This is a genomic window from Arcobacter lacus, assembly GCF_003063295.1.
Lineage (GTDB): Bacteria > Campylobacterota > Campylobacteria > Campylobacterales > Arcobacteraceae > Aliarcobacter > Aliarcobacter lacus.
Map to the genome: position 1 here is coordinate 32718 of NZ_MUXF01000008.1, position 57671 is coordinate 90388.

The 57671-nt window shown below is 27.0% G+C and carries 50 protein-coding genes and 2 pseudogenes (1 of these 52 only partly in view); 30 read left to right on the forward strand and 22 right to left on the reverse strand.

The window, feature by feature from the left end; genetic code table 11:
- The first annotated feature begins 138 nt into the window (after positions 1 to 138).
- The 3 genes from aspS (at position 139) to B0175_RS05245 (ending at position 6452) form a co-directional block, all read left to right on the forward strand.
- Positions 139 to 1908: an aspartate--tRNA ligase gene (gene aspS / locus B0175_RS05235; protein ID WP_108527604.1), complete on the forward strand. Its 1770-nt coding sequence runs from the start codon at positions 139 to 141 to the stop codon at positions 1906 to 1908.
- Positions 1909 to 2048: 140 nt separating this feature from the next.
- Positions 2049 to 4634 carry a chemotaxis protein CheW gene (locus tag B0175_RS05240; RefSeq protein ID WP_108527605.1) on the forward strand — a complete coding sequence of 862 codons (2586 nt, stop codon included), beginning with the start codon at positions 2049 to 2051 and terminating at the stop codon, positions 4632 to 4634.
- 60 nt (positions 4635 to 4694) lie between these two features.
- The gene (locus B0175_RS05245; RefSeq protein WP_108527606.1) at positions 4695 to 6452 is read left to right on the forward strand and encodes a YgiQ family radical SAM protein; all 1758 of its coding nucleotides are present in this window, start codon (positions 4695 to 4697) and stop codon (positions 6450 to 6452) included.
- A 35-nt stretch (positions 6453 to 6487) separates the two neighbouring features.
- Here the strand turns inward: B0175_RS05245 and B0175_RS05250 are convergent, their stop codons facing one another.
- A complete protein-coding gene (locus tag B0175_RS05250; RefSeq protein WP_108527607.1) occupies positions 6488 to 7129 on the reverse strand; it encodes an adenylate kinase in 642 nt (213 codons plus the stop codon).
- A 129-nt stretch (positions 7130 to 7258) separates the two neighbouring features.
- On the opposite strand from B0175_RS05250, the gene B0175_RS05255 reads away from it, so the two are divergent.
- From B0175_RS05255 to B0175_RS05275, 5 genes are all read left to right on the forward strand, one after another.
- Positions 7259 to 7828, forward strand: a complete 570-nt coding sequence (locus B0175_RS05255; RefSeq protein ID WP_012012522.1) for an adenylate kinase — start codon at positions 7259 to 7261, stop codon at positions 7826 to 7828.
- Positions 7828 to 8589 (forward strand): competence/damage-inducible protein A, encoded by a 762-nt coding sequence (locus B0175_RS05260; protein ID WP_108527608.1) that lies wholly within the window; start codon positions 7828 to 7830, stop codon positions 8587 to 8589. Before B0175_RS05255 ends, B0175_RS05260 begins: the two co-directional genes overlap by 1 nt.
- A complete protein-coding gene (locus B0175_RS05265) occupies positions 8579 to 9469 on the forward strand; it encodes an AraC family transcriptional regulator (protein WP_108527609.1) in 891 nt (296 codons plus the stop codon). Before B0175_RS05260 ends, B0175_RS05265 begins: the two co-directional genes overlap by 11 nt.
- A 102-nt stretch (positions 9470 to 9571) precedes the next feature.
- Entirely contained in the window at positions 9572 to 10717 is a 1146-nt protein-coding gene (locus tag B0175_RS05270; RefSeq protein ID WP_108527610.1) for an NAD(P)-dependent alcohol dehydrogenase, read from the forward strand.
- A 35-nt stretch (positions 10718 to 10752) separates the two neighbouring features.
- The gene (locus B0175_RS05275; RefSeq protein WP_108527611.1) at positions 10753 to 11880 is read left to right on the forward strand and encodes an iron-containing alcohol dehydrogenase; all 1128 of its coding nucleotides are present in this window, start codon (positions 10753 to 10755) and stop codon (positions 11878 to 11880) included.
- Between the two features lie 45 nt (positions 11881 to 11925).
- Here the strand turns inward: B0175_RS05275 and B0175_RS05280 are convergent, their stop codons facing one another.
- The 3 genes from B0175_RS05280 to uvrC all read right to left on the reverse strand — a co-directional run bounded on the left by B0175_RS05280 (position 11926) and on the right by uvrC (position 17178).
- Positions 11926 to 14178 carry a methyl-accepting chemotaxis protein gene (locus tag B0175_RS05280; RefSeq protein WP_108527612.1) on the reverse strand — a complete coding sequence of 751 codons (2253 nt, stop codon included), beginning with the start codon at positions 14176 to 14178 and terminating at the stop codon, positions 11926 to 11928.
- 124 nt (positions 14179 to 14302) lie between these two features.
- Positions 14303 to 15325 (reverse strand): alanine racemase, encoded by a 1023-nt coding sequence (locus B0175_RS05285; protein ID WP_108527613.1) that lies wholly within the window; start codon positions 15323 to 15325, stop codon positions 14303 to 14305.
- A gap of 2 nt (positions 15326 to 15327) precedes the next feature.
- Positions 15328 to 17178 (reverse strand): excinuclease ABC subunit UvrC, encoded by a 1851-nt coding sequence (uvrC, locus tag B0175_RS05290; RefSeq protein WP_108527614.1) that lies wholly within the window; start codon positions 17176 to 17178, stop codon positions 15328 to 15330.
- A gap of 155 nt (positions 17179 to 17333) precedes the next feature.
- Between uvrC and B0175_RS05295 the strand changes: the two genes are divergently transcribed.
- From B0175_RS05295 to B0175_RS11385, 3 genes and pseudogenes are all read left to right on the forward strand, one after another.
- Positions 17334 to 19730: a methyl-accepting chemotaxis protein gene (locus B0175_RS05295; protein WP_108527615.1), complete on the forward strand. Its 2397-nt coding sequence runs from the start codon at positions 17334 to 17336 to the stop codon at positions 19728 to 19730.
- 291 nt (positions 19731 to 20021) lie between these two features.
- Positions 20022 to 20501: pseudogene (locus B0175_RS11380) on the forward strand (MCP four helix bundle domain-containing protein); the annotation flags it as partial.
- 582 nt (positions 20502 to 21083) lie between these two features.
- Positions 21084 to 22025, forward strand: a pseudogene (locus tag B0175_RS11385) (methyl-accepting chemotaxis protein); the annotation flags it as partial.
- Between the two features lie 9 nt (positions 22026 to 22034).
- On the opposite strand, the gene B0175_RS05305 reads toward B0175_RS11385, so the two are convergent.
- Both B0175_RS05305 and B0175_RS05310 read right to left on the reverse strand, forming a co-directional pair.
- Positions 22035 to 22697, reverse strand: coding sequence for a response regulator transcription factor (locus B0175_RS05305; protein ID WP_108527617.1), 663 nt, complete (start codon positions 22695 to 22697; stop codon positions 22035 to 22037).
- Positions 22698 to 22700: 3 nt separating this feature from the next.
- Positions 22701 to 23759, reverse strand: coding sequence for a hybrid sensor histidine kinase/response regulator (locus tag B0175_RS05310; RefSeq protein ID WP_108527618.1), 1059 nt, complete (start codon positions 23757 to 23759; stop codon positions 22701 to 22703).
- A gap of 65 nt (positions 23760 to 23824) precedes the next feature.
- Here B0175_RS05310 and B0175_RS05315 point away from each other — a divergent pair, with 65 nt between their 5' ends.
- Complete coding sequence (locus tag B0175_RS05315; RefSeq protein WP_108527619.1) at positions 23825 to 26107, forward strand: response regulator; 2283 nt, start codon at positions 23825 to 23827, stop codon at positions 26105 to 26107.
- Here B0175_RS05315 and B0175_RS05320 read toward each other — a convergent pair.
- The 3 genes from B0175_RS05320 to B0175_RS05330 all read right to left on the reverse strand — a co-directional run bounded on the left by B0175_RS05320 (position 26095) and on the right by B0175_RS05330 (position 27451).
- The gene (locus tag B0175_RS05320) at positions 26095 to 26517 is read right to left on the reverse strand and encodes an NUDIX domain-containing protein (RefSeq protein ID WP_108527620.1); all 423 of its coding nucleotides are present in this window, start codon (positions 26515 to 26517) and stop codon (positions 26095 to 26097) included. The two genes, B0175_RS05315 and B0175_RS05320, sit on opposite strands and share 13 nt — an antisense overlap.
- Positions 26518 to 26799: 282 nt before the next feature.
- Positions 26800 to 27159 carry a HepT-like ribonuclease domain-containing protein gene (locus B0175_RS05325; RefSeq protein WP_108527621.1) on the reverse strand — a complete coding sequence of 120 codons (360 nt, stop codon included), beginning with the start codon at positions 27157 to 27159 and terminating at the stop codon, positions 26800 to 26802.
- Positions 27152 to 27451, reverse strand: a complete 300-nt coding sequence (locus B0175_RS05330) for a nucleotidyltransferase family protein (RefSeq protein WP_144033638.1) — start codon at positions 27449 to 27451, stop codon at positions 27152 to 27154. The genes B0175_RS05325 and B0175_RS05330 overlap by 8 nt, the downstream gene beginning before the upstream one ends.
- Positions 27452 to 27616: 165 nt before the next feature.
- Here B0175_RS05330 and urtA point away from each other — a divergent pair, with 165 nt between their 5' ends.
- The 5 genes from urtA to urtE all read left to right on the forward strand — a co-directional run bounded on the left by urtA (position 27617) and on the right by urtE (position 33279).
- On the forward strand, positions 27617 to 28894 hold the full coding sequence (gene urtA / locus B0175_RS05335) for an urea ABC transporter substrate-binding protein (RefSeq protein ID WP_108527623.1): 1278 nt from the start codon (positions 27617 to 27619) through the stop codon (positions 28892 to 28894).
- A gap of 56 nt (positions 28895 to 28950) precedes the next feature.
- The gene (gene urtB / locus B0175_RS05340) at positions 28951 to 30555 is read left to right on the forward strand and encodes an urea ABC transporter permease subunit UrtB (protein WP_108527624.1); all 1605 of its coding nucleotides are present in this window, start codon (positions 28951 to 28953) and stop codon (positions 30553 to 30555) included.
- A gap of 3 nt (positions 30556 to 30558) precedes the next feature.
- Complete coding sequence (urtC, locus tag B0175_RS05345) at positions 30559 to 31665, forward strand: urea ABC transporter permease subunit UrtC (protein ID WP_108527625.1); 1107 nt, start codon at positions 30559 to 30561, stop codon at positions 31663 to 31665.
- Between the two features lies 1 nt (position 31666).
- Positions 31667 to 32455, forward strand: a complete 789-nt coding sequence (gene urtD / locus B0175_RS05350) for an urea ABC transporter ATP-binding protein UrtD (RefSeq protein ID WP_012012544.1) — start codon at positions 31667 to 31669, stop codon at positions 32453 to 32455.
- 128 nt (positions 32456 to 32583) lie between these two features.
- A complete protein-coding gene (urtE, locus tag B0175_RS05355; protein ID WP_108527626.1) occupies positions 32584 to 33279 on the forward strand; it encodes an urea ABC transporter ATP-binding subunit UrtE in 696 nt (231 codons plus the stop codon).
- A gap of 79 nt (positions 33280 to 33358) precedes the next feature.
- Here the strand turns inward: urtE and B0175_RS05360 are convergent, their stop codons facing one another.
- Positions 33359 to 34444, reverse strand: a complete 1086-nt coding sequence (locus tag B0175_RS05360) for a GTP pyrophosphokinase (protein WP_108527627.1) — start codon at positions 34442 to 34444, stop codon at positions 33359 to 33361.
- A 236-nt stretch (positions 34445 to 34680) separates the two neighbouring features.
- Between B0175_RS05360 and B0175_RS05365 the strand changes: the two genes are divergently transcribed.
- The 6 genes from B0175_RS05365 (at position 34681) to ureG (ending at position 39658) form a co-directional block, all read left to right on the forward strand.
- On the forward strand, positions 34681 to 35433 hold the full coding sequence (locus B0175_RS05365) for an urease accessory protein UreD (protein ID WP_108527628.1): 753 nt from the start codon (positions 34681 to 34683) through the stop codon (positions 35431 to 35433).
- A 104-nt stretch (positions 35434 to 35537) separates the two neighbouring features.
- Positions 35538 to 36215: an urease subunit gamma gene (locus tag B0175_RS05370; protein WP_108527629.1), complete on the forward strand. Its 678-nt coding sequence runs from the start codon at positions 35538 to 35540 to the stop codon at positions 36213 to 36215.
- A gap of 1 nt (position 36216) precedes the next feature.
- Positions 36217 to 37917: an urease subunit alpha gene (gene ureC, locus B0175_RS05375; protein WP_108527630.1), complete on the forward strand. Its 1701-nt coding sequence runs from the start codon at positions 36217 to 36219 to the stop codon at positions 37915 to 37917.
- A gap of 9 nt (positions 37918 to 37926) precedes the next feature.
- Positions 37927 to 38373, forward strand: a complete 447-nt coding sequence (locus B0175_RS05380; RefSeq protein WP_108527631.1) for an urease accessory protein UreE — start codon at positions 37927 to 37929, stop codon at positions 38371 to 38373.
- A 1-nt stretch (position 38374) separates the two neighbouring features.
- A complete protein-coding gene (locus B0175_RS05385) occupies positions 38375 to 39061 on the forward strand; it encodes an urease accessory protein UreF (RefSeq protein WP_228156071.1) in 687 nt (228 codons plus the stop codon).
- Between the two features lie 9 nt (positions 39062 to 39070).
- Positions 39071 to 39658 (forward strand): urease accessory protein UreG, encoded by a 588-nt coding sequence (gene ureG / locus B0175_RS05390; RefSeq protein WP_108527632.1) that lies wholly within the window; start codon positions 39071 to 39073, stop codon positions 39656 to 39658.
- A gap of 196 nt (positions 39659 to 39854) precedes the next feature.
- On the opposite strand, the gene B0175_RS05400 is transcribed toward ureG, so the two are convergent.
- Positions 39855 to 40418, reverse strand: coding sequence for a hypothetical protein (locus B0175_RS05400; RefSeq protein WP_108527634.1), 564 nt, complete (start codon positions 40416 to 40418; stop codon positions 39855 to 39857).
- Positions 40419 to 40530: 112 nt separating this feature from the next.
- Between B0175_RS05400 and B0175_RS05405 the strand changes: the two genes are divergently transcribed.
- Entirely contained in the window at positions 40531 to 41124 is a 594-nt protein-coding gene (locus tag B0175_RS05405; protein WP_108527635.1) for a TetR/AcrR family transcriptional regulator, read from the forward strand.
- Positions 41125 to 41133: 9 nt separating this feature from the next.
- Here the strand turns inward: B0175_RS05405 and B0175_RS05410 are convergent, their stop codons facing one another.
- Genes B0175_RS05410 through B0175_RS05420 form a run of 3 tightly spaced genes read right to left on the reverse strand, consistent with a single transcriptional unit; the run spans position 41134 to position 46555 of the window.
- A complete protein-coding gene (locus B0175_RS05410; RefSeq protein WP_108527636.1) occupies positions 41134 to 44262 on the reverse strand; it encodes an efflux RND transporter permease subunit in 3129 nt (1042 codons plus the stop codon).
- A gap of 2 nt (positions 44263 to 44264) precedes the next feature.
- Entirely contained in the window at positions 44265 to 45323 is a 1059-nt protein-coding gene (locus tag B0175_RS05415; RefSeq protein ID WP_108527637.1) for an efflux RND transporter periplasmic adaptor subunit, read from the reverse strand.
- Positions 45320 to 46555 carry a TolC family protein gene (locus B0175_RS05420; RefSeq protein ID WP_108527638.1) on the reverse strand — a complete coding sequence of 412 codons (1236 nt, stop codon included), beginning with the start codon at positions 46553 to 46555 and terminating at the stop codon, positions 45320 to 45322. The genes B0175_RS05415 and B0175_RS05420 overlap by 4 nt, the downstream gene beginning before the upstream one ends.
- 103 nt (positions 46556 to 46658) lie before the next feature.
- Here B0175_RS05420 and B0175_RS05425 point away from each other — a divergent pair, with 103 nt between their 5' ends.
- Positions 46659 to 47141, forward strand: coding sequence for a MarR family winged helix-turn-helix transcriptional regulator (locus B0175_RS05425; RefSeq protein WP_108527639.1), 483 nt, complete (start codon positions 46659 to 46661; stop codon positions 47139 to 47141).
- A gap of 21 nt (positions 47142 to 47162) precedes the next feature.
- Here B0175_RS05425 and xth read toward each other — a convergent pair whose 3' ends face one another.
- Positions 47163 to 47951 carry an exodeoxyribonuclease III gene (gene xth, locus B0175_RS05430; RefSeq protein ID WP_108527640.1) on the reverse strand — a complete coding sequence of 263 codons (789 nt, stop codon included), beginning with the start codon at positions 47949 to 47951 and terminating at the stop codon, positions 47163 to 47165.
- Positions 47951 to 48199, reverse strand: coding sequence for a hypothetical protein (locus tag B0175_RS05435; RefSeq protein ID WP_012012563.1), 249 nt, complete (start codon positions 48197 to 48199; stop codon positions 47951 to 47953). Before B0175_RS05435 ends, xth begins: the two co-directional genes overlap by 1 nt.
- Positions 48200 to 48296: 97 nt before the next feature.
- Here B0175_RS05435 and B0175_RS05440 point away from each other — a divergent pair, with 97 nt between their 5' ends.
- Complete coding sequence (locus B0175_RS05440; protein WP_108527641.1) at positions 48297 to 49019, forward strand: sulfite exporter TauE/SafE family protein; 723 nt, start codon at positions 48297 to 48299, stop codon at positions 49017 to 49019.
- Positions 49020 to 49049: 30 nt separating this feature from the next.
- Here the strand turns inward: B0175_RS05440 and B0175_RS05445 are convergent, their stop codons facing one another.
- The 3 genes from B0175_RS05445 to B0175_RS05455 all read right to left on the reverse strand — a co-directional run bounded on the left by B0175_RS05445 (position 49050) and on the right by B0175_RS05455 (position 51421).
- Entirely contained in the window at positions 49050 to 49574 is a 525-nt protein-coding gene (locus B0175_RS05445; RefSeq protein WP_108527642.1) for a lipocalin family protein, read from the reverse strand.
- 27 nt (positions 49575 to 49601) lie between these two features.
- Positions 49602 to 50933: an ABC1 kinase family protein gene (locus B0175_RS05450; RefSeq protein ID WP_108527653.1), complete on the reverse strand. Its 1332-nt coding sequence runs from the start codon at positions 50931 to 50933 to the stop codon at positions 49602 to 49604.
- A 224-nt stretch (positions 50934 to 51157) separates the two neighbouring features.
- Positions 51158 to 51421, reverse strand: a complete 264-nt coding sequence (locus tag B0175_RS05455; RefSeq protein ID WP_108527643.1) for a hypothetical protein — start codon at positions 51419 to 51421, stop codon at positions 51158 to 51160.
- A gap of 222 nt (positions 51422 to 51643) precedes the next feature.
- Between B0175_RS05455 and B0175_RS05460 the strand changes: the two genes are divergently transcribed.
- Genes B0175_RS05460 through B0175_RS05470 form a run of 3 tightly spaced genes read left to right on the forward strand, consistent with a single transcriptional unit; the run spans position 51644 to position 54478 of the window.
- On the forward strand, positions 51644 to 52636 hold the full coding sequence (locus tag B0175_RS05460) for a DctP family TRAP transporter solute-binding subunit (protein WP_108527644.1): 993 nt from the start codon (positions 51644 to 51646) through the stop codon (positions 52634 to 52636).
- 13 nt (positions 52637 to 52649) lie between these two features.
- Entirely contained in the window at positions 52650 to 53195 is a 546-nt protein-coding gene (locus B0175_RS05465) for a TRAP transporter small permease (RefSeq protein WP_108527645.1), read from the forward strand.
- A gap of 2 nt (positions 53196 to 53197) precedes the next feature.
- Positions 53198 to 54478 carry a TRAP transporter large permease gene (locus tag B0175_RS05470; RefSeq protein ID WP_108527646.1) on the forward strand — a complete coding sequence of 427 codons (1281 nt, stop codon included), beginning with the start codon at positions 53198 to 53200 and terminating at the stop codon, positions 54476 to 54478.
- 17 nt (positions 54479 to 54495) lie between these two features.
- Here B0175_RS05470 and B0175_RS05475 read toward each other — a convergent pair whose 3' ends face one another.
- A complete protein-coding gene (locus B0175_RS05475; RefSeq protein WP_108527647.1) occupies positions 54496 to 55980 on the reverse strand; it encodes a cache domain-containing protein in 1485 nt (494 codons plus the stop codon).
- Positions 55981 to 56047: 67 nt separating this feature from the next.
- On the opposite strand from B0175_RS05475, the gene B0175_RS05480 reads away from it, so the two are divergent.
- On the forward strand, positions 56048 to 56737 hold the full coding sequence (locus B0175_RS05480) for a response regulator transcription factor (RefSeq protein ID WP_108527648.1): 690 nt from the start codon (positions 56048 to 56050) through the stop codon (positions 56735 to 56737).
- A 3-nt stretch (positions 56738 to 56740) separates the two neighbouring features.
- Here B0175_RS05480 and B0175_RS05485 read toward each other — a convergent pair whose 3' ends face one another.
- Positions 56741 to 57652 carry an AEC family transporter gene (locus tag B0175_RS05485; protein ID WP_108527649.1) on the reverse strand — a complete coding sequence of 304 codons (912 nt, stop codon included), beginning with the start codon at positions 57650 to 57652 and terminating at the stop codon, positions 56741 to 56743.
- 1 nt (position 57653) lies between these two features.
- On the reverse strand, positions 57654 to 57671 hold the end of the coding sequence (locus B0175_RS05490) for a YhcH/YjgK/YiaL family protein (protein ID WP_108527650.1). The gene runs 471 nt beyond the window's last position; only the last 18 of its 489 coding nucleotides appear in the window; its start codon lies off the right edge, out of view; the stop codon is at positions 57654 to 57656.

Below are 57671 nucleotides of genomic sequence, written 5' to 3' on the forward strand. Positions count from 1 at the left end.
TTACATATAAAAAATATTCGTATTTTATAGAAAATGGATTTTAGCACTAATTTATTATTTTTTATACAAAAAACAAATCTTATTAATTTAAGTAGAAATTAGGTAAAATCGCGAATTATTTAGAAAAGGAAGTTGAAATTGAGAACACATTATTGTACAGATGTTACTGAAAAACTTATTGGTCAAACTGTTACTGTTGCTGGTTGGGTAAATAGTAGACGTGATCATGGTGGAATTATATTTATAGATTTAAGAGATAAAAGTGGATTAGTTCAATTAGTTGCCGATCCACAAGATTGTAAAGATGCTTTAGCTATTGCAGAAACTGTTAGAGATGAGTTTGTTTTAATAGCAACAGGAAAAGTGAGAGCAAGAGGAGAAGGATTAGAAAATCCAAATTTAATTACAGGGAAAATTGAAATAATTTTAGAAAATCTTGTAATTGAAAATAGATCAAAACCAATGCCTTTTGATATAAATGATGAAAAAGTAAATGATGAAATAAAATTAAGAAATAGATTTTTAGAACTAAGAAGTAAAAAATCATTTGATATTTTCCAATTAAGAAGTAAAGCAACTATTCAAGCAAGAAACACACTTGATGAATTAGGTTTTTTAGATGTTGAAACTCCAATTTTAACAAAATCTACTCCAGAAGGTGCAAGAGATTATTTAGTTCCTTCAAGAGTTCATGCTGGTGAATTTTATGCACTTCCTCAATCACCACAATTATTTAAACAACTTTTAATGGTTGCAGGATTTGATAAATACTTCCAAATAGCAAAATGTTTTAGAGATGAAGATTTAAGAGCAGATAGACAACCTGAGTTTACACAAATAGATGTTGAAATGTCATTTTGTAATCAAGAAGATGTTATAAAAGTTGCTGAAAAATTAATCTATGATATTTTTACAAAATGTGGGAAAAATATTCCTTCAACATTTAGAAGAATGAAATATAGTGAAGCTATGGAAAAATATGGGAGCGATAAACCAGATTTAAGATTTGATATGCCACTTGTTGATGTTATTGATATTTTTGCAAACTCAACAAATGAAATTTTTGCTGAAATTGCAAAAGATAAAAAGAATAATAGAATAAAAGCTTTAAAATGTAAAAATGGAGATAACATCTTCTCAAAAAGACAAATGAAAAGCTTTGAAGATTATGTAAGAAAATTTGGAGCTAAAGGTTTAGGTTATTTCCAAATGAAAGAAGATGGATTAAAAGGTCCATTAACTAAATTCTTTAGTGAAGCTGATTTAGAAGAGATTATCAAAGTTACAGAACTTGAAGTTGGTGATGTTGTATTCTTTGGGGCAGGTGCAAAAAAAGTAGTTTGGGATTATATGGGAAGATTTAGATTATTCCTAGCAAATGAAATGAATATTGTTCCAAAAGATGCTTATGAATTCTTATGGGTTGTTGATTTCCCAATGTTTGAAGTTGAAGATGGAAGAACAAAAGCACTTCACCATCCATTTACAATGCCAAATGTTGAAAAATATGATTTAGATAATATTGAAGATTTAGAAGAGATTGAATCAATCGCTTATGATATTGTTTTAAATGGAACAGAGCTTGGTGGTGGAAGTATCAGAATTCACAAAGAAGAGATTCAATCTAAAGTATTTAAATTAATGGGAATTAGCCAAGAAGAAGCAAAAGAGAAATTTGGATTCTTACTTGATGCACTTTCTTATGGTGCTCCAAGTCATGGTGGTTTTGCATTAGGATTAGATAGAATGATTATGCTTTTAGCTGGAACTGATTCAATCAGAGATGTAATTGCATTCCCTAAAACTCAAAAAGCTCAATGTTTACTAACTCAAGCTCCTTCAGCTGTTGATGAAGAACAATTAAAAGAGTTAAGTATAAGAATAAGAAAAACAGTAGTAGATAGCTAATTTTAGCTACTACTAAACCTTTTTTAAACTCCTAAAATCTCAAGAATTCTCCAAAAGTATATTTTATATACACTTGTATAAATAAAAAAATTAACCAAAGTTATATAATTTTCTATATTTAATAAGTATTAGGAAATTACATGTTAAGCGAAACCATAAGTTATAAAGGAATAACTATAAAAAGAGAGTTATATCCAATCATAAAATATATTGAAGATGTAGATAAATACAAAGATGAATTAGGAACTTTAAGTTCTTCTTGGGATATGTTAGCACTTTTAGGACAACTTGGAGATATAAATATAGATATTGGAAAAACAAAAGAAAATTTTTTAAATCTTACTTCAACTTTATTAAATCATTTAAGTTTTCAGCAAATAAAAAAAGTAACTCAAGAGATGAGATTTAAATCACAAGTTGCTATTGATGTATTAATAAGAAATTTATTTGAAAGAACAGCTGATATAGGATTTTTAGCAACTGATGATGATATTAGAACATTTTTAGAAAATTTTGTCTCAAAATATGATGAAAATAGTTTAGTTATAAAACAAGAAATTCAAAAAAAATTCAAAGAATATGTTTCAAAATACTCTATATATTATGATATTGTCTTATTTGATGTTCATGGAAAAATAGTTGTAAGATTAAATGAAGATGTGGATATTGAAAAAGTAGATACATCATTTATACAAAAAGTTTTAAATACAAGTGATGATTATATAGAAAGTTATAAATATCATGATTTTATACCTCAATATAAAAAATCATTAGTTTATTCATATAAAGTAACAAAATCAAATGATTTAGATAGTAAGAATTTGGGAGTTTTGGCTCTTTGCTTTAGATTTACAGATGAAATGAATGCAATTTTTGGAAATTTAGTAGATGTTAAAAATAAAGAGTGTTTAACAATACTAGATGAAGATGGTTATGTAATAGCAAGTAGCGACAAAGAACATATAAATTTAGGAGTAAAACTTCCTATAGTTTTAAATGAAAACTATAAAATAGTATCTTATGCAGGACGAGACTATATTGCTAAAACTTGTGAAACAAATGGTTATCAAGGGTTTTATGGGCTTAAATGGTATGGACATATTATGATACCTCTTGAATATGCTTTTTTAAGTGATGAACTTAATAGTTTAGTTGTTGATGAAAATATTATAAATTCTATGATGGAGAATGAACAACATTTTTCAAAAGAGTTAAAAGAAGTTTTTTATAATAGTAAAACAATTCAAGATAACTTAATAAGAGTTATTTGGAATGGTAATATTGTTCAAAGTAAATTAAACTCAACAAATAGAGAGTTTTCAAGAGCTTTATTAAATGAAATAGGTATTACAGGAAATAAAGCAAATTCTTCTTTGGACAATTTAAATCAAACTATTATCTCATCTATACTAAAAGATTGTGAATTTTTATCTTCACTTGCTATTGATATTATGGATAGAAATCTTTATGAAAGAGCAAATGATTGTAGATGGTGGGCTTTAAACTCTTATTTTAAAGAAGTTTTAGATGATTATTCAACAATAAGTGAAAAAAAACAAAATCTAAGTTCTACTTTGAAGTACATAAATGATTTATATACTGTATATTCAAATCTAATAATTTTTGATAAAAGTGGAAAAATTATTGCTGTTTCAAATGAAAAAGAGCAGTATCTTATTGGAAAGATTTTAACTCAAGATTGGGTAGAAAAAACTTTAACTTTAAAAGATACTTCAAAATATTGTGTTTCGAAATTTGAAAAAACAAATCTTTATGAAAATGAATCAACTTATATCTATTGTAGTGCGATACGTTCTTTTAAAAATGATAATGGTGTTGTAGGAGGAATTGCTATTATTTTTGATTCTTCAGTACAGTTTTATACGATGCTTGATGAGATTTTACCAAAAGATATTTATGGAAATAAACAAAAAGGAGTTTATGCTTTTTTCACTGATAAAAATAAACAAATCATTGCTACAACAAGTACAAACTTTGAAGTAAATTCATATTTGGATATTGATGACTCATTTTTTAATTTAAGAAATGGTCAAAATTTAAGTCGTATTATAGAGTTTCGTGGAAATTATTATGCTGTTGGAGTAAAATGTTCAAATGGTTACAGAGAGTATAAAAGTGCAGTTGATGATTATAAAAATGATGTTTTATCTTTTGTATTTATACTTATTGGAAAAGCAAATTCAAATGTTATTTTATCTCACTCAAAAACAAAATTTTTAACTTCTCAAAAAAGAGAATTTACAGGAGAAACTATTGAATTAGCAACTTTTTATTTAGGTAAAAGATTGCTTGCAGTAAATTCAAAAAATGTAATAGAATCTATTGGAATAGAAGAACTTCAAGAATCAATAGAAATAGATAAAAAAAATCATTTCAAAGGAATGGTTTTACATAAAAATAAACTAATTTCTGTTTTAGATATAAGAGATTTTGTAAATGAAGAGATAGAAGATGAAACTCTTAAAAATATAATATTAGTAGAATATGATAGAGATAATGTTGAACATTGTGTAGGACTTTTGGTATCAACGCTTGAAACTATTTGTACAGTTGAAGAAAAATCAATCCAACATATTCAAAGTCACTTTTTAGGAAGTGGAACTTTGGTTGAAAGTCTTGTTGAAATAAAAGATAGCGAAGAGTCGAAAATCGCAATGCTTTTAAATATTAAAAAGTTAGATGATAACTTTACAAAAAGGGTTTAAATCATATCATAAAATCTATTTGGGTATTATATTAGTAATATATATTTAAAAAGAAGATAGATGAGTAAATTAAATAAATTTTTACCTACAACAAAAGAAGAGATGAAACAACGAGGTTGGGATGAACTTGATGTTGTTTTAATAACAGGTGATGCTTATATAGATTCACCTTTTATGGGAATTGCTGTTGTTGGAAGAATTTTAGAAGATATTGGACTTCGTGTAGGTATTATTGGGCAACCAGATGTTAATAGTGATGTAGATGTAAAACGACTTGGTGAACCTAAACTTTTTTGGGGAGTAAGTGGTGGAAGTATAGATTCTATGGTTTCAAACTATACTGCAAGTAAAAAATTTAGAAATGATGATGATTATACTCCTGGTGGAAAAAACAATAAAAGACCTGATCGTGCAACTTTAGTTTATACAAATCTTATAAGAAGATATTTTAAAAATACAGTTCCAATAGTTTTAGGTGGAATTGAAGCTTCCTTGAGAAGACTTACTCACTATGATTATTGGTCAAATAGTCTTAGAAAACCAATTTTATTTGATTCAAAAGCTGATTATATGGTTTATGGTATGGCAGAACAAGCTATTATTGATTTAGGAACATATTTAAAAGAAGGAAAAGATGTACGAACAATAGCAGGGCTTTGTTATATCTCAAAAGAGCCTAAAGATGATTATATTCAAATTCCTTCTCATAAAGAGTGTTTAACAAATAAAGAAAAATATATAGACCTTTTTAGAACTTTTTATGATAATAATGACCCAATATATTCAAAAGGACTTTGCCAAGAAGTTGATGGAAGATATTTAATCCAAAATCCACCAAGCCGCCATATGGAAGAAGAGGAAATGGATAAAATAGCATCTTTTCCATATCAAAGAGATGCTCATCCTTATCATGCAAAAGATGGAAAAGTTAAATGCTTAGAAACTATTAAATTTTCAATTATGACTCATCATGGATGTTGGGGAGAGTGTAACTTTTGTGCAATTGCAGCTCATCAAGGAAGAACTATACGAACACGAAGTGAACAAAATATTTTAGCAGAAGCAAAACATTTTGTCAGCATGAAAGATTTCAAAGGAATTATTTCAGATGTTGGTGGACCAACAGCTAATATGTACGGATATGAGTGTAAGAAAAAAATAAATCTTGGAACTTGTATTGATAATAAAAGATGTGTTGATGCGCATAGACTTTGCCGAACTATGAAAGTTGACCATAGTAGAAATATACAACTTTTAAAAGATATTAGAAAAGTTCCAGGAATTAAAAAGGCCTTTGTAGCTTCAGGTGTTAGATATGATTTGATAACTGCTGATAAAAACCATGGAAAAGAGTATTTAAAAGAGATGATAGATCATCATATCTCAGGGCAGATGAAAGTAGCACCAGAACACACAAATGATGAGGTTTTACATCATATGGGAAAACCAGGAAAACAAACACTGATTGATTTTAAAAAAATGTATGATGATTTAAATAAAGAGAGTGGTAAAAAACAGTATTTAACTTATTATTTAATTGCAGCACATCCAGGCTGTGAAGAGAAACATATGCACGAGTTAAAACAGTTTACGACTCATGAACTTAAAATGAATCCAGAACAAGCACAAATCTTTACACCAACTCCTGGAACTTACTCTGCTGTTATGTATTACACAGAACTTGATCCATTTACAAAGAAAAAAATATTTGTAGAAAAAGACCCAAGAAGAAAAGAGAGACAAAAAGAGATTGTAATTGCAAAAAAACAATTTGCGGGGAATAATAAAAAAAGTTTTAGCTCTGGAATGCAAGGATAAAAAGGGATAAACTCCCTTTTTAATAAAGAAATAGTTTACGCTAATGCGTTAAACATATCAGCTGTAACTTCTGAAACATCTTTTGTTCCATCAAGTTCCATAAATACACCCATTTTTTTATAAAAATCAATAAGTGGTGCAGTTTGTGTATGATATGCATCAAGTCTGCTAATAACAGTTTGCGCATTATCATCTTTTCTGATGATTAATTCCCCACCACAATAATCACATACATTTTCTTCTTTTGATGGATTAAATTCTACATGGAAAGATGCTCCACATTTAGAACATACTCTTCTTCCTGTAATTCTTCCAACGATTAATTCATCAGGAACATTTAAAGAGATTACTTTATCAAGAGAAATTTTCATAGATGACATTAATTCGCTTAAAGCAACTGCCTGTGCTAAAGTTCTTGGAAATCCATCAAGAATAAAACCATTTTTACAGTCAGATTCTGCAAGTCTATCTTTAATAATTCCAATAATTGTCGAATCTGGAACTAACTGTCCAGCATCCATAAATTTTTTTGCTTCCATTCCCATATCTGTTTTATCTGCAATAGCAGCTCTTAAAATATCACCTGTTGAGATTTGAGGAATATTATATTTTTCGATTAAGAACTTTGCTTGAGTTCCTTTACCAGCTCCTGGTGCTCCAAATAGCATTAAATTCATAGTTTACTTTCCTTACTTTTTCGTGTATTGTATAGAAAAAGCTTTTAATAACAGATAAGGTTTTCATACTACACCAAGAATTTAAATGATTTTTGATACAATTGTACCTCGAAAATTCAAAGGGAATATATGAAAAAATTGTTTTTAATTATTGGAGCTCCTGGTTCTGGTAAAACTACCGATGCAGAATTAATTGCTTCAAAATATACTAATGTAACTCACTATTCAACTGGAGATATGTTTAGAGCTGAAGTAGCTAGCGGAAGCCAAAGAGGTCAAATAATTGATACTTATATAAAAGCTGGAAATATAGTACCAATTGATATTGCAATTGAAACTATTCTAATGGCTATTAAAAATGCACCAACAGATATTATTGTTATTGATGGATACCCAAGAAGTATTGAACAAATGTTGGAATTAGATAAATATTTAGAAAAAGAAGATGCAGTAAAATTACTAAATTGTATAGAAGTTGAAGTATCTGAAGAAGTAGCAAGAGATAGGGTTCTTGGTCGTTCAAGAGGTGCTGATGATAATATTGAAGTATTTAATAATAGAATGAAAGTTTATAAAGAGCCTTTAGAGCAGATAAAAGAGTTTTATTCAAAAAGAGGTTTATTAAAAATAATAAATGGTGAAGGTACTATAAAAGAGATTGTTGATGAAATGGATACATTTATACAATCGAGAATCTAATGATAAATAAAAAAATCAATTTTTATTCTGTAATCATTGGAACTGAACTTTTAAATGGGCGTCGAAAAGATGCTCATTTTCCTTTTTTAAATGCACAACTTTTAGAACGTGCTTGGGAACACAAAGCTTCTTTTGTGATTGAAGATGACCCTGAACTTATGTTAAATATTTTTAATCTTATAAAATCAGATCCAAATTCTGTGATGTTTTGTTTTGGAGGAATTGGTGCGACACCTGATGATTATACAAGACAAATTGCATCACAAGCTTTTACAAGTGGGAAAATGGAATTTCACGAAGAAGCAAAAACAAATATAATAAATCAATTTAAAGATGATGCTTATCCTCATCGAGTAAATATGGCATATTTACCAATAAATGCAAAACTTCTTAAAAATGTAGTAAATAATGTAGCTGGATTTTATTTAGAAGATAGATTTTTTTTCACACCAGGTTTTCCATCTATGAGTCAAGCTATGGTTATTGAAGCTTTGAATAAACTATATCCTAAATCACAAAATAAATATAGAAAAGTTATGACTATAAACTCAACTGAAAATGATTTAATAGATACTATGAAAAAAATACCAAAAGAACTTGATTTCTCATCATTACCAAAGTTTATTGGAAATGAAAGAAAAGTTGTTATTTCACTTGCTGGATATGATGAAGTTCAAGTAGATATTTATTTTCAGCTATTTATAGATTTTTGTATTGAACACCAAAAAGAGTATATACTGGAAGATATTCATGAGTTTTGAGAAACAAAGATTTGAATTAATTGAATTTATAAAATCAAAATATAATTTTTATGGAGATATAACATCTGAAATATCTAATTTAGATTTTTATATATCAAAATCTAAACATATTTCTCAATCGCATATTATGTATGAACCATCAATTTGTGTTATTTTACAAGGAAAAAAAGCAGTTGGTTTTGGAAATGAGTTATATATTTATGATAAAAATAAATATCTTATTGCTTCAACTCATCTTCCTGCAACTGTTAAAATTTTAGAAGCTTCAAAAGATGAACCACATATTTCATTTAAAATTAAATTTACATTAGAGGATATTTTTGAAGTTTTAAAAAATATAAATAATCTAAATTTTAAAAATAAATCAGAAAAAGGGCTTTTTTTTGGTGAGCAAAATGAAAGATTATATGATGCTATTTATAGGCTTCTAAAACTTTTAGATAAACCAAAAGAAGATATAAACTATCCTTCATCACTTATTATAAAAGAGATTTTGTATATTCTCATGAATGATAAAGCTGGATATTTTTTGAGTAAATTTGCTATGGAAAATTCTATTTCAAATAAAATAGTAAAGGTTATAGAATATATAAAAGAAAACTATGCAAAAAAACTAAATATAAAAGAATTAGCTTCTATATTTGATATTAGTGAATCGTCTTTGTATCAAAATTTTAAAAGTATTACACAAATTACACCAATTCAGTTTCAAAAAAATCTTAGACTTCAAGAATCAAAAAGACTATTTTCTTTACAAAATATTGATGTCTTAGAAGTTGCTATTTTAGTAGGATATGAAAGTGCTAGTCAATTTAGCAAAGATTATTCTAAAATGTATGGAATGACTCCAAAAAAACACTCAATTTTTCTAAAAAGTTAAAATTTGTAGAATTTAGCACTTTTTTTAGAGAATTTTTCTATTATAAATTTGAAAAATTCTTTATAATAATCTCTGTGCTTTTATAAAGAATGGAGAACTAAAATGGAAGAAAATAATAAATCAAGAAGAGAATTTTTAAAAAAATCAGCTTTAGTTAGTACAGCTTTATTTTTTGCAGTAAATCCTACAAATTCTTTCTCTTTTCAAAAAAATAGTAATATAAAATCTCGTGGTTATGCAGCATTTGATGAGACTGGTATATTAAAACCTTGGACTTTTCAAAGAAGAGCAGTTGGTGATAATGATATTTTAATAGATATAAAATATGCAAGCATTTGCCACTCTGATATTCATCAAATTAAAGGTGATTGGGGGAAACAACAATATCCTCAAGTTCCTGGACATGAAATAGTTGGAATTGTGAGTGCTATTGGTAAAGATGTAAAAAATTTTAAACTTGGAGATAGAGTAGGTGTTGGTTGCATGGTTGATGGTAGTTGTAGGAATAATGAAGAACAATATTGTGAAGATACACTTTTTACTTATGGTTTTTCATCTATCAAAGAGCCAACAGGAATTACACAAGGTGGATATTCAAATAATATTGTTGTAAATAGTCATTTTGCAGTTCATATTCCTAATAACATTAGTTTTGAAAATGCTGCTCCACTTTTATGTGCAGGAGTTACAACCTACTCACCATTAGTACAAGATAATATTAAAAGTGGAATGAAAGTTGGAGTTGCTGGAATTGGTGGGCTTGGACATATGGCTGTAAAATTAGCAGTTTCAAAAGGTGCTGAAGTTTATGCTTTTACAACTTCAGAAGATAAAATAGAAGATATTAAAAGTTTTGGTACAAAAGAGGTTATAGTTGTAGATACTTTAGACAAATTAGATGATTATTATCAAAAACTTGACTATATGATTTCAACTATTCCTGCACAATTTGATGTAGGAGCATATAGTTCTACAATCAAACCTTATGGAACATTCGTGCAAGTTGGAATGCCAAAAGGATTTGAATTAACTTTAAATAATCTTTCTTTTGCATCAAATAGAGTAAATTATAGAGCTTCACTTATTGGTGGAATGAAAGATACACAAGATGTAGTAAATTATTGTGCAACAAACAAAATTTTACCAAAAATTGAGATAATAAAAGCAGAACAAATAAATGAAGCTTGGCAAAAAGTTTTAGATAAAAAAGCTAGATATAGATATGTTATTGATGCTTTAACATTTTAGAAAATATAGATAAAATTATAATAAAGGAATAAATTATGGAAAATTTTAGTTTTTATAATCCAACAAAAATTGAGTTTGGAAAAGATAAAGAAAAAAACATTGGAAAATATCTTAGTGCATATAATATAAAAAAAGTTTTATTAGTTTATGGAAGTCAAAGAGTGAAAAAAGATGGGCTTTTTGATAGTGTGACAAATAGTTTAAAAGAAAATAGTATTGAGTTTATAGAGTTTGGTGGGGTTATTAGTAATCCAATTTTAGGAACAATCCAAGATGCTATAAAAATTGCAAAAAAAGAAAATATTGAAGCTGTTTTAAGTGTTGGAGGAGGTTCTGTACTTGATAGTTCAAAAACAATAGCAGTTGGAACTTTATATGATGGCGATGTTTGGGATTTCTTTTGTGGTAAAAATGCAATAGAAAATGCTTTACCTATTTTTGATATTATAACTTTAGCCGCAACTGGAAGTGAAATGAATGGATATGCAGTTGTTACAAATGAAAAAACAAAACAAAAGTTATCTATTTGGTCTTCATGTATTTATCCAAAAGTGTCAATTATCAATCCAGAACTTCAAAAAAGTGTTTCAAAAGAGTATTTAGTTTATTCTGCTTCTGATATTATCGCCCATAGTATTGAAGGATATTTTACTGCAAAAGTTCAACCCACTTATATGAGCAGAGTTGTTGAATCTATCATAAAAACAGTTATTGAAACAACAGAAATTTTAATAGAAAATAAAGATGATTATAGTGCAAGAGGAGAGTTTGCTTGGGCAGCTACAAATGCTTTAAATGGTACAACAACAGTTGGAACAAAAGATTTTTCTTTTCCAAATCATTTAATAGAACACTCTTTATCAGCACTTTATAATGTTCCTCATGGAGCAGGGCTTTCTGTTGTAATGCCAGCTTGGATGAAATGGTATTATAAACAAAATGAAGCTCAATTTATAAGATTTGCAAAAGAAGTTTTTGGTAAAAATAGTGCATTAGAAGGAATAGAAGCTTTAGAAAATTGGTTTAATAAAATAGGAACACCAACAAGATTAAATCAATTTAATTTGTCAAAAGAGAACATTTCTGAAATTATAGAAAACTTATCAAATCAACAAGAGTTTACAAAAGAAGAATTAAAAGAGATATTATCTAATATGATTTAAAAAGATTTGAATGGATTTTAAAATCCATTCAAATTTAGTAGTTATTTAGCTTTTTTCAGCAAATTTTTTTTCGTTTGTTTTGCTTACAATTAGTTTAGCTATATTATCTGTTGAAGTGGCTATTTCATGAGTTTGTGAAGCAATAGATGCATTTTGTTGAGTTTGACCATCTAATTGATTTATAGCATTATTTATTTGTTCTATTCCTAAAAGTTGTTCTCTTGAAGAATTCTCAATATCAGAAATTAATTTAGTAGAATTAGAAATATTTTCATTTAACTTTTTATAACCAGTTATCATATTATTTGCAATATCTTTACCTAAATTTGTTTTTAAAGTGGCATTTTCTACTATTGTTTTTATCTCTCTTGCAGCTTCTGCACTTCTACTTGCTAGATTTCTTACTTCTCCCGCAACTACTGCAAATCCTTTTCCTGCTTCTCCTGCAGTTGCTGCTTCAACAGCAGCATTAAGTGAAAGAATATTTGTTTGAAATGCAATATTATCAATAACAGAGATAGCCTCATTTATCGCTGTTACTTGAGTATTTATATCTTCCATTGCATTTGTAGTTTGATTTGCTAATTTTTCACCTTCTACTGCAGAATTTGTCAACTCTTTTGAGTATTGTGTCATTTTTGAAACATTTTGTGTATTATTTCTAATATTAGAAGTAATTTGTTCTAAAGAAGCTGCTGTTTGCTCTAAAGAAGCTGCTGCTTCATTTGAACTTATATTTAATTTATCAACATTTGATAATAAAACATTTGAACTTTTATCAAGTTGTAAACCTATAGATTTATTTTCAATTAGCATTTCAGTTATTGAATCTCCTAAAGTATTTACTCCTGTTGCTAGTTTTAATAAATGTTCTTTTAAGTCTTTTGTTGAAATTTTATTTAAGTAATTGTAGTGAGCGTACTCTTCTAATATATGTAAAACATTATCAATATTTGATTCAAGAGTATTTGCCATATTATTTAAAACATTTTTTAGTTGCATTAAAGCTGGGTTTGAAACTTCAATATTTAATCTCTGGCATAAATCACCTTGCTCAAACTCTCCTAATACAGCAATTGTTTCATTTATAAGTTTTCGATCTTCATCAATAGATTTTTCTATTTTTTCTATATTTTCATTTATCTGTTTAGCAATAACTCCAAATTCGTCTTCTGAATCAATATTGATTTTTTCAACATGAGTTATTTCTCTATTTAAGTATTGGAAAAAAGATAATAAACCATCTTTTATTTTTTTAAGTGATTTTAGAGAAGTTTTCATAGTTATAAAAATCGATAAAGAGATTATGAATACAGTGATAATAGATAAAGTTATTATTAATAGCATAATCTTATTTGCATCTTCAAATATTTCACTTGAATTAACTCCACCAACTAAAAGCCAATGCCACTCTTCAAAGTTTTCAAAAACTACAAATTTTTCACCTTCATTCCAAAGATAAGTCAATTCTCCATTTTTATTTTTTAACATCTCTTTTATAATAAATAAACCATTTTTGTCCGATATTTCTAATCCTGAAGTATCTTTTAGTTTTGGATGAACAATAAAATTACCATATTTTGGATCATTTTCATTCGAATTTATAATGTAGTAATAACCAGTCTTTCCAATAACTTTGCTACTTATTGTTTCTGTTAAGTTAGCTAAATCTTTACTGATATCAGAACCAATAAATGCTATTGCAATAACTTCTCCATCTTGTTTTATAGGAATGTATTTTGTCATATAATTTTTTCCAAACAAAATAGCTTTACCTAAATACGTCTCTCCTTGTAATACTTTTTTATATCCAGGATGATTAATATCTAGTTTTGTACCAATAGCTCTATTTCCATCTTCTTTTTTTAAACTAGTTGAAACTCTTATAAAATCATCACCTTTTCTTACAAAAATAGTTGCAACTGAACCTTTTGTCATTTGTGTGAATTTATCAACAAGTTCAAAATTAAGGTTTAAAACTTTGCCATTTATTGATAAAACAGGTGTTTGTAAATCTCCAACTTTTATGTTTTGAGATTTATCTATTTTTATTCCATCAAGCATATCTAAAAATATATTGCCTATTGTATCTGTACCTGTTTTTGCTACTTTATTGAATGTATTGATATTTTCAACTAATAAAGATATCTCTTTATGTACTGTATTTTCAGTATTTTTTTTCATTACTTCAAAAGTATTATTTGATACTAAAAAAGTTAGAATCCCCATAGAAACAACAATAGAAATAATTGATACAAAAATTACTTTTGCAATTACTGATTTTTTTAGAAAATCCATGCTAGACCTTATTTGAATTTGATTTAGTTAATTTTTACTTACAATTATAGTCAATTTTAATTAAATTAATAAATATTAGTAATATATAAAATATAAATTTGGGAAAATTATAAAAAAGAAATTATTATATAATCTCTTTTTCTATATTTGAATTTAAAGTAGTTGTTATTTCATAAGTAATTGTATCGTGAATTTTTGCTAGCTCTCTTACATCATCAAAAATACAAACTTTTTCATCATCTGTATTTAAAGATAAGTTATCCATAGATACTCTTCCTAAAACTCTATATCCTTTTGGTGTTGTGTAAGATTTTCTTTCGTTTAATCTTAAAAAGCCATCTCCATAACCTACATCATAAGTTGAAACTAGCATATCTTCAGTTGCTGTAAATGTTCCACCATATCCAACACTTTGTCCTTTTTCTAAAATTCTAGTAGATAACCTATTTGCCCAAAGTGACATAACTGGTTTTAATTCTGGAAAATTAAAAACATCAGCATTATCTAAATAACCATAAGTTGCAATTCCAACTCTCGTAAAATCTTCATCAAAATTTTCTGTTCTAAAAAGTGCTGCAGAGTTACAAGAATGGAAAGCTGGAATAGGTAATAAAAGTTTTTCACATATACTTTTTATACTCTTTTTCACAAGAGAAAAATTCTCTTTTTGCCAGAAAAAATCTGTTGATAGTTCATCAGCTCCCCTATGGTGGGTAAATACACCAGTCACATTGATTTTTCTTTTAGAAAGCCCTGAAATTGCCTCTTCTAAGTTATCAATAGAGATTCCATTTCGGTGCATTCCTGTATCAACTTTTATATGAACATTACTATTTTGTGGTAGTTTATCAATATCTTCTAAGCTATTTAGTGCGATGTGAAAAGTATGTGAATAAGTGTGAAATGATTTTTCTGCCAATACTAAAATATAGTCAAAAATTTTTTCAATTTTTAGTGCGTCATCTATTGTTCTAACTACTGCTTTTTTTATTCCAAATTCTTTTGCTAAAGTTGCAATTTCTACAAGTCCATGTCCATAAGCATTATCTTTTAAAACAACTGCAACTTTTTCTTTTGAGCCAGCTTTTTTTGAAATAATATCTAGATTGTAAAATAGATTTTCTTTATTTAATAAAATTTTTGCCAAAATTAATCCTTAAAGTTAGTAAAATAGTCTGAAATTGTATTTGCATCTTTTTCATTTAAAACGGTTTTTAATTCATTTAATGATGCTTTTCTAATTTTTTCAAATTCTCCAAAATATAAAAGAAGCTTTTTAATTTTTGCTTCACCAATACCTTTGATTTGTAATAAAGAGATTTGCTTATCTTGCGCTCTTTTTTGCTTTTTATGAAATGTTATTGCAAATCTATGAGCTTCATCCCTTTGTTTTTGAACGAATTGTAGTCTTTTATCACTTGTTTGTAAATTAAAATTTTTAAATTCACCAGCTATATTTTTGTAGTGAATTATATCTTTTGCTGCACCCTTTGCTCTATGTGCTTTTGCATCTAGTTTTTCTTTTGCAATTGCAATTATATCAAGATTTACACCAACTGATTGCACTATGTCATATGCTAGTTTTAAAAGCGTTTCTCCACCATCAATAATCCATAAATCAGGAGCAGGATTTTTTTCAAAACTCTCAACTCTTCTTATTAACATCTCTCTCATTTGTGAGTATTCATCTTTTGATTCAAGGTTGTAATGCCTAAAAGCTTTTTTATCAAAAGAGTTTAATGTTTCATTCCAAACTATCATAGCTCCAACAGTTGCTTGTCCCATCATATGAGAGTTATCAAAACTTTCTATTATATATGGGAGAGTTTGTAAGTTGAATAACTCTTTTAAATCTTCATAAATAGAAGTTTGATTTTTCGATGATTCAAGTCTTAGAAGCTCTTCGCAGTTATTAAAAGCAATCTGAACAATATCTTTTTTCTTATCTTTTTTTGGATTTATAATTTTTATTTTTTTATTAAATCTCGTATATAAAAACTCTTCTATTTCTGTTATTTCTTCAAGTTCATGTCCAAGTAATATCTCTTTTGGTAAAAGAGGAATTTCATTGTCATAATAGTTTATAATAGCTCTTTTATAAGCCTCTTCATAGTCAAAATCAAACTCTTGTGTAAAATTATCAATCTTTAAAAAATCATGACTCGATGAGGTTAATTTTCCATCTCTTAAAAACATTCTTACAATTACAGCTTTTTTATTATTTGTAGTAATTGCAAAAACATCTATATCTTCATTTGTAGCTAAATCTATTCCAGTTTTTATTTGTGATTTTTCTATTGTTTTTATTCTATCTCTTAAAGTCATTGCTTCTTCAAATCTAAAATCATTTGAATATTGAAGCATTTTTTCATTTAGTTTTGAAATTAGCTTTGTTTTATTATATATGTATTTTAAAGCATTTTCTATAATCTTTGCATACTCTTCTTTTGAGATTTTATTTTCACAAGGTGCAAAGCATTTTTGAATTTGATGAAATAGACAAGCTTTTTTACCTTTTACACAAGATTTTTTTTGAACTAATGGAACAATCTCATAAATACTATCAAGCATATCCCTTGCACCTGTTGAATACGGTCCAAAATATTTTATATTTTTGCTTTTTTGTATTTTTCTTGTTATTTCAAGTCTTGGAAAATCATCATTGTAATCAATAAAAATATATGGATAAGTCTTATCATCACGAAGTAAAATATTGTATTTTGGTTTTAATTGTTTGATTAAAGAGTTTTCTAGAATTAAAGCATCATGTTCATTTGGTACAACAATCCACTCACAACTTTCAACTTCACTAATCATTTTATAAATTCTTGGACTTAATTTATCAGCAGGTAATAGTTTTGGAGTAAATTTGAAATAAGATTTAACTCTATTTTTAAGTACTTTTGCTTTTCCTATATAAAGTAAATGTCCATCTTTATCAAAGTATTGATAAACTCCTGAATCATTTGGAAGTTGTTGTAGTTTCTCTTGTAAATTCATTTTGGGATTGTATCAAAAAAGCATTAAATTATAAAATAGTATATTTAAAGAACAAAAAATAAATGTATATAATAAAAATTAATATATAATTATTTTGTAATCCAAATAAAATATAATACTTTTATGTTTTATGAAATTAGGTAGAGGAAAATAAAATGAAAAAATTAAATTTTGGAACTAAACTACTGTTAATTTTAGTTTCAATTACGGCAATTTCTTTAAGTTTGATGGTATATATAATATCTTCAAATGCTTTTGAATCTTTAAAAAATCAATCAGAAGAATATGTTAATGAAATGGCTAGAAGTAATGCTTTAGAAATAAGAAATACGCTTGATAAAGCTATTGTTATTTCAAATACTATTGCAAATAGATATGAAAGTGCTATTGAACATAATGAAAAACTTTCAAAAGAGGGGACAGTAAAATATTTAAAAGATTTACTAAATCAAAATAAATTTTTATTAGGTGCTTGGTTCACTTTTGAAGATGGCACGATGTTTTATTCAAAAAATGATGGTTCAGATAAAACAAATTACTATACAAAAGATGGAGTATTTCAACCTTATGTCGTGAGAAATAGTGATGGTACTTTTACTATTGAAGCTTCAAATGATTTTAGCTTAGAATCAGAATGGATAAATAAACCATATAAAAATAAACAGGTATCTATAACAGAACCATATAATTATCAAATTGATGGGAAAAATGTACTTTTAACAACAGTTTCTTCTCCTGTATATTATAAAGGAAAATTTATAGGAGCTGTTGGAGTAGATTTCTCATTAGCATTTTTTAATCAAAAAATAGGTGAAATTAAACTTTTTGAAAATGGATATGGAGCACTATTTGATAATTATGGAAAAGTTGTAGCTCATCCAAAAGAAGAAAATGTAGGTAAATATATAAAAGATTTAACAAAAAATGAAGATATTTTAAATGCAATTGAAAAAGGTAAAAATGGTGAAAAAAATTCATATTTTGCTAAAAATCTAAAAACAGGAACAGATTCTTATAACTATGTATATCCAATTGAATTTGGAGATACAAAAAATTATTGGGTATTTATAGCAACTGCACCAAAAGATGAATATTTACAAGAAGCTTTCTTTATTGAGTATTTCTCTATTATTGCTGGTATAGTTGTTTTATCAATAATTATTGTTGTGATATTAATTAGTATGAGAATATTAAATAAAAATCTAACGATAATAAAAAATGGTCTTTTAGGATTTTTCTCTTTCTTGAATAAAGAAGAGAAAAAAGCTCATCTAATAGAAATAGATTCAGAAGATGAGTTTGGAGAAATGGCAAAAGTGATAAACGAAAACATCAAAAAAACTGAAAGTTTGATACTTCAAGATAATATATTAATTGATGATGTAAAAAGAGTAGTTGATGAGGTGAAAATTGGTTATTTAAATAAGAAAATAGAAAAAACTACACAAAATGAAAGTTTAGAAGAATTAAAAAACAATTTTAATGATATGTTAGAAATTACTAAACAAAATGTCTGTATCGATATAAACAAAGTTACGGCAGTATTAGATAGATTTGGAAAACTTGACTTTAGAGCAAAAATAGAAAATGATAATGGAAAAGTTTCACTTGGTATAAATAAGCTTGCAACAATTATTAATGAAATGCTAAAAGAGAATAAATCAAATGGATTAACATTAGATAAAAGCTCAAATGTATTGTTAGCAAATGTAGATAAATTAAACCTAAGCTCGAATGAAGCAGCAGCATCTTTAGAAGAAACTGCAGCAGCATTAGAAGAAGTAACTTCAAATGTAAGAAATAATACACAAAATATAGCACAAATGGCAAAACTGTCAAGTGAAGTAACAGCTTCAGCTAATCAAGGTGAAAAATTAGCAAATGAAACAACAGTTGCTATGGATGAAATAAATAATCAAGTAAACTTGATTAATGAAGCAATAGGTGTAATAGATAATATAGCATTCCAAACAAATATTCTTTCTCTTAATGCAGCAGTTGAAGCAGCAACGGCAGGTGAAGCAGGGAAAGGATTTGCAGTAGTTGCAGGAGAAGTGCGAAACCTAGCATCAAGAAGTGCAGAAGCAGCAAGAGAAATAAAAACAATAGTAGAAAATGCAACAAGTAAAGCAAATCAAGGGAAAAGTATCGCAACAAATATGATAGAAGGATATAAAGAGTTAAATCAAAATATCTCTCAAACAATAAGCTTGATAAGTGATATACAAAACGCAAGTAAAGAACAATTGCTAGGAATTGAACAAATAAATGATGCAGTAACACTATTAGATAGACAAACACAACAAAACGCAATGATAGCAAGTCAAACACATGATGTAGCATTGATAACAGATGAGATATCAAAACTAATAGTAAGTGATGCAGACTCAAAAGAGTTTGAAGGTAAAAATGAAGTAAAAGCGAAAGATATAAACGTAGGAACAAATAATAGACAAATACATGAAGTAGAGAAGAAAAAAGTAACAGCAACAAAAAAAGAGACAAATATAACTTCTTCTAAATCTAATGATAATGAGTGGGAAAGCTTTTAGGCTTTCTCTTTTCACTTTCTTAAAACTCTTTTTAATATTAATTTTTAATTTTTCCTCTGATTCCTCAGATTTCACTATGAGTTAACTTACATTCTAATATTATAGTTGCATAATGTATTTAATAAATTACTAAAAATTTGTAATGATAAAGTTATTTTAAATCTTAATTCTAAGAAATATTATTAATAAAAGAACTCTATTAAATCCTTGTTTTATAGCATTTAAATAGCATCGTATAAAATGAGGTTTTTTGTTATATAATTATAAATATACCAGTTAATAGGAGAGAAAATGAGCATAAAAAATAAAATAATAGGTGCATTTTTAATATTAATAGTTGTTTCAATAATGAGTAGTATATTAGTTTCTTTTAATATAAAAGATATTAATGATAACACAGATGCTTTAGCAGAAAAAGATTTTACAGGTATTACACTATTATTAGAAGCAGATAGGGACTCTTATCAATCAAATTTGGCTTTGAGTCAAATCATGAATTTAAAAGATAATCAACAAATTGAAAAGCTAATAACAAAAGGTGTAGAAGACAATTTATCACAAATTAGACAAAGATTTGATAAATTTAAAGGTTTTTTGAAAGATGAATTATCTTCTAAATCAAAAGAATTTGATGATTTTGATAAATACTATAATCTAACAAAAAGTAATACTCAAACATTACTTAATTTAGTAAAAGATGGAAAAATAGAGGAAGCAAGAGCATTTTATTTTTCAACATACTCAAAAGATTATGAATCTATGAGAGATATAATAGATTTCTTTAGTGATGAAGCTTATAAAGTTGTTGAGAAAAATAAAATTGAAGTTGAGTCACTAATATCTTCATCTTTAAAAACTTTTGTAATTATAACAATAATAACAATATTAATAACACTATTTTTCTCATATGCAATTAGTAAAACATTTAATAATTCAATTAAAAAATTACAAAGTGGTTTACTTGAATTTTTCAACTTTTTGAATAAAGAGACAAAAAGTGCTTCATTATTAGATACTTCTTCAAAAGATGAAATAGCTCAAATTTCAGAAGTAATAAATAAAAATATAATAAAAACGGAAAAGCTAATAATTGAAGATGAAAAATTAATTGAAGATGTAAAAGCTGTTGTGAGTGCAGTAAATGATGGTAAATTTACTAAACGAATAGAAAAATCAACTGAAAATCAAAATCTTGAAGAGTTAAAAAATATTTTTAATGAAATGTTGGAAAGTACAAAAAATAGTGTAGCAAAAGATATAAATGAAGTGCTAAGAGTTTTAGATAATTTTGCAAAACTAGACTTTAAAGAAAGAATTCAAGACAATGGAAAAGTTGCAGTTGGTATAAATAATCTAGTAGAAACAATAACACAAATGTTAGTTGAAAATAAATCAAACGGATTAACATTAGAAGAGAGTTCAACTATACTTTTATCTAGCGTTGATAAGTTAAACCTAAGCTCAAATGAAGCAGCAGCTTCTTTAGAAGAAACAGCAGCAGCTTTAGAAGAAGTAACTTCAAATATTAGAAATAATACTCAAAATATAGCACAAATGGCAAAACTATCAAGTGAAGTAACAGCTTCGGCAAATCAAGGTGAGAAATTAGCAAATGAAACAACAGTTGCAATGGATGAGATAAATAATCAAGTTCATCTAATAAATGATTCTATTTCAGTAATAGACCAAATAGCATTTCAAACAAATATTCTTTCTCTTAACGCTGCTGTTGAAGCGGCAACTGCTGGAGAAGCTGGAAAAGGATTTGCAGTTGTTGCACAAGAGGTACGAAATTTAGCAAGTAGAAGTGCTGAAGCTGCAAAAGAGATAAAAGCAATAGTAGAAAATGCTACAAGTAAAGCAAATCAAGGGAAACAAATAGCTACAAATATGATAGATGGATATAAAGAGTTAAATCAAAATATCTCTCAAACAATAAATTTAATCTCAGATATAGAGATGTCAAGTAAAGAACAATTACAAGGAATTGAGCAAATAAATGATGCAGTAACACAATTAGATAGACAAACACAACAAAATGCAGCAGCAGCAAATCAAACAAATGATGTTGCAGTAATAACGGATGAAATAGCAAAACTAATTGTTTCAAGTGCAGATGAAAAAGAGTTTCTAGGAAAACATGAAGTTAAAGCAAAAAAGATAAATTCAAATAAGGAGAATTTTATTACAACTAAAAAATCAAATTCAGAAATAATAGAAAAAAATGAAGTATCAAAAAAAGATACAAAAGTAGTATCCGTAAAAACAAATAATGATGAGTGGGAAAGCTTTTAAGCTCTCTTCTCATTGAATAAGTTTATAGCCAATTCCTCTTAAATTTAAAATCATTCCATTTTTTAGTTTCTTTTTTAGTTTATGTACGATTGTTCGCATACTAACACTTTCCATCTCTTTACTATCCCAAACATATTCGTGAATCATTTCATTTGTAACAGTGTTGTTTATGTTTTTTACTAAAAGAGTTAAAAGAAGTTTTTCTTTATTTGTTAGTTCTATTTCAAAGTTTGATTTATGTAGCGTTTGCTCCATCAAATTAAATGAAAAGTCATAACCTAAATCTACTATAAAATCGCTGTTTTCATCTTTTTTTATGTGACTTAGGTGATATTGTATTCGTAAAAATAGCTCTTCAAAATCAAAAGGTTTTTTTATATAATCATTACAACCTAAAGTGTAAGATTTTTTGATATTTTCTATATCAATTTCTGCACTTATCATAATAATTGGAACATTTAAATCATTATTTCTAATAAATTCTAAAACCTTATGTCCATCAAATCCTAAAACATTTAAATCTAAGATATATAAGTCATATTTACTATTTGTGATTAATTCTATTGCTTTATATCCATCTGTAAAACTATCCACATAAAAACCTCGATTTTGTAAAGATTGTTTTATGATTTTATTTAAAGCAAAATCATCTTCAAGTAAAAATATTTTCATAAATTAATCTCCTTTTATAACTCTGTTTTGTGGAAAAATATATTTAAAAACAGTGTTATTATTTTCTGAATTTAACTCTATTTTTATCTCATTTTTGTCACAAATCTCTTTTACAATACTAAGTCCTAATCCTAAACCAATATTTTTATCTTTTTGTTGATAATAAGCTTGAAAAACGGCTTTTGTATCAGTTATTCCTATTCCTTCATCTTTTATTGAAAGGATATAGTTTTCATCTTCTTTATCTAAAGTTATCTCTATCGTTGAATTTTCAAAAGAGTATTTAATTGCATTTGAAATTGTATTATCAATAACCCTTTCAAGTTCGTAACTATCCATAAAAATATCAAACTCTTTATAAATATCCAAAGCTATATCAATATTTTTTATATTCGCCATTTCATCAAAAAAAGCAACTCTTGAAGATAAAAATCTAACTAAATTTATACTTTTTTCTTCTATTGTTCTTTTCTCTTTTTTTGTTAAATAATACAAATCATTGTAAATAGAAGAAAGGGATTTTGATGAAGCTTTTATAGCTTCAAATTGCTCTTTATATCCTAAAGTTGATTCTAAATTATCTATGTTTAAACCAATGATACTCAAAGGTGTATTCATTTCATGGATTATTTTTTTTAGAAAAAAATCTTGAACTTCAAGTAGTTTTGAAATAGTGTTTTTACTTTCAAATATTTTTAATTGAGTTTTAACCCTTGCAATAACTTCTTCCTTTTCAAATGGTTTAGTTATATAATCCACTCCACCTTCATTTAGAGCTTTTACTTTACTTTGTGTATCATCTAAAGCACTAATAAATATGATAGGAATATCTTTTAAAGTTCCATCATTTTTTAGTATTTTACATACTTCAAAACCATCAAGAGTTGGCATTTTTATATCTAAAAGGATTAAATCAGGTGGATTGAGTTTTGAAGAGTTTATAGCAAAAGTTGCATCAGTTGTTGCTCGTATTAAAAAATCTTTATCTTTTAAAATATTATTTAAGTAGTGTAAATTTTCACTTTTGTCATCTATTATTAGTATTGTATATTTTTTATTCATAAGTTTCATTTCTCATAATCATAAGCTTTGTTAAGATTATAAAAAAAAACTCTTTAGGATTTTGTTTGAAATTAAAAAAACTTTTTATGTTACTGTTTATTTTTAATACAGTTTTATTTATTGGTGTTGCAGTTGTGATAAATAAATATCAAAATTCTACCGTTGTACTCGAAAAAGCTTATAATATGCAGTATAAATCTTTAATTCTAGCAGATGAATTAAGACAAAGTAGTGATGATTTAACACGAATGGCACGAACTTATGTAATAACAGCAAATCCTATGTTTGAAGAACAATACAAAACAGTTTTAGCTATACGAAATGGTGAGTTACCAAGACCTAAAAGATATAATGGAATTTTTTGGGATTTTTTATCAATTGATGGAAGTATTCCACAGTTAGATGGAGAAAAAATACCTCTTCGTGAGTTGATGAAAAATGCAAATTTCCCAGAATCAGAATTAAATATGCTTTTTACTTCTCAAAATGAATCAGATGATTTAACAAAACTTGAACATAAAGCTATGAATGCAATGAAAGGCATTTTTTTAGATAAAGATGGAAATTATACTATAAAAGATAAACCAGATTTTGCACTTGCAAGAGAACTGATGCACTCAAAAGATTATCATGAAGCAAAAATAAGAATTATGGAGCCTTTGGATAATTTTTATAAAGCTTTTGAAAAAAGAACTAAGCAAAAAGTTGATGAAGCAAGATTTACGGTACAAAAGTTAGAATTTTATGTAAATTCAATAGTTTTATTTTCAATAATTTTATTTTTAATGTCATTTTTTATAATTTTATTTAGAATTGTTTATCCATTAGATTTATTAAGAAAGGTGATGTTGAAACTTTCAAAAAATAATATGAATATTGATATAGAAGATAGTAAATTTGATGACGAAATAGGTGATATGATAGGAGCTGTTGAAATTTTTAAAAAAAATACTCAAAATCTAATAACAAGTGAACACAAAATAAAAGTAGCTATGCAAGAAGCAAAAAATGCAAATAAAGCAAAATCTATTTTTCTAGCAAGAATGAGTCATGAGTTAAGGACTCCACTGAACGCAATTTTAGGATTTACAAATATTCTACAAAAATCTATAAAAACAACTCTTGAAAAAGAAAACTTAAATATTATAAAAAGAAGTGCAGAACATCTTTTAAATATTATAAATGAGATTTTAGAAATTTCAAAAATTGAAGCAGGAAAAATGGAACTAAATCCAAAAAATTTTAATTTCTTTGATTTAATAAAAGAGATAGAAGAACTTTTTGCTTTTAGATGTTCAAATAAAAATTTAGATTTTAAAATTGAGATAAAAAATATTCCCAAATATATTAATGCTGATGAACAAAGATTAAAACAGATTCTTATAAATCTTTTAGGGAATTCTTTAAAATTTACAAAAAAAGGCTTTGTTTCTCTTTGTATATATGAATTGAAAAATAAACTTTTTTTTGAAGTAAAAGATAGTGGAATAGGAATATCAAAAAAGTATCAAGAAAAGATTTTTAAACCTTTTGAACAAATAAAAAAAGATAACTATACAGTTGAAGGAACAGGATTAGGACTTTCTATTACAAAAGAGTTAATAAACTTAATGGGTGGAGATATTTATCTAAAAAGTAAAGTTGATGTTGGAAGCGAGTTTTATTTTAGTATAAATTATAATAAATCAAATCAAAATGAAATACAGAATATTGCTTTAAAAAATATTGTTGGAATAGAAAATCAGAATTTTCTAAAAACAGTTTTAATAGTTGATGACATAAAAGAAAATAGAGAACTTATGGTTCAACTTTTAAATTTTTATGGGATAAAAACTGTACAAGCAAGTAGTGGATTTCAGGCTTTGCAAATTTTTGAAAAAGAGAAGCTTGATTTGATTTTTATGGATATTCTGATGGAAGGAATGGATGGAAAAGAAACAATATTAAATATTAGAAAGATAAAAGAAGGTAAAAATATTCCAATTATTGCATTATCAGCCAATGTGTTTATAGAAGACAAAAATGATGTATTAAATAGTGGTGCAAATGATTTTTTAGCAAAGCCAGTAGAAGAAAAAGAAATTTTTTTAATACTTCAAAAATATTTAAATATTGAACTTCTTTATGAAAATAAAATAAATACAGAGAAAATAGATATAGAAAAAGAGTTAGAAAATATTCCTAAAGAGTTTTTCAAGAAATTAAAAGAAAAAGCTTTTTTGATGGATAATGATGGAATTTTGAATTTGATAAAAGATTATAATCTATCTCAAGAATTTGAAATTTATGTAAATAGTTTGATAAATGAATTTAAATATCAGGAGTTAATAGATTTTTATAAAGAATAAAAATCCTTTTCCAAAAAATCCATAATAATTTGTTTATGATCAAAAACTAACTTATCAAGAGGTATTTCGTCTTTTTTATAAATATAAACTTCTTTTGCATCATCTTGTGCAAGAGGTTTTCCATAAGCTTTACAAACATAAACAATAGATGCTGTGTGAAATCTTTCATCTCTTGCGGGGTCTGAATAAACTCCAAGAAGTGATTCAATAGTAATATCAAGTGAAGTTTCTTCTTTCATCTCTCTTATTACTGCATTTTCAACTGTTTCACCAATATCCACAAATCCCCCAGGAATTGCAATACCTAAAGGTCTATTTAATCGCTCAATCAAAACTATTCCTTGAAAATTTTCATTTTCATCATATAATTTTATTATTCCATCAACTGCTAAGAATGGTGTTTTTATCATTTGTTTTCCTTTTTTAAAATATTAAACTTAAAGAGTAAAATCTATATCTTAAGATAATAAAAAATATTGATTATGTTCCCAATGTAATTCTTTGTAGGTTATATTTAATTTTGAAGATAACTCTTTTATTGTTGGTAAATAAACTTCTGGAAATTTATCTCCCAATATTATAAATTTTAGAGAATCAGAAATATCAATAAAAATATCTTTAGAAAAATTATTGTTGTTTTTAACTAAAACAATTCTAAATTCATTTTAGAATTTAGAAAATCAGTTAATTCTTCAGTCATGAATATTTTTTTTAATACTCTCAATAATGTTCTTAAAAATAGGCAAGTTATATCTAATCACATCTTCTATAATATTATCATCTGTACTATCATAGTCATGAGCTATATAATTTCTAACTGAACTAATACCTTTTAAATCTTCACTTGTGAAGTTTTCTAGTATTTTGAATTCATTATCATCTTTTAATTTTGAAAACTGTTCAGCAATTCTTATAATATTCATTCTAATAGCTGGTTTTATGATTTTATCTTCTATTGCTTGAGTTATTTTTAGATTACTGCTATTAATAATAAAATCAATATTTTCAATACATTCTAAAATCTTATCTAGTCTATTTATTACTTTACACATAAATTATATCTTTTAAAATTTTTTTATTTGAATCAGGTACAAAATCAATCTCTTTTTTGAATATTGATTTTAATTCATCTTTGATTGAATCGATTCTTAGAAGTTTAGAAAATCCACCAACATATTTTTTTGAGAACTCTTCATAGTTTAATTTATAAGCTATATCAATGTCACTATATTCAGTTTCATTATCTTTTGCATAACTTCCAAAAAGACCTACTATTTCCAAGCCTTCTTGTTGATATATTGGTTTTAGTTCTTTTAATTTATTTAGTATTTCTTCTTTTTTCATAAGAAAGATTATATCATAAAATATTTTACGATTTTTTCTAATAAAATCAAAAAACATCCTTTGTCTAAAATCTATACACCAACATCTCAACTCAATCACCAAAAACAACACTAAAACAACACTTATTTTTTATACTTCTTTTGTAAATAAAAAAAAGGAGATTAGATGAAAAGATTATTTGCAAAAGCAATCGTAACTTCTGCATTATTAGGTGGTATGATAGCTCACGCTGCTGATACTATCAAAGTTGGAGTTTTACACTCACTTTCAGGAACTATGGCTATTAGTGAAACAACACTAAAAGATACTGTTTTGATGTTAATTGATGAGCAAAATAAAAAAGGTGGTGTTTTAGGAAAAAAACTTGAACCAGTTGTTGTTGACCCTGCGTCAAATTGGCCACTTTTTGCTGAAAAGATGAGAGGACTTTTAACAAAAGACAAAGTTGATGTAACTTTTGGTTGTTGGACATCAGTTTCAAGAAAATCAGTTCTTCCAGTTGTTGAAGAGTTAAATGGATTATTATTCTATCCAGTTCAATATGAAGGTGAAGAGTCTTCTAAAAATGTATTTTATACAGGTGCTGCACCAAACCAACAAGCTATTCCAGCAGTTGAGTATCTTATGAAAGAAATGGGTGTAAAAAGATTTGTTCTTGCAGGAACTGATTACGTTTATCCAAGAACTACAAATAAAATCTTAGAAGCTTATTTGATGTCAAAAGGTGTTAAAAAAGAAGATATTATGATTAATTATACGCCATTTGGTCACTCTGATTGGCAATCAATTGTAAGTGATATCAAAAAGTTTGGTTCAACTGGTGTTAAAACTGCAGTTGTATCTACAATCAATGGAGATGCAAATGTTCCGTTTTATAAAGAGTTAGGAAATCAAGGTATAAAAGCTGAAGATATTCCAGTTGTTGCGTTTAGTGTTGGTGAAGAAGAACTTTCTGGAATTGATACAAAACCACTTGTTGGACATTTAGCTGCGTGGAACTATTTTGAAAGTGTTGATACACCAGAAAATAAAAAATTTATTGCAGATTGGAAAAAATTCATCAAAGATGATAAAAGAGTTACAAATGACCCAATGGAAGCAACATATATCGGATTTAATCTTTGGGTAAAAGCAGTTGAAAAAGCTGGAACTACAGATGTTAATGCTGTTTCAAAAGCAATTATTGGATTAGAAGTTCCAAATTTAACAGGTGGAACAGCTAAAATGCTTAAAAATCACCACTTAACAAAACCAGTTTTCATAGGTGAAATTCAAGAAGATGGACAATTTGAAACTGTATTCTCAACAGAAAAAGAGATTCCAGGTGATGCTTGGTCTGATTTCTTACCATCATCAAAAGATGTAATTTCTGATTGGACAGCTCCAATTAATTGTGGTAACTATAACACAAAAACTAAAAAATGTTCAGGACAAAATTTTTAATAAAAATATAAAGAAGAGTTAACTCTTCTTTATAAAATCTACATAGGATTAACAAAATGAAAATTTCAATTTTTAAAATAATTTTTCTTAATTTATTACTCCTATCATCTTTATTTTCTTCAACATTTGAAGAAGATATAAAAGCTTTAGATACAAAAAGTTTCAATGAAAAAGAGAGTATTGTAAGTAATCTAGCTACAAATTATAGTGAAGATGATAGATTGGTGTTACTTTTAACAAAAATGCTTGATGGAGATTTATACATCAAAAATGATGATAAAGATGTTTTGGTTTTAGTAAAAAAAGAGGCAAACTTTTTATTTACAAAATCTTTGATTAGTGGAAAAGATTTAGAATCTTTAAAAGAATCAAGTTTAGAAAAAGTAAAAACAAACAATAAATTAAGAAGTGTTATAAAAAGTCTTCTTGCACAGATTGACCTTTTTTCTTTAAATATTGACAAAAGATTAAGTTCAGCAAAAAATATTTTACAAAATGTTTCAAAAGACGAAGAAGAAATAATAAATAAAGCTTTATCAAAAGAGAAAGATAGTGATGTAAAAGAGATTTTATTTGAAGCTAAATATATCATAGAAGCAAAATATTATACAGGTGAAACTCAACTAAATGCAGTAAAAAATTTAGGAAGTTTTATCTCTTCAAATTCACTTGCTACTTTAAAAGAGATTTCTCAATCAGATGAATCTAGTGAAGAGTTGAAAAAAGTTGCAAATAGTTCACTTGCAGATGTTGAAAATATTAGAACTTTATATTCATTTTTAGAAACGGCATTTTTTGGACTTTCTCAAGGAAGTGTTTTACTTTTAGCCGCAATTGGTTTAGCTATCACTTTTGGAGTTATGAAAGTAATAAATATGGCTCATGGTGAATTAATCATGATTGGAGCATATACAACATATACAATCCAACAGTTGATGCCAAATTTAATTGAGTATTCGATTATCATAGCAATTCCTGCTGCTTTTATTGTAAGTGCTTTAGTTGGTATTTTGATTGAAAGACTTGTAATTCGTCATCTTTATGGAAGACCACTTGAAACATTACTAGCTACTTTTGGGATTAGTTTGATTTTACAACAAGTAGTTAGAACTATTTTCTCACCTCTTAATCAAGAGGTGAAAACTCCATCTTGGATGAGTGGAGCTTTAGAGATAAATAGTGCCTTATCACTTACATATAATAGACTTTATATCGTGATTTTTGCATTGGTTGTATTTTTAGCCGTTTTGTTTGTGATGAAAAAAACAAGTTTAGGTTTAAAAGTTCGAGCAGTTTCTCAAAACAGACCAATTGCACGAGCAATGGGAATAAAATCTAGTTATATAGATGCAATAACTTTTGGAATAGGTTCTGGAATTGCAGGAGTTGCAGGAGTTGCTTTAAGTCAGTTAACAAATGTAGGACCAAATCTTGGACAAGCATATATCGTAGATAGTTTCATGGTTGTTGTTTTTGGTGGAGTTGGTAATTTATGGGGGACTTTAATAGCAGCATTTTCACTTGGAGAAATAAATAAATTTATCGAACCATTTGCAGGTGCAGTTTTAGCAAAAGTTATTATATTGGTATTCATAATACTATTTATTCAGAAAAAACCAAGAGGACTTTTCCCACAAAAGGGAAGAGATGTTGAGGAGTAGAAGATGAGAAAACAACCATTGATTTTAAAAGTTTTAGAAAATGACAAAGGTGGAAGAATAGTATTATCTATCCTTGCTGTTGTAGTATTTGTAGTTTCATTTTGTAATTTAGTAATTCCAAGTGATTCTGTTTTTCACATATCTACTTTTACAGTAACACTTCTTGGAAAGTATTTGGCTTTTGCACTTTTAGCTCTTGCTCTTGATTTAGTGTGGGGATATTTAGGAGTTTTAAGTTTAGGACATGGAGCATTTTTTGCTCTTGGAGGTTACGCTTGGGCTATGTATCTTATGCGTCAAATTGGAGATAGAGGCATTTATGGAAATCCAGATTTACCAGACTTTATGGTATTTATGAATCTAAAAGAGTTACCTTGGTTTTGGTTAGGATTTGATAATCCATTATTTGCTTTTTTGATGGTGATGTTTGTTCCTGCTTTTTTAGCTTTTATTTTTGGATGGTTTGCTTTTAAAAGTAGGGTTACAGGAGTTTATCTTTCTATTATCACTCAAGCTTTAACTTATGCACTTATGTTAGCTTTTTTTAGAAATGATATGGGATTTGGTGGAAACAATGGTTTGACAGATTTTAAAGATATTTTAGGATTTGATTTATCAGCTGATACCACTAGAGTAGGGTTATTAATCATCACATTTATAGCTTTGGCTTTGGGATATTTGATTTGTAGATTTATAATTAATTCTAGGCTTGGAAGAGTTGTAATATCTATACGAGATGCTGAAAGTAGAGTTAGATTTTTAGGCTATCGAGTTGAACAATATAAACTTTTTATCTTTGTTGTATCAGCAGTTTTAGCAGGAATTGCAGGAGCACTTTATGTACCACAAGTTGGAATCATAAATCCTGGAGTTTTCTCACCTCTATTTTCTATTGAGCTTGTTATTTGGGTAGCAATTGGAGGTCGTGGAACACTTTATGGTGCAATAATTGGAGCAATAGTTGTAAGTTTAGCTAGTTCTTATTTTACATCTGCCCTTCCAGAAGTTTGGTTATATGCTTTGGGAGCTTTATTTGTAATTGTTACTTTATATCTTCCAAAAGGTGTAGTTGGAATATTTTCAACATTGAAATCAAAAGTAAAGGCTTAAAATGAAACCATTAGAATTAAAAAATGAAGATAATATTGGCGATTTAAGAATAGGAAGTAGGATTTTACTCGTTGATGGAGTTAGTGTTAGTTTTGATGGATTTAAAGCTTTGAATAATCTTAGTTTTTCTATAAATTATGGAGAGCTAAGATGTATTATTGGAGCAAATGGAGCTGGAAAATCAACTATGATGGATGTAGTAACTGGAAAAACAAAACCTGATAGTGGAGAAGTTATTTTTGGGCAAGCTGTAAATTTACTCTCAATGGATGAACCAAGTATTGCACAAATAGGAATAGGAAGAAAGTTTCAAAAACCAACTGTTTTTGCCAATCATACAGTTTTTGAAAATCTTGAACTTGCAATGAAAGATGATAAAAGATTTTTCAAAACACTTTTTTCAAGACTTAGTTCAACACAAAAAGATAAAATCGAAGAGACTATGAAACTAATAGGTCTAAAAGAGTTATATAACAGCCAAGCTGGAATCTTATCTCACGGACAAAAACAGTGGTTAGAAATCGGAATGTTAATCATGCAAGAACCAAAACTTTTACTTGTAGATGAACCAGTTGCTGGTATGACACCACAAGAAGTGGAAAAAACAGCAGAGATTTTGACAACTCTATCAAAAGAAAATGCTGTAGTTGTAGTTGAGCATGATATGGAGTTTATAAGAAGTATTGCAAAAAAAGTAACAGTTTTGCATGAGGGTTCTGTACTTGCAGAAGGTAGTATGGATGCTATACAAAATAATGAACAAGTAAGACGAGTGTACCTTGGTGAATGATTTTAAGGCAAATTAATTTGCCTCTTTAGGGTTTGTTTACTTTTAACAATTTTTCATAAATTGTGTTAAAAAGTGTAAAAAATGGTAAGGTCCCTTTTAGATTGGGACAATTTAAAAGGAAAATAGTGATGTTAAAAATAGAAAAAGTAAATCAATATTATGGACAAAGTCACACTCTTTGGGATTTAAATTTAGAGTTTAAAAAGGGTTGTTGTACTTGTGTTATGGGAAGAAACGGAGTTGGGAAAACAACTTTGAGTAAAGTTATCATGGGTTTACTTCCTATACGTGATGGAGGATTAATCTATAATGACCAAGATATCTCAAAACTTCCAGACCACAAACGAGCAAGTATTGCAATAGGTTATGTTCCACAAGGAAGAGAGATATTTTCTCAACTAACAGTTTTGGAAAATCTTCAAATAGGAGTTATGTCAAATAGACATAAAATCAAAAAAGTTCCTAGTAAAATCTATGATCTGTTTCCAGTTTTAAAAGATATGCAAAAAAGAAAAGGTGGAGATTTGAGTGGAGGGCAACAACAACAACTTGCAATCGCAAGAGCTTTATGTATAGATCCAGAGTTTTTAATACTAGACGAACCAAGTGAAGGAATCCAACCAAATATTGTGGCGCAAATAGGACAAGTTATTGATTATCTTACAAAAGAAGAGCAAATAACTGTTATGTTGGTTGAACAAAAACTTCCATTTGCAAGACGTCATGGAGATGATTTTTATGTACTTGATAGGGGAAGTGTGGTTGCAAGTGGTGAAATAGGGCAACTTAGTGATGAGATTATTAAGAAGTATATGTCGGTTTAAAGAATATAAATTTTTGCTTTTATTGATGATAAATTTAATAAAGTTTAAATTATCATCAATAAATTATTAAAAATTCTAATTATTTGATTGAATCATATATTTCTTGAATAGATTCTAAAAAATCTAAATCATTGCTATGAAAATTATGAATATAGCTTTCTTGCAGTTTTTTATTATCTAATTCTAATAGTAATATATATGATAAATAAAAATATGTGATTCCTTTTGGAAATGAATTTTCATCTTCTATTTCTTCTATTTCTTCTATTTCTTCTAAATAGTGGAAAAACTTAGTAGTGAATTTTTCTATGATAGATTTTTTCGTAATTAATAAATTATTTAATTCTTCAATGGTTTTTATATTAAAATAAGATAATCTATCTAAATACCTAGATAAAGAATTTAAATCAATTTTTGTATTTAAAAATGCTCGACCATCAGCATTTACAATATAGTTATCTAATTCAATCACTATTGGATTTTCTACAAAGAGCTGTAAACTATTTAAGTTTAAGTCCGTTTTAAGTAATTCATTTTTATCATTTCCAATTTTATTTTCATAAGATTCAATTGCTTTTTTTATTTCACAGAAATTTTCATCAGCAGTTTCAAGTAATCCGGCAATTCTTGAAAATTTTCTTCTTAATTCTTTTGGAATCCCTAATGAACTTTTATATCCTATGTCATGTTCTATTTCTGCCCAAGCATGTTGTAAGATACTTCGTATTTGTATTTCAAATTTTATATCTTTGTATTTTTTATATTCTGGTAATAATAATCTTCTTTCAGAAATTTTGCATATTAAATGATAGGATAAATATCCAAATTTATCGGATTCTAACATAGATTTCTTATTTATTGAGTTTTCTTCATCAATATCAAATTCTTTTTTTATAATAGTTACTATTTTTTCTACATCATCTTCAAAATATGAAATTATACGACAACCAACAACATCAGTAATATCATCAATAATTGAGTATTTTCCTGCCTTAGTATCTATCTTCTTTTCAAGACTATTTTTTTCTTTTACACGACTATATATGTAATGATAATTTACTTCATCAAGAAGTAACTCTTTTATTAAAACAACTAGCTTGTTTTTTAGATTATTATATAACTTCTTATTTTCATTGTATTTATTCAGAATGTTTACTTTACTCACTTATTTTTTCCCATTATTTTAAATATATCTTAAAATATTCTATATTAATAACTCTAAATAAGTTATAAAATAATAATAAATTTATTTTTATGTAAAAAATAAAAGTGTTGCTTTAGTGTTGTTTTTTCAAAATCCAACAAACAAAATCTATATAATATTTATACAGGTGAAAAAAAAGTAATCTATTTTTTTTTGATAGAATATTTATAGATTTAAGAACGATTTTTAGGATAAAAATGAGTATAAAGTTTAGTTTTAAAGATGAGGTTTTTTCTTTAGAAAAATTACAACTTCCTTCAAGAAATTATTATTTTAACGATAATGAAAACTATATAAAGTTATTAAATATAGGTGAAGGGATTTTTCCCAAAGATAAAATAAGAATATCTTTAAGCCTTGATAATTCAAACTTAATCCTTACAACTGAATCAGCCACAAAAATATATCCTAGCAAAAAAGAGTTTGGAATTCAAAAAATAGATATTATTTTAGAAAACAACTCAAATTTAGAGTTTATAAATGATGAGTTGATTTTGTACAAAGATTCACGTTATATTCAGTTTTTTAATCTAAAAAGCGATGAAAATTCAACTTTTTTTTATACAGATATTTTAAGTCGTGGAAGAAGTTTTGAGAATTTTGATTTTTCAAATATGCTTATAAAAAACTCATTTTTTTGTGAAAAAAGTATTGAGTATATGGAAAAATTTGATGTAAAAGGTTATGAACTAAAAGATTATATCAGTAGAAAAAGCAGTAGCAATTTTATTTTTGCAAAGATTTATATAAAAACAAAAAACAATGAAGAGTTTTTAAATAGGATTTATTTGGAAAAGTTTGAGAGTTTTACATACACTAAAAATAAAAAAATCATTCTTGGAGTAATCAGTTCAAATAATATGTTTGAGTTAAAAAATCAAATTTTTAATATTTGGAAACTTTATAGAAAAGAGTTAAATAAAAGTAAATTTAATTTAGGTAAACAGTAGGCTTTTTTCTAAAAGCCCTTTAGGTTTTTGTTTACTTTTTTAGAAAAAGTAGTTATTTATGAGTAGGTTCCCTTTTTAATGGGAATCATTTAAAAGGAGAAAAGATGTTTTTAACAAATCGTGAACAAGAAAAGTTATTGATTTATACAGCTTCAAAATTAGCCTTAGAGCGAAAAAACAGAGGTTTAAAACTAAACTATCCAGAAGCTGTGGCAATTATTAGTTCATATATTATTGAAGGTGCAAGAGATGGGAAAAGTGTTGCACAACTTATGGTTGATGCTACAAAAGTTTTAAAAGAGGATGATGTTTTAGAGGGTGTTGCATCAATGATGTATATGGTTCAAGTTGAGGCGACATTTGAAGATGGAACAAAGTTAGTTACAGTTCATAATCCAATTCCTTATGATAAAAACAAATTAATCCCTGGAGAATATCTTGTAGATAAAGGAGAGATAGAACTAAACTCTTCAAAAGATATTATTACAATAGAGATAGAAAATAAAGGTGATAGACCAGTTCAAGTGGGTTCTCACTATCATTTTTTTGAGGTAAATAAAGAGCTTAGTTTTGAAAGAGCCAAAGCTTATGGAAAAAGAATCGATATTCCAGCTGGAACATCTGTAAGATTTGAACCTGGAAGTAAAAAGAGTGTAAACTTGATAGATTTTGCAGGACGTAGATATATGAGTGGATTTAATGGTTTGGTTGAGGGCTTTTTAGACGATGAGACTACAAAAGCAAAAGCTATGGAAAATCTTTCAAAGTTTTTAGGAGAATAGTATGAAAATATCAAAAGAAAAATATGCTTCTATGTATGGACCAACTGTTGGTGATAGATTTAGACTGGCTGATACAACACTTATTGCTAAAATAGAAAAAGATTATACTATTTATGGTGAAGAGAGTAAGTTTGGTGGTGGAAAAACTGTACGTGATGGTATGGCTCAAAGTCCAACGGCTGTAGATGTTGCTGATTTGATTATTACAAATGCGATTATTATTGATTATACGGGAATTTATAAAGCTGATATTGGAATCAAAGATGGAAAAATCTTAGCTATTGGAAAATCAGGAAATCCAAATCTTTGTGATGATATTACAGATGGTTTAGAAATTGGAGCAAATACTGAAATTCTTTCAGCTGAGGGAAAAATCATAACTGCTGGTGGAATAGATACACATATTCACTTTATAAGTCCAGGTCAAATAAACGAGGCCTTAAGTAGTGGTGTAACTACTATGATAGGTGGAGGAACTGGACCAAATACTGGAACAAATGCCACAACTTGTACTCCAGGAGAGTGGAATATCAGTAAAATGATACAAAGTGTTGATGATTTACCTTTAAATTTTGGATTTATGGGAAAAGGAAATAGTTCATCATATGAAGCTTTAAAAGTGCAAATAGAAGCTGGAGCAATGGGATTAAAACTTCATGAAGATTGGGGAAGTACACCAAACGCTATTGATACTTGTTTAAGTGTTGCAGATGATTTTGATGTACAAGTTGCGATTCATACAGATACTCTTAATGAATCAGGATTTGTTGAAGCAACAGTTGGGGCATTTAAAAATAGAACAATACATACTTTCCATAGTGAGGGAGCAGGTGGTGGGCATGCACCTGATATTATGAAAGTGGCAGGCTTAGCAAATGTACTTCCATCAAGTACAAATCCAACTTTACCATATACAAAAAATACAATAGAAGAGCATCTTGATATGCTTATGGTTTGTCACCATTTAAGCCCAAAAATTCCTGAAGATGTTAGTTTTGCAGAATCAAGAATTAGAGGAAAAACAATTGCTGCTGAAGATGTGTTACATGATTTAGGAGCTATTTCAATCACAAGTAGCGATTCACAAGCTATGGGAAGAGTTGGAGAAGTAATCATACGAACTTGGCAAGTTGCAGACTCAATGAAACAACAAAGAGGAACACTTGAAGGTGATGATGAAAAATGTGATAATAATAGAATCAAAAGATATATTGCAAAATATACAATAAATCCTGCGATTGCTTCTGGAATTGATGAATATGTTGGAAGTGTTGAAGTTGGGAAAATGGCAGATTTAGTTTTATGGAATAGGGCATTTTTTGGAGTAAAACCTGAAATTATCATAAAAGGTGGATTTATTGCTCTTGCTATGATGGGTGATAGTAATGCTTCAATTCCTACACCTGAACCAAATATGTATAGACCTATGTTTGGAAGTCTTGGACGTGCAAGTAGTAAAACAAGTGCAATTTTTACTTCAAAAGTAGCTAGTTCAAATTTAAAAGATAAACTAGGAATTTCAAAAGAGGTATTACCAGTAAAAAATGTTAGAAATATTGGTAAAGCTGATATGAAACTAAATGATTTTATAGGTGATATTGAAATAGATAGTGAAACATATGATGTAAAAATCAATGGAGAGCTAATAGAATCAAATTATGTTGAAAAAGTGCCAATGGCAAGACGATATTTTATGTTTTAGGAAAAAAAAGTGACATTTACTGTAATAAAAAAAGTAGTTGAAATTAAAAAAGATATGCCTTTTAGTGATGAGGTTGAGTTATCTTGGTTTGATATGCAAAAACCAAATTTAACAGCAGTTACTAAAAAAGGAGTAAATTTAGTAGTAAAAGCTAAGTTTACCCATCTTCATGAAAATGATATTTTAGTTTGTGAAGATGGAATGGGAATAAAAGTTAGTCGAAGTGTTGATGAGATTTTTGTTTTAGAGTTTAGTGATGCTTTAACTTTTGCAAAAACTGCTTATGAAATAGGAAACAGACATCAACCAGTTATGATTGAAGAGTTTAAAATCATAGTTTTAGATGATATCTCTTTAAGTGATATTATCAAAGATTGTTATTCAAATGAAAAAATAAAGTGTGAAAAAACAAAAGGTTATTTCAAACCAAATGGAAAAGCACACCATAGCCACTAAAATGCAAAAAACAAATCTAAAAAGCCTTAGCAGATTTATGCAAATACTTGATGGAAGTTTTCCCTCAGGTGTATTTGTTCACTCTTTTGGACTAGAGCCTCATATTTTAAAAGAGAAAATAAAAGATATAAATAGTTTAAAAGTCTATTTAGAAAATCTAATTATCGACCAATACTCTAAAATAGAGTTTGTTTATGTTAAAAAAGTTTATGAAGCTTTAGAAAAAGAGAAGTTAGGCATTTTAAAAAAACTTGATAATTCCCTTGGAACTTATTTAACTTTTGAGTTTGCAAAAGCTTCACGTGATATTGGACAAAACTATTTTGTGCAGATAAAAAATCTAGTAACAAAAGATATTGTAAAAGAGTATTTTTCTTTGATTGAGAATAAATCTTGCGTTGGAAATGAGATAATTGTATTAAGTGCTATGGCTTTTGATATGGATATTTCAATGGATGATTTTATTGTTATGTGGACAAAGAAAAATCTTATAAATATTGCTGTTACAACACTAAAAATATCAAGAATAAAACCAAGTGAAATACAAAAAATGCTTTTTGAAATTGATGAGATTTTAGAAAAGTTTGATTATAAAAATATAGAAAACAAAATCACAAATTTTAATCCACTTTTTGAAGAGATTATATTTGCACATAAAAATTTAGAACCAAAGATGTTTACAACTTAAAGGAAAAAAATGGCATTAAAAATAGGAATAGCAGGACCAGTTGGAAGTGGAAAGACTTCACTAATAGAGACTTTAACAAATCTATTAAAAGATAAGTATAGTCTTGGAATTGTAACAAATGATATTTATACAACGGAAGATGCAAATTATCTAAAAAAAACTCTTGATTTAGATAGCCAAAGAATTCTTGGAGTTGAAACAGGTGGTTGTCCTCATACTGCAATAAGAGATGATATTTCGATGAATCAAAAAGCAGTAGTTGAGCTTGAAGAGAAGTTTAATCCAGATATTGTATTTGTAGAAAGTGGTGGAGATAATTTAAGTGCTACTTTTTCTTATGAATTAATTGATTATTATGTTTATGTAATTGATGTTGCTCAAGGTGCTGATATTCCAAGAAAAAAAGGTGCAGGATTATTGTTTTCTGACCTTTTAATCGTAAATAAAATAGATTTAGCTCCGTATGTTGATATAGATTTAGTTGATATGGAGAAAGATGTAAGGGAAAATAGAAAAAATAAACCTTATGTATTTATTTCAAAAAAAGAGCCCGAAACTTTAAATCAAGTTATTTCTTGGATTGAAGCACTAATTTAAACAAAAACATTTTTAGGATAAAACATCCTAAAAATTATAAAACAAAAAAGTAAAATAAAGTAAGTTTTTAAATTAATATCTATATTAAATATTGTTGAAACTAAGAAATAAAATATAGCAAGAGTTACAAGCCAAAAACTAACTAATGAAAAAAATATTAAGACTATTCTAAATATTGTTCCTATTGAATTTTTACTCATTTTAGTTCCTTTATTATTGCTTCGATTTGTCTTCTATGTATAAATGTATGCATAAACATAAAAACACTCCAATCGTAATTATTAAATTCTATAAACCAAGGGTGTTTTTTCTTCATTTTTGATTGTTTTTTATCTAAAGCTTTTATAAATGAAATATACTCTTCATAGAACTTCTTAAAACTTTCATATTGATTTTCAACATTGTGTTTTGGTTTTACATTTTCTATTTTTATCTCTTCTTCAAACTCTTTTTCCAAACTTAAAGTTTCAATAACATTTTTGACTTTATTTCCTGCAATTTCTAAATGTTCTAAAACCATATTTATTGAAAATTGTCTTGTATCATCTTCTATGGCAAAAGTTCTATCTATAAGTGTTTTTTCTGTTAGTAAGTTCTTATCAATAGGTTTTAATAACTTATCAATAATTCTTAATTCTCTTTGTAATAAAAATAGAGCTATATCCCAAGTTATTAGGATTCTTATTGATGGAACTAAAACGTTTTTTATAAAAAGTTTTTCAAGATTTGGTAAACCTGAACCAGGAGGTGCTAGTTTCATATTAACTCCTTTGTGATAGAAAATTTTATATTTATATAAATTATTTATAGCTTAAAATTAGAGTAAATACTCTAATAATTATTTGAAAAGTTAAAAATAAGTATAATCAAGTATGAAAAAAGAGTCAGTAAGTAAAAAAAAGATAAAAAAATATGCCTTAGATTTGTTTAATGAAAAAGATACATTTTCAATTACTACAAATCATATTGCACTTTGTGCAAAAATTTCTACGGGAAACTTGTATTATCATTATAAAAATAAAGAAGATATTATTATTGATATTTATGAAGAGATGATTGAAAAATTTGAGAGTTTAAATAGCTTTGAAAAGATATTAAATAGCCAAAATCCTTTAGAAGAGTTATCAAAAATGTATGATTTATATTTAGATATTTTTTGGGATTATAGATTTCTTATGAGAGATTCATCTGTTTTACTCTCAACTTTGCCTAAGTTTAAAGAGATTTTTATTCAAAGACAAAACCTTAGAATTAGCCAAATAAAAATGTTGATAGAGTATTTTATTTCAAAAGATATTTTTAAACAAATGAGTGAAGATGAGATTTTATTATCTGCAAAATTAAATTGGTTTATTTCAACTTATTGGCAAAATTTTATTTCTATAAATGAGGTAATTACAAAAGAGTCTTTTAAAGAGGCAAAGGATGTTATATTTAAAATAAATATAAATCCTTTTTTAAAATAAAAAAGAGGATTATTCCTCTTCTTTATTTGTTAGAACTTCGTCATCTTTATGACCACTAAGTCTTGAAATTAAAACGAAGAATAGTGGAATAAATAAAATTGCTATAAATGTAGCAGTTAACATTCCTCCTACAACTCCAGTTCCAATAGAGTGTTTACTTGCAGCTCCAGCTCCACTACTAATAGCAAGTGGCATAACTCCAACTGTAAATGCTAATGAAGTCATAATAATTGGTCTAAGTCTTACTTTAGCAGCTTCAAGTGCCGCATCAACCAATTTTATACCTTCTTTTTGTTTTTGAATAGCAAACTCTACAATTAAAATTGCATTTTTAGCCGCAAGTCCTGCAAGAACAAGAAGTCCAATTTGGAAATAGATATTATTGTCTAAGCTTCTTATATTTGTAGCAAGTATTGCTCCAAAAATTGCAAATGGTACTGCTAATACAACAGAAAGTGGTAATAACCATCTTTCATAAAGTGCACAAAGAATTAAGAACAGAAAAACAATACCAAAAATAAATGCTTGAGCAGAACTTCCACCAATTTGTTTTTCTTGATAAGCAGTTCCTGTCCAGCTGATTGTATAACCTTCTGGTAAAACTTCATTTGCAACTTCTTCAATAGCTCTTAATGAATCTCCAGAACTATATCCAGCTGCTGGTTGTCCTGAAACTTTTGCTGCTTGGAAAAGGTTAAATCTTTCTACGATATCAGCTCCAACAACTTTTTTATAGTTTATAAATGAATTAATTGGTAAAAGCTCACCTTTATCTGATCTAACATAAACATATTGGAAATCATCAACATTATTTCTAAATTCATCTTTAGCTTGTAAATTAACTTTATAAGTTCTTCCATATAAAGAAAAATCATTTACATAATAACTTCCAAAAGTTGCATTTATAGTGCTATAAATATCACTTAAACTTACACCTTTTGCTTTAGCTTTTTCAGTATCTACATCAATTTGAAATTGTGGAATATTAGCAGCAAGTGCAGTTCTTACTCCCATTAATTCAGGTCTAGTTTTGGCTTTTTCAACTATTTGATTTACAATTTTTCCTAAATCTTCAATAGTTCCACCTTTTCTATCTTGAACATACATATCAAATCCACCTGTAACACTCATCCCCATAATTGGAGGTGGTACAACGGCAAAAGAGAAACCTTCTGTTGTTCCCATTAGTTGTTTACTAAATTTTGCTAAAAGTGCTTGTGCTTCTTGCTCAGGATTTGGTCTTTTACTCCAATCTTTTAATTTAATAATTGTTGCAACTGTATGACTTCTTTGTGCCGAAGTTGTAAAGTCATATCCAGCAAGAGTAATTATATTATTTACACTTGGATCTTCTGCAATAATTTTATTTATCTCTTCACTTAACTCTAAAGATTTTGACATAGAGTATCCAGGAGGGTTAAATCCAAATACAAAGATTGTTCCTTGATCTTCATCAGGAAGAAGTCCAGTTTTCATAGACTTAAACATATCCCAAGATATAAATAATAATCCAGCATATAATAAAACAGAAATTAAAGAAAATCTAATACTTTTTTTAACTATTACTGAATACCCTTGTGTAGCTTTTGCAAAAGAATCATTGAACCATTTGAAAAAACCTTTTGGTTCATGTTTTTTGTTTTTTAATACTTTTACACAAAGAGCTGGAGTTAAAGTTAAAGCAACGAATCCAGAAATAACAACAGAAATAACAATTGTTATGGCAAACTGTCTATACATTTCTCCACTTAATCCACCCATAAATGCAACAGGAATAAATACAGCACCTAAAACTAAAATAATAGCAATTAAAGCTCCAGTTACCTCTTTCATAGCAATAAATGCAGCTTCTTTAGGAGTTTTTCCTTCTTCCATGTGCCTTTCGATATTTTCAATAACGATAATAGCATCATCAACAACGATACCAATAGCAAGAACTAAACCAAATAGAGTTAGTAAGTTAATACTAAATCCTAAAGCATACATTCCTGCAAATGCACCAACTATTGATACTGGAACCGCAATAAAAGGAATAATAGTCGCTCTCCAGCTTTGTAAGAATAAGAAAATAATCAAAATAACAAGTGCTAAAGCTTCAACGAACGTTTTAACAACTTCGTGAATTGAAGCTGTAATAAAATCTGTACTATCATAAGGGATACTATATGTCATATCTTCAGGGAAACTTTTACTTGCATCTTCTAAAGCTTTTTTTATTGCATCAGCAGTTTCAAGTGAGTTAGCTCCACTTTGTAAAAATACTCCAATAGGAATTGAAGGTGCATTATTTAGTCTTGTTGTAACACTATAATCACTAGCTCCAAGCTCAACAGTTGCGATATCTTTTAATCTTAAACTACTTCCATCTTCATTTGATCTAATTACAATATTTCCAAATTGTTCAGGATTTTCAAACCTTTGAGGAGTTCTAATTGTATATGTATACATCTGTTTTTGAGCAATTGGTTCAGAAGCAATTTTTCCAGCTGCATATTGATTATTTTGTTCTTTAATTGCTGTTATAACATCAGTTGTAGCAAGTGAATATTTTGATAATTTTAATGGATCCATCCAGATTCTAATAGAGTAATCTTTTGCTCCAAAAATCATAGCATCACCAACTCCTTTTACCCTTTTTAGTGATTCAACTAAGTTTAATAAAGCATAATTTGATAAATAAATTGAATCAAAAGTTTTATTTGGAGATTGAAGCATTGCAAACATCAAAATACTTGGACTTCTTTCACCTACAACAACACCTTGTCTTTGTACTTGTTCAGGCATTTTTGCTAGGGCAGCTTGTACTCTATTGTTTACATCGATTTTTGCATCATCAGGATTTGTTCCAACTTCAAAAAATACGTTTATACTTAATCTTCCACTATCTTCTGCTAGAGAGTTCATGTAAAGCATATTTTTTGCACCATTAATTTGCTCTTCAAGAGGAGCAGCAACAGTTTTTGCAATAGTATCTGCACTAGCTCCTGGATATGAAGTACTTACAATAATTTGAGGCGGTAAAACTCTTGGATATTGTTCAATTGGTAAATTGAACATAGCAATTATTCCCGTCAAAAATATTATAATTGATAAAACACCAGCAAAAACTGGGTTTTTAATAAAAAATGAAGAAATCATAATTATTTCTCTTTATTTACAATTTGAACTTTTGTATCTGGTCTTAATTTTGCAAAATTACTAGTTACAATTTGTTCATTTGGTTTTAAACCACTTTTTATAACCATTCCTTCTTTTACTAAATCTCCAGTTACAACTGGTCTTGGTTTTGCTATATTATTTTCATCAACTACAAAAACAATAGTTGCTTGAGCAGTTTTTAATACAGCATTTTCAGGAACAACAAAAACATCTCCTAAAGATAGATTTGAAATCTCTATTTTTGTAAAGTTACCTACTATTAATTCGCTATTTGCATTTTCAAATTTTGCTCTTAAAAGTAGAGTATCAGTATTTGTATCTATTACAGGAGCAATATAATCAATTTCTCCATTCTCATAAGTTTTACCATCTGTGATAAGTTTAATTTTTGCACTTTTTTCTTTTATTTGAGAAAGATATTTATTCATATCATCTTTTGGCAAAGAAAACTCAGCATGAATTGGATTTGTATTTGTAATAGTTACAAGTAAAGAATTATTTGAACTACTTCCAACTAAATCTCCAATATCATGTTGTTTTATACCAACAATTCCATCAATAGGAGCTGTTACAGTTGTATAGTTTAGACTTATTTGTGCTTCATCTAATGCTGCTTTTGAACTTTCATATTGGTATGTATAATCATCAAAAGATTGTGGACTAATTGATTTTGTAGCAATTAATGATTTAGCTCTTTCATAATCTTTTTTTGCTTTTGTATATTCAGCTTTTTTCATATTTAAATTTGCTAAATAAGTATCTGGCTCTATTTTATAAAGTAAAGTTCCTTTTTTTACAAAATCACCTTCTTTAAAATGTTTTTCTTTTAATATTCCAGAAACCCTTGCTATAACATCAACTTGTTCATAAGCTTTCAAAATAGTTGGATAAGTCTTATTTGTAGTATTATTTTGTTTTGTAATTGTAAATGTTTGAACAGGTAAACCTGGTGCTTCATTTGGTGCTTTTGCTTCATCTGCAATTAAACTATTAAATCCTAAAAAAAGGAAAGATATTGCAATTAACGACTTTTTTATCATTTTATGTACTCCTCTAATTTTTCACCACTTTGGTAAATTATGTTTGCTCTTTTTATTTCTATATCATTTAATGAAGCTCTATATAAACTAAGTGCATCAAACTTCTCACTTAAACTTTGTAAAAAGGCAACATTATCAACTAAACCATTTTCATATTTTGATTTGATAATTGTATAAGCACTATCAGCAGCTTTTAAACTAGCTTCTGTTGAAACTATTTTTGCTTTTGCTATTTCATAAGCTCTAAGTGATAGTTGTAAATCTACATTTGCTTTGTTTTTTTCATATTCTAAATTTAATTTTGAAGCTAAATACTCTTTGAATTTTGCTTCATATTTATATTTTGTTTCTCCAAATGAAAAAATATTCCATTTTAAGTTTGCACTTGCGATATTTTGATGGTCTACATCATTTCCTAAATCATTATTAGCATGGTTATACTCTTTATCATAATATGTAAAAGTATTATCTAAAGTAATAGTTGGTAAATAACCACTTTTTTCAGCCTTTGCATTACTTAAACTTGCTTGAGTATCATATTCTAAAGATTGAATATCAAATCTTGCACTTTCATCTTTTACATCTTGAAGTTCATTTACATTTGAACCAGATGTAATATCGACTTTTGTACCAGTTATATATTCTAAATTATGTAAAATTGTGATGATACCTAAATCAATCTCTTTGAGTTCAACTTTTGCAGCTTCCACATTTGAAATAATTTTTTGTACTTCATCTTCTGTTGTAGTTCCAGCATTGAAATATCTACTTAATCTTTCCATTTGAGCATCAAGTTGCTCGATTTCTTTTAATTTTGCATCTTTTTGCGCTATATATGATAAGTAGTTAAAATAGTAAGTTATAACAGTTAATGAAATATCATTTTTTAAAGCATCAAGTGATTTTTCACCACTTTTTATAGATGATTCATAACTATCATAAGTATCATATTTTCTTCCACCATCATAAAGATTATAATTTACACTTCCATATACATTTCCTGATTTATGAGCAACATTTGGTCTTTCATCATCAGTTATTGAATATCCTGCACCTAGGTCTAATTTTGGTAAATAACCACCTTTTACACTTCTATATTCATCTTTTAGTGCATCTAATTTTTGTTTAGATGACTCAACTAATCTATTTTGAATAGCTAAATTTACTAGTTCTTCTAAGCTTTGTGAATATAAAAAAAGTGGTATAAAAAAAATAAATAATATCTTTTTCAAAAACAACTCCTTTTTTTTAATAAAGAGAAATTTTATCTGTTTTATACTTAAATATATCTTGCTAGAAAGATACTTTTAATAAAAAATTTGTTATAATACTTTCATGAAAAAAAAATATTTAGATGACTTTTATGAAAGATGTTCTATTGATGAAAAGTGTGCAATATTTGCATTATCATTGCCATTATTTTTGGTAAATAAAGATTTGATAGTAAAATCAGAACAGTTTTTAAAAATAAATTATGACTTATTGCATACAGATATTGATGTTTTAGCCTCTTTATATTTTAAAGGTGAAAACTATACTTTATCCCCAACTGAGTTATATGATGCCTTAATATTTTCTTCTGGTGGAATGACAAAAGTTTTAAAAAAACTTCAAGACAGAGGACTTATCAAAAGAGACGCTGTAAAAAATGATAAAAGAAAAAATCTAGTTTGTTTAACACAAAAAGGAACAGAACTAATAAAAGAAATTATGGATAATAAAGCTTCTATGATAGAAAAGACCTTTTCAGTTTTAGATAAAAAAGAAAAAGAAAATTTGAAAAATATCCTTTCAAAAGTTCTTTATTCTTTAAATTAAAAACATAGTGTTTAATTATATTTAGAACTCCATTTCAAGAGCGATTGGACAATGGTCACTTCCTTCAATAGTATCTAAAATATAAGCATCTTTTACATAATCTTTTAAATCAGAACTGACATAAAAGTAGTCAATTCTCCAGCCAACATTATTTGCTCTTGCATTTGCTCTATAACTCCACCAAGAGTATTTATCTTTTATATCGCCGTTTATAAGTCTAAAAGTATCGATATAACCATGAGATAAAAACTTTGTTATCCAATCTCTCTCCATTTGTAAAAATCCACTTGTATTTTCATTGGCTTTTGGTCTTGCAATATCAATTTCCGTATGAGCTGTATTAACATCACCACAAACAATGATTGATTTCCCATCTTTTTTTAGATTTTCGCAATGATTTAAAAACCTATCATAAAATTCCATTTTATAATCAAGTCTTTCTTGACTACTTTGTCCGTTTGGGAAATATACATTAAAAAATGCGATATTTTTGTCTGCTAAATTGAAATGAACTTCGTTTATCCTTCCTTCATCTAAAATATCTACACTTTCACAAATACTTTGAAAAGTTGGTTCAATATCAGAAAATAGAGCAGTTCCACTTCTTCCTTTAATTGCCGATGCACTTGCAAATAGAGTTTTGAACTCTTTTGAAAAGATAGTTTTTGGAATTTGGTCTTTCATTGATTTTGTTTCTTGAACACCAAGTAAATCAACTTCTATTTCATCTATCCATTTTAACGCATCTTTTTTATCAACTGCTCGTATTCCATTTACATTCCACGAAATAAATTTATATCTTTTTGCCATTATTTAGAATTTTCCTTTTTTTCTTCTTTTTTATCTTCTTTAATTAGATTTTGTGGTGCTTTGGGTGTTGTTGGTTTATTTATACCAATATTTTTGAAATCTTTATTTGATAAACTATTTTTTTCATCTATTAGATTTTCACTTTTTCCACCATGCATATCTATTTTTCCATTATCTTGAATCATATAATTATAATTTGCAAATAAAATATTTGCAAAAAGTGTAGTAACTATTAGTAATATTTTCATAAAAAGCTCCTATTTAAAAAAAATAATTATAACTATTTTTCAATAATAAAGGCTTTATTTGGTATTTTATGCATTATTTTTAAGATAGGATTTTTTTATGTTGGAGTTAGGTTTAGGAGTTATCACTTTTTTGACTTCTGTTATTGCAGCAGTTGTTGGAATTGGTGGTGGAATGATGCTTATTGCTATTTTGCCTTCATTTTTACCTGTAAATGCACTTATTCCAGTTCATGGATTGACACAAGTTTCAAGTAATCTTAGTCGAGCAATTTTTGGATATAAAGATGTGCAATATGAAGTAGTACCTAAATTTTTAATTGGTTCTATTTTAGGAATTGCTTTTTTTGTAGGAATATTAAATTTTATTTCACTTGAATATGTACCATTATTTATTGGAGTTTATATATTACTTTCTCTTTGGAGTCAAAAGTTCAATGAAAAGATAAAAAGATATGAAAACTACTATTTAGCAGGTTTTTTTCAAACAGGACTTTCGATGGTTGTTGGAGCTACTGGTCCGCTTACAATGACACTTTTATTTAAAGATTACAATGATAAAGATAAAGTTGTAGCAACTGGAGCTGCTTTGATGAGTATAACTCATTTTTTAAAGGTAGTTGTATTTATATATTTTGGATTTGTATTTTTTGATTATATATGGATTATTATATCTATGATTATTGGAGCAGTTGTTGGAAGTTTTGTTGGAACTAAACTAAGAAATATAATAGATGGTAAAAAATTTACTATTATATTAAAAGTTTTACTTACTATTTTAGCATTAAACCTAATAATAGGAATATTACTAAAAAGTTTTTAAAGATTTTTATTACTTTTAAAGTAATAAAAATCAATCTTGGATTGTATATATGAGTTTAGATTTATCAAATCCCATACTAGTAATTTTTTCTAATAATTTATTTAAAACCTCATTACTTATAGTTTTTTCTCTTGAAATTATCCATAAATATTTTTTTGATGGAGTTCCAATAATTGCATATTTATAATCTTTATCTAAATCTAAAATCCAATAGTCTCCATAAAATGGTCTAAAAAAACTTACTTTTAGTTTACTATTTGTTTCATCTATACTATATGCAACTGCTTTTGCATCTTTAAATTCATTTGTAGAAATTTTTGTACAACTATTAACAACTTGAATCTTTTCATCATCTCTTAAAGAGTAATTTGCCTTTACATTTTTACAATCTTTTTGAAAAGGATGTTCATATCTTGCTATTTCATACCAATCTCCAAGATATTTTTGTAAATCAACTTTTTGTACTGTTTTTAAATCTGTTTCTTGTTTTGTGCTACAAGCTACAAAAAATAGTGACAATAAAATAACTCCAAAAAAGTTAAACATTTTTTTCATAATTTTTCCTTTTTATAGTTTATATATCTATTTTATAAATAGAATTTTTAAAAAACCAATTGATACTAAAATCAAAGCAATATTTTTTAGATTTTCATCATAAAAAATCAAAAATAGACCAAATAAAACAAATGATAAAGATTTTAAATATGAACCAAAATACTCTTTTAAATCTTTTTTTATAAATTCTAGTTGATCTTTGTTTATTAATACTTCAAGTTCACCTTTTGAACTTTTTGAAATCATCTGTTTTAGACTTTTTAAAAATTTAGGTAAAGATTCTATTTCATCTAAAATTATTTCTGTAATAGTGGTTTTTATTCCTAAAGCTTCGGGAAGATTATCTTTTAAAATTGGTAATATATCTTTTACTCCATTGAAATTTTCTATGTAAGTTGTTCCTAAACCTTCTATTATTGCACTAACTCTTAAAATATATACTGCATCACTTGGTAATTTAAATGGTAAATTTCTTGTACTTTCTAAAACTTCAAAAGCTAGTTTTTGCATAGATTCACTAGATAAATTGTCATTTGAAAAAATATCAAACATTTTTTGACTAAATTCAACCATCAAACTTTGAGGAGCTTCATAGCTAATAGTTCCTAATTTTTTATTTGCTCTTACAAAAGTATCAAAATCACCTTTATTTGCGCCATCAATTAGTTCAATAATAGCAACTCTTGTATCATTAGAAATATTTTTAACCATTCCAAAGTCAAGTAAAACTAAATCTCCATTACAATTTATAAGCAAATTTCCAGGATGAGGGTCTGCATGAAAATATCCATTCATTAGCATTTGTTGTGTATAAAAGTTTATAAGTTTTGAAATAATCTCTTTGAAATCAATATTATGTTTTATTAAAGAATTTTTATCATCAAATCTAAAACCTTCCATAAAACTCATAACAAGCGCACTACAACTACAAAACTCTTCATAAGGTTTTGGGAATAAAACACCACTATTTTCATAGATTTTTGAGAATTTTTTTAGATTTTCAAGTTCAATAGTAAGATTTGTTTCATCTTTTATCATACTTGAAAATTCATTTATAACTGCATCAATTGAATTTTTTGTGTAATATGAAAAAAGTGGTCTAAAAAGTTTATTAAAAAAGTTTAATATTTTTATATCAACTCTTACTTGTTTTTCTATATTTTTACGTCTAAGTTTTACTGCAACTTTTGTATCATCATTTAGATATGCAATATGAACTTGTCCTATTGAAGCACTTGCAATTGGTTCATTGTCAAATTTTTTAAAATAATCTTGCTTGAAAGACTCTTTAAAAACTGATTCAAAATCATTTTTAGACATTTTTGGAAGTTTATCATGTAGCTCTTTTAGTTCATCCAAATACTCTTTTGAAAAAAAATCTGACCTTGTTGCTAATACTTGAGCGAGTTTTATAAAACTTGCTCCCAAATAAAATATTGTCTCTTTTAATTTTTTTGGTTTTAAAGGTTTAATAAATAAAAAGCTATCCCTTTTTTTAATAAGTAAAAAAAGAGATAATAAAAATCTAAAAATTAAATAGATTCTAAAAAGTGAAAAAAGTTTTAGATATATAAAAAAAGTTTTTATTTTAAATCCTGTTTTAATTTCTCTAAATCTGCTTTTGTAGCAACTCCTAGTTCATCTAAAACTTCTTTAAACATATCTTTTATTTTTGTTTTGATTCTTTCATCTTCATCTTTTCCTTTTTTTTCTAAAGACTCCAAGAAACTCTTTGCATCATCTGTTTTGATTTTTCCTTTTTCTTCAAGAGTTTTTAACTCTTCTTCAACTTTTTCTTTTAAAAGTAAAGCTCCACCAAGACTTGTAAATAATATTTCTTTTAACATTTTTTGCTCCTTAAAATATTTAGCTAAGTATATAACTATTTTATCAAATTATAGGTATTTTATAAATATTTTGTAGCACTATTATGCCAATTTATATATTTTATTTTAAGATTAATTTAGTTGTAAAGATAAAAATAAAAATTTTTTAAATATCTTTTTTTACATAATAGCTACATAATTTTTTGATATAATCAGAGCCTATTAAAAATTAAGGAGAAAATTATGAAAAAGACTATTGTCGGAATTGTGACTGCTTCACTGTTAGCAACATCAGCAATGGCAGCTGATTATGTAATGAAAATTAGCCACGTTGTAAGTTCTAGCACACCAAAAGGTATGGCTGCTGATTATTTAGAAAAAAGAATTGAAGAGTTAACTCAAGGAAAAATTGATGTTCAAGTATTTCCAAACTCTCAACTGTATGGTGATGGAGATGAAATGAAGGCTTTAGCTATGAACAATGTTCAAGTAATTATGCCAAGTTTATCAAAATTCCCATCTATTGTACCTCAAATTCAACTTTTTGATTTACCATTTCTTTTTAGAGACAAAGAACACTTATATAAAGTTATGGATGGAGAAGTTGGAGCAAAACTTAAATCTTATGTAGATGCAAAAAAACAAATGATAGCATTTGATTATTGGGATGCTGGATTTAAACATTTTTCAAGTTCAAAACAACCTATTATTAATCCAGAAGATGCTAAAGGTTTAAAATTTAGAATTCAAAGTTCAAAAGTTCTAGAAGCACAATTTAAAGCTGTTGGTGGAAATCCACAAATTTTACCATTCTCTGAAGTTTATTCAGCACTTCAACAAGGTGTTGTTGATGCGACAGAAAATCCTTTATCAAATTTCTATACAAAAAAATTTCATGAAGTTCAATCTAGCCTTACTTTAAGTAGCCATGGATATTTAGGTTATTTAGTTGTAATGAATCAACAATTCTGGGATAAATTACCAAAAGATTTACAAGAAAAAGTTGCACTTGCTATGAAAGAAGCAACAGAGTTAGAAAGAAAAGAAACTGCTATTGAAGATGCAAAAATTATGGAAGCATTAAAAAAATATGCAGCTGATACAAAAAAACTTGAAATTTATCAGTTAACAAATGAGCAAGTGGCAAAATGGAGAAAAGTTATGGAATCTATTTATCCACAATTCTATAGTGTAATTGGTGAAGATTTAATCAAAAAAGCTATTGAGACAAAATAAGTAAAGAAGAAATATGAAAAAACTTTTTAGTATTTTAGATATTATAGTTGGGACAATAAATCAAACAATAGCTGTTTATGGAATGATATTAGGTGTGTTATTAGCATTTATTAATGTGGTTCTAAGATATATATTTGATATGAGTCTTCCTTGGGCCGCAGAACTTACTAACTATCTTTTCATCTGGTCAGCTCTTTTTGGTGCTGCTTATGGATTTAAACAAGGTGCGCACATCTCTATTACATTGTTAATAGAGAAGTGTTCTCCTATTGTTATGAAGGGATTTTTGATTTTTGCAAGTTTATTATCTATTGCGTATCTCCTTTTAATTTCATATTTTGGATATGAACTTGTATTATTCCTTATGGATTTTGGTGAAATAAATGTAGATTTACAAATTCCTATGTGGATTCCACAGCTAGTTATACCAGTTGCATTTTTACTTGCAGCGTATAGAGTTGTTGAAAAACTTATTGAACTTTATAAAACGGATGCTGATAAAATTAAACTATTTAGTGAGCATGAAGCCATTTTAGAAGATATTAAAGGAGAAAAATAGTTATGGTTATAGCTACACTTTTTATTTTACTTTTTGGTTTAATGTTAATAGGAGTTCCTGTTGCAGTAGCATTAGGAGCTAGTACATTAGCTTCGGCATTTTTATTTACAAATTTAGATTTAATGGGAACAGCTTCTCATATTTTTGATGGATTAAATAAGTATACACTTATGGCAATTCCTATGTTTATCTTAGCTGGTTCATTATTATCAAGAGGAAGTGCTGCTTCTAGAATTATTAACTTTGCAAAAAGTTTAGTTGGACATTTACCAGGTGGTTTACCAATTGCAGCTATTTTAGCATCAATTATATTTGCTGCTATTAGTGGAAGTTCTCCTGCAACAGTTGCTGCTATTGGTTCTGTTATGTATGGAGCTATTAAACAAGCTGGATATAATGAACAATTCGCCATTGGAACAATCACAACTTCTGGAACTTTAGGTATCTTAATTCCACCTTCAGTTGTATTTATTGTATATGGTGTAAGTGCTGATGAGTCTATTGGAAAACTATTCATGGCTGGAGTAATTCCAGGTCTTATGATAGGTGGAATGATGATGATAATGACTTACATCTTAGCTAAAAAGAATGGTTTTAAAGCAGAAAAGATGGCAAGTTTAAAAGAGATAATTATTGCTTTTAAAGAGTCATTTTGGGCATTATTAATTATTTTTGTTGTTATTGGTGGAATTTATGGTGGAATATTTACACCAACTGAAGCTGGAGCAGTGAGTGTTATGTATGCATTTTTTATCTCTTTCTTTGTATATAAAGATATAAAAATAAAAGATTTATATAAAATTGCATTAGATTCAGCACAAACAAGTTCTATGATTTTCTTTATCATTGCAAATGCTATGATTTTTGCACACTTCTTAACAGATGAGCAAATTCCTCAGCATATTACTCAAATGATAATAGAAGCAAATGTAAGTCCTTTAATGTTCTTGCTTATTGTAAATATTTTACTTTTAGTAATGGGACAATTTATGGAACCTAGTTCTGTTGTAATGATAACAGTTCCTTTATTACTTCCAATTGGGGTTGCTTTAGGAATTGATCCTATTCATCTTGGTGTTATTATGGTTGTAAATATGGAAATAGGTATGCTTACTCCACCTGTCGGATTAAATCTATTCGTTGCAAGTGGAATAACAGGATTGAGTATGGGACAAGTTATAAAAGCTTCATTACCAATGACATTAGTTTTATTATTTGGATTAATGTTGATAACTTATATTCCAGCAATTTCGCTTTGGCTTCCAAATTTAATGTTTGGATAAAACTTTGAAAGAAGAGATTAACTTTTAGTCTCTTTTTCCAAAATAATACTAAATTTAGCTCCAAAATTACTATTTTCTACACTTAAAATTCCTTTTAAACTTTTTTCAACTATCATTTTTGACATATAAAGCCCAATTCCTGTTCCTTTACTCTGACTTTTAGATGAATAATATGCTTCAAAAATTTTGTTTAAAGGTTCTATATTAATTCCTCCACCATTATCTTCTATAATTAAACTAATACTATTTTTATCTTCAAGAGAATAAATTTTTATAAGAGGTTTTTTTATATCTTTTTCTATTAAAACATCTTTTGCATTTTTCAAAATATTTAAAATAACTTGTTGATATTCATTTAAATAAGTTTCTAATTCAATATTTTTATCTATATTTACATCTATTTGAATGTTGTTTATTCTTAAAACAGTAGAATTGATAGTTATTACACTATCAATTAATTCACTCAAATAAAATTTTTCTTTTTCTTTATTTGTAGAAAAAAATCCTCTAAAATCATCGATTGTATTTGACATATATTCTAAAACCATATTTGCTTCTTTTAATTTTTGTTTCATACTCTCTTTATCTAAACGATTTGTATCATACTTTAATTTTATTAGCATTAATATTGAAGATATTTCAGCTAATGGTTGTCTCCATTGATGAGCAATATTTGACATCATCTCTTCCAAAGATTTATTTAAAATTTTTAGTTCTTTTTCATTTTCATCGACTTTTTGTCTATAATCTTTTAAAATTTTGTAAATCTCATTTGATATAGCCATTGAAATTAAAATTGCAATTATAAAAAATAATAAAAAAAGTATTATATTTTGTGAAATTTGTTTTTTTATTTCCTGCTCTTGTTCTTCTTTTTTTATATTTAATTCATTTTCTATATCATCAGTATAAATACCAACTGCTACAATCCAGTTGTATTTAGGATAAAATTTAAAATATGATAATTTATAAATAAGATTTTTTGAATCAGGTTTTTTGTATGAATAAGAAGTATATGATTCTCCTGTTTTTATTATATTTTCTAAAAATTCTTTTCTAAACTTTTTTCCATTTACATCTTCTTCATTTGTAGATATAAATTTTCCAGATAAATCTGGTCTATTAGGATTTACTAGCATTTTTGCAAAGTTATCACCACCTTCAAAATTTACAACTTCATAAATAAAAATATAGTTACTCTTTTTTTGTTCAAATGTTAAATTGCTTAAAAGTTTTATTGCATACTCTTTTTGTTCTTGTTCTGTCAGATTTGAGTAAGCAATGTTATAATCTAAAATATCAGTTACCATTGTAACTCTCATTTTTAAAGTCTCTTTTATCTCTTTATAATATTCATTTTCATAGTTTTCCATTTGTTTTTTCAAATTATCTTGTGTATTTTCCAAATAAAAAAATGATATAGCAAGAATCATGGCGGACATGATTACTAAAAAACTCATCATAATGGTTTTTAATAGATTTTTTTCTATGTTGTAGTTCAAAATAGTTCCTCATTTAATAATGCTTTGTTATAATAACACATCTTTACTGATTTGGATTTAGATAATTATGAATAAAAATTTTGGCAAACTTAATGTATATACTGTTTTATATGTTGAAGATGACCTTGGAATACAAAATAATATAAAAGAGATATTAGAATTTTATTTTAAATATGTATTTGTTGCTTCAAATACAAAAGAAGCATATAAATTATATATGGAAAATAGACCAGACTTAATAATTACAGATATAAAAATGGATGATGAATCAGGTATAGATTTTATAAAAAAAATAAGACAAAATGATACAAAAACAAGAGTGATAATAACTTCAGCATATACAAATACAGAATATTTATTAAAAGCAACAGAATTATTTTTAATAAAATATATTGTAAAACCAATTACACATGATAAGTTGAATGAAGCTTTAGAATTATTTATAAATTCACATAAAAAAGAGATAATATTTTCTTTAAAAAATGATTGGACTTATGATAGTGCAAAATCTATCGTAAAAAATGAAAAAGAAGAATATATATTAACAAAAAAAGAGTCTATGTTCTTAAAACTTCTTTTATCTAAAAATAGGGTATTGAGATACGAAGAAATACAGCGTCATATATCAGATGGAGATGTAATAATATCTCAAAATGCAATGAGACTTTTTATAAAAAATTTAAGAAAAAAACTACCAGATGATTTTTTAAAAAATATGCAAGGAATTGGATATTTCTGTGATACGAAAAATAATTAGAATTTAGACAAAATATTTTATAAAGACTATTAAAAATAGTCCAGCTAAAATAGTTTGTACAGTTATAATTGTTGTCATTAGTGATAAATCACCATTAAGTTGACGAGCTAATATAAATGAGCTTGGTGCTGTTGGCATGATAGCAAATAAAACTAAAATAGAAATCATTATTTCATCTAATTGAAAAGTTTTTCCTAAAAAATAGATGATTATAGGTAAAACTACAAATTTAGCTATACAACTTACACTCAAATCTTTTTTTGTACTTTTTATCTCTTTTAAAACTAAAGCATAACCAATAGATAAAAGTCCCATTGGAAGTGCTGCACTACTTAAAATTTTAAGTAAATTTCCTATACTAATTGGAATTTGTAAAGTTGAAAAATTTATCAAAGCACCAATAACACAAGAGATTATCAATGGATTTTTAAAAATAGATTTTAAAAGATACATAAAATCAATCTTATTGTTTTGTGAATATAATGCAAAAATCGTAATACAAAAAATATTTAAAATTGGAATGGCAAAAGTTATTATAATAGCTGATAAGATTAAACCATTTTGTCCAAAAATAGAGCCACTTAACGCTAAAAATACATAAGTATTAAATCGAATTCCACCTTGAACAATTGAAGTAAATGAATCATTTGTTGTTGGACTAAATTTATTAAATATCATCAAAATAATCATTGTAATAAATATAGCAAGAATAGAAACTAAAATAAAAGTTATACTATTTGCATCAAATTTTGCTTTAGATAAAGTTAAAACTAAAAGAGCTGGCATTAAAATATAATAAGTTAGTTTATCAGCCATTGGCCAAAATTCGTGAGAGGGAAAGCTTATTTTTTTAAATAAATATCCAATTACAATAAGAGAAAAAATTGGAATTAAACTTGAAAATATCTGTTCCATTTTAAATAGCTACTTTAAA

Excerpts from the sequence above, each read along its gene's own strand:
- B0175_RS05310 (WP_108527618.1), bottom strand. The coding sequence starts at position 23,759 with ATGAATAAAAAATATACAATACTAATAATAGATGACAAAAGTGAAAAT.
- B0175_RS05275 (WP_108527611.1), top strand. The coding sequence starts at position 10,753 with ATGGAAAATTTTAGTTTTTATAATCCAACAAAAATTGAGTTTGGAAAA.
- B0175_RS05415 (WP_108527637.1), bottom strand. The coding sequence starts at position 45,323 with ATGATAAAAAAGTCGTTAATTGCAATATCTTTCCTTTTTTTAGGATTT.
- B0175_RS05295 (WP_108527615.1), top strand. The coding sequence starts at position 17,334 with ATGAAAAAATTAAATTTTGGAACTAAACTACTGTTAATTTTAGTTTCA.
- urtA (WP_108527623.1), top strand. The coding sequence starts at position 27,617 with ATGAAAAGATTATTTGCAAAAGCAATCGTAACTTCTGCATTATTAGGT.
- B0175_RS05455 (WP_108527643.1), bottom strand. The coding sequence starts at position 51,421 with ATGTTAAAAGAAATATTATTTACAAGTCTTGGTGGAGCTTTACTTTTA.
- B0175_RS05265 (WP_108527609.1), top strand. The coding sequence starts at position 8,579 with ATGAGTTTTGAGAAACAAAGATTTGAATTAATTGAATTTATAAAATCA.
- B0175_RS05255 (WP_012012522.1), top strand. The coding sequence starts at position 7,259 with ATGAAAAAATTGTTTTTAATTATTGGAGCTCCTGGTTCTGGTAAAACT.
- B0175_RS05305 (WP_108527617.1), bottom strand. The coding sequence starts at position 22,697 with ATGAAAATATTTTTACTTGAAGATGATTTTGCTTTAAATAAAATCATA.
- B0175_RS05445 (WP_108527642.1), bottom strand. The coding sequence starts at position 49,574 with ATGAAAAAAATGTTTAACTTTTTTGGAGTTATTTTATTGTCACTATTT.
- urtC (WP_108527625.1), top strand. The coding sequence starts at position 30,559 with ATGAGAAAACAACCATTGATTTTAAAAGTTTTAGAAAATGACAAAGGT.
- urtE (WP_108527626.1), top strand. The coding sequence starts at position 32,584 with ATGTTAAAAATAGAAAAAGTAAATCAATATTATGGACAAAGTCACACT.
- B0175_RS05440 (WP_108527641.1), top strand. The coding sequence starts at position 48,297 with ATGTTGGAGTTAGGTTTAGGAGTTATCACTTTTTTGACTTCTGTTATT.
- B0175_RS05325 (WP_108527621.1), bottom strand. The coding sequence starts at position 27,159 with ATGTGTAAAGTAATAAATAGACTAGATAAGATTTTAGAATGTATTGAA.
- B0175_RS05385 (WP_228156071.1), top strand. The coding sequence starts at position 38,375 with ATGCAAAAAACAAATCTAAAAAGCCTTAGCAGATTTATGCAAATACTT.
- B0175_RS05425 (WP_108527639.1), top strand. The coding sequence starts at position 46,659 with ATGAAAAAAAAATATTTAGATGACTTTTATGAAAGATGTTCTATTGAT.
- B0175_RS05240 (WP_108527605.1), top strand. The coding sequence starts at position 2,049 with ATGTTAAGCGAAACCATAAGTTATAAAGGAATAACTATAAAAAGAGAG.
- B0175_RS05460 (WP_108527644.1), top strand. The coding sequence starts at position 51,644 with ATGAAAAAGACTATTGTCGGAATTGTGACTGCTTCACTGTTAGCAACA.
- ureG (WP_108527632.1), top strand. The coding sequence starts at position 39,071 with ATGGCATTAAAAATAGGAATAGCAGGACCAGTTGGAAGTGGAAAGACT.
- B0175_RS05435 (WP_012012563.1), bottom strand. The coding sequence starts at position 48,199 with ATGAAAATATTACTAATAGTTACTACACTTTTTGCAAATATTTTATTT.
- ureC (WP_108527630.1), top strand. The coding sequence starts at position 36,217 with ATGAAAATATCAAAAGAAAAATATGCTTCTATGTATGGACCAACTGTT.
- B0175_RS05365 (WP_108527628.1), top strand. The coding sequence starts at position 34,681 with ATGAGTATAAAGTTTAGTTTTAAAGATGAGGTTTTTTCTTTAGAAAAA.
- B0175_RS05320 (WP_108527620.1), bottom strand. The coding sequence starts at position 26,517 with ATGATAAAAACACCATTCTTAGCAGTTGATGGAATAATAAAATTATAT.
- B0175_RS05270 (WP_108527610.1), top strand. The coding sequence starts at position 9,572 with ATGGAAGAAAATAATAAATCAAGAAGAGAATTTTTAAAAAAATCAGCT.
- B0175_RS05260 (WP_108527608.1), top strand. The coding sequence starts at position 7,828 with ATGATAAATAAAAAAATCAATTTTTATTCTGTAATCATTGGAACTGAA.
- B0175_RS05370 (WP_108527629.1), top strand. The coding sequence starts at position 35,538 with ATGTTTTTAACAAATCGTGAACAAGAAAAGTTATTGATTTATACAGCT.
- B0175_RS05485 (WP_108527649.1), bottom strand. The coding sequence starts at position 57,652 with ATGGAACAGATATTTTCAAGTTTAATTCCAATTTTTTCTCTTATTGTA.
- urtB (WP_108527624.1), top strand. The coding sequence starts at position 28,951 with ATGAAAATTTCAATTTTTAAAATAATTTTTCTTAATTTATTACTCCTA.
- B0175_RS05405 (WP_108527635.1), top strand. The coding sequence starts at position 40,531 with ATGAAAAAAGAGTCAGTAAGTAAAAAAAAGATAAAAAAATATGCCTTA.
- B0175_RS05480 (WP_108527648.1), top strand. The coding sequence starts at position 56,048 with ATGAATAAAAATTTTGGCAAACTTAATGTATATACTGTTTTATATGTT.
- B0175_RS05470 (WP_108527646.1), top strand. The coding sequence starts at position 53,198 with ATGGTTATAGCTACACTTTTTATTTTACTTTTTGGTTTAATGTTAATA.
- B0175_RS05330 (WP_144033638.1), bottom strand. The coding sequence starts at position 27,451 with ATGAAAAAAGAAGAAATACTAAATAAATTAAAAGAACTAAAACCAATA.
- B0175_RS05250 (WP_108527607.1), bottom strand. The coding sequence starts at position 7,129 with ATGAATTTAATGCTATTTGGAGCACCAGGAGCTGGTAAAGGAACTCAA.
- B0175_RS05280 (WP_108527612.1), bottom strand. The coding sequence starts at position 14,178 with ATGGATTTTCTAAAAAAATCAGTAATTGCAAAAGTAATTTTTGTATCA.
- xth (WP_108527640.1), bottom strand. The coding sequence starts at position 47,951 with ATGGCAAAAAGATATAAATTTATTTCGTGGAATGTAAATGGAATACGA.
- B0175_RS05410 (WP_108527636.1), bottom strand. The coding sequence starts at position 44,262 with ATGATTTCTTCATTTTTTATTAAAAACCCAGTTTTTGCTGGTGTTTTA.
- B0175_RS05245 (WP_108527606.1), top strand. The coding sequence starts at position 4,695 with ATGAGTAAATTAAATAAATTTTTACCTACAACAAAAGAAGAGATGAAA.
- uvrC (WP_108527614.1), bottom strand. The coding sequence starts at position 17,178 with ATGAATTTACAAGAGAAACTACAACAACTTCCAAATGATTCAGGAGTT.
- B0175_RS05400 (WP_108527634.1), bottom strand. The coding sequence starts at position 40,418 with ATGAAACTAGCACCTCCTGGTTCAGGTTTACCAAATCTTGAAAAACTT.
- B0175_RS05465 (WP_108527645.1), top strand. The coding sequence starts at position 52,650 with ATGAAAAAACTTTTTAGTATTTTAGATATTATAGTTGGGACAATAAAT.
- urtD (WP_012012544.1), top strand. The coding sequence starts at position 31,667 with ATGAAACCATTAGAATTAAAAAATGAAGATAATATTGGCGATTTAAGA.